Raw genomic sequence first — 55,247 nt, 5'->3', positions numbered from 1 at the left:
TTGCAGTTTCTTTGCATAGAAAAAACCGAACTCTTTTACAAAACTATGATTGAATGTTTTGTAAACGTTCGGCTTTTTATCGTTTTGAATCCTTTTGTCCCAGCCTCGTCCTATGTCCACAACCGCTATGAATACAAAATTACCACTAGATTTCACAGGAAGAAGTTATACTTTACTGGACACAAAAAACCCGTAGCCTCATAGCCACGGGTGGGGTGTCGATCCATTTATTTTGTATAAGACAAAAGAGCGTATTTGCTGAAGTTTTTCAGTGCGTTCGTTGCTTCTGTTTTCTCTGCATATTCAAAAATCCGTACGTTTTCTTGTTCGAACAATGTGATAACCCACATGTTGTTCATTCTCCTTTTTGGTTTGTATTTTGATTCCCGTATTGGAAACCTGGACCAATTCTTTAACTACTCTTATCATACACTGTTTTTTACGGATTGAAACAGCCTTGTGAAGGTTTTCACAATTCATTCAAACTCGAAACGCTTACATTTGTCAGATTTGTTACAAAGGTTTTTTTGATGTTTAAGTGGTGTCGAATCTCCGAATGCATTAACAAAAGGTACCAGGTCCCCGAACAATTATAAATTGTATCAGGGCCTGGTACCTTTTAAATTTTTTCCGCAAGTTCAGTTCGTACAAACGGATCGTCACTCAGCCCCGCTTCGAGAACAATTTTAGCGTATTCCTTAGCAGCAAATAAAGAATGATCCCGGTAATTTCCACATTCTTCTGCAGAAACAGCTGGTATATGTTCAGTAATGATCACTTTCTCTAAGACTTTTGTTAACGCAGCAGCTACTTCTTTCGGTTCGTGTTCATCCCAAATTATCAAATAAAAACCGGTACGGCAACCCATTGGTGAAATGTCTATAATTCCTTCCAGTTCATCACGTAAATACGTAGCCAGCAAATGTTCAAGTGTATGAACAGCTGCTGTTGGCATAGCGTCCTCATTTGGCTGGAGAAACCGTAAATCGTATTTTTGGAGAGCGCTCCCCTTTGCGTGCTGTTCTGTCCCCGCCATTCGGACATATGGAGCTTTTACTTTTGTATGATCGAGCAGAAAACTTTCAACTTGAGCCATTACCATCATCCTTTCAATATTACACTTAACCTATCACAATACTATACTATATGTAAAGTAATTAAATAAATTATTCTAAAGGTTTCCACTACTGTATTGACAACTATTTTTTAATAAGGTAGAATTCTCTTAATTTATAATACTGATAGAATTACTTGGTTTTACTATCAAAGCAATGATTCCTGGGTTTTCACAGAAGAACTATCGACAGAAAAATTGGAGGGATTTTATTGACAGAATTAAAAAGAGATAAAGGGAGTGCGTGGGCACTGTTCCCTCTACTCGTGTTTGTTATGCTTTTTATTGGAACAGGTATTCTGACAGAGGATTTCTCAAGCATGCCTTTGAATGTGGCAGTTATCATCGCCTCATTTATTGCGTTGGCTATGAATCCAAAGGAAAAGTTTCTGAAGAAGGTGGAGATTTTCACGAAAGGTGCAGGCCATCCGAATATTATGCTGATGGCTGTTATCTTCATTCTGGCTGGTGCTTTTTCAACAGCCGCAAAAGGAATGGGGGCTGTTGAGTCTACCGTCAATTTAGGCTTGTCATTTTTGCCGGCAAACTTGCTGATGGTCGGTCTATTTGTAATCGGCTGCTTCATCTCTATATCGATGGGGACTTCCATGGGAACCGTAGTCGCACTGGCGCCGATCGGCATCGGAATTGCATCCCAAACGGATATTTCGTTAGCACTCGCGATGGCAACCGTTATTGGCGGAGCAATGTTTGGTGATAACTTATCCATGATTTCAGATACAACTATTGCGGCGGCTAGGACACAGCAAACACAGATGAATGCGAAATTTAAAGTAAACTTCTTAATCGTTCTGCCTGGAGCAATTATAACGGCAATTCTTCTAAGTATTTTGACGAGAGGGAATGTCGCGACAGTTGCCGGAGATTTTCATTACGATTTCATCAAGGTGTTACCATATCTAGCCGTTCTTGGAGCCGCACTTTTTGGGGTACATGTACTCATCGTACTGCTCGGCGGTACAGTCTTTGCAGGTATTATTGGGATGATTGACGGTTCTTATAGTTTTGTATCGTTCCTGCAAACAGTTGCAGAAGGTTTAATCAGTATGGAGGATTTAGCAATCATTGCAATTTTGATTGGAGGGATGGTCGGAATTATCCAATACAACGGGGGTATCGACTTCCTAATGAACTTCATTTCAAAACGAATCAAATCCAAAAAAGGTGCTGAGTTCGGTATCGCAGGACTTGTGAGTGCAGCAGATATCGCAACAGCCAATAATACAATCTCTATCCTGATGACCGGTCCTTTGGCAAAGCAGATTGCGGATGAGTATGATGTTGATCGAAGAAAATCTGCAAGCCTGCTCGACCTGTTTGCCAGCTGCTGGCAGGGTATCGTCCCATATGGTGGTCAAATGCTTGCAGCTGCCGGACTCGCGGCGATTTCTCCTCTAAGCATCCTACCTTACTCTTTCTATCCGATACTCATGGGAGTTTGTGGCATAGTTGCAATCCTGATTGGTTATCCGAAAACGAAAAAGTCGGGTAAAATAGCGCTTCAGCCTGCTGCATTGCCCACAGCAGAAGATCAGTTAACAGATTAGAACTTTCCGAAGAATCTCCTTCCGCATGCTATCTATATTGCGGACAGGAGACTTCAAATTTCCCCTCTACCTACTTATCTTCCAGCTTGGCGACCGCTTTTCTCGCCGCACGCTGAATCGGATCCCATGTACTGTTGAAGGGCGGCGCATAGCTTAAATCCAAATCTTCCAATTCCTCAACTGTCATCTCATTGAATAATGCAGTGGAAAGCACATCTATCCGCTTATCCACCCCCGCTTTGCCAATCACCTGCCCGCCAAGCAGCAAACCATCTTCACGCCTGAATGTTAATTTAACCGTCAGCGACCTTGCATTCGGATAATACGATGCATGCGTTTTCGACCGCACAATCATCGACAAATACGCAATACCTGCTGCAAACGCCTCCCGATCAGACAACCCGGTCTTCCCTAAAGCTAAATCCATGAATTTCAAAATGGATGTGCCCGTAATTCCTTTAAATGCACGGTGCTTTCCCGCCATATTCAACCCCGCAACCCGGCCCTGTTTATTCGCATGCGTCCCGAGCGGCGTATACTCATCCACCTGTGTAATACGGTTATACTGCATCGCACAGTCACCTGCTGCATAGACGTCCACCACATTTGTTTCCATCCATTCATTTACATAAATCGCTCCGTTTTTAGCCAAATGAATTCCCGTTTCCTTAAGAAACTCTGTGTTCGGACGCAAACCCGCCGCAACCAGGACAACATCCGTCTCGTATGTACGTTTGTTTGTGCGGACAGACGTGACGAAATGTTCCCCAATAATCTCTTCTAATACCTCTTCGTATAAAATCTCGATCCCATGACGTTCAGCTTCTTCTTCAATTAATTTTGCCATTTCTTCATCGAATGTCTTTGCCACTTGCCGACTGCGGATCAATATCCTAACACGCTTTCCAAGCAACCTAAAGCTTTCCGCCATTTCCAACCCGACATACCCGCCTCCTACAATTGTGACATCCTCAATAACATTTTCAACTTTCTTCATGATTGCTTCAACATCCGCTAGTGTCTTTACCGAATAAACGCCCTGCAAATCAACTCCTTTCCAATTCGGGATAAATGAACTTCCCCCGCTTGCTGTAAGTAGTTTATCGTATCGTATACAAAATGATTCGCCGGTTTTTACGTTTCTTCCCGAGACCAACTTTTCCTCCGTATCGACTTTCTCCACTTGATGGTGCACACGCGCATCCATCCCAAATTTATTCCGATACGTCTCCACACTGCGTACAACGAGATCATTCACCGACTTAACAACCCCGTTAATCACATACGGCATTCCGCACTGCGCGTAGGAATACACCGCTCCCTGCTCCAAAATTGTAATCTCCGCACTTAGATCATGTTTCAATAATTGCATGGCAGCACTCATTCCTGCTGCGTCACCGCCAATAATCACATATTTCATATGAACATTCCTTTCTAAAATGGCGTAACGTTCTGTCTGGCCCTGACTGAAGCTGTCCTGTAAAAAAGAATTCCCGCCTTCACCCTATTACTTTCATTAGTACCCTGTTTACTAATGGTTCAACGTTTATACTTCATAATTATTCTCTGACTAGCGCCATTATTTCCGGTTTAAGGTTTACTCTTTGTGCAGTAGCCGGATACTATTATTGGAAATGGATGAAGCTTATTTCCTAATCGCTAAATACCAATCGTCTTTACATTTATATATAAGAAGATTCACCACAGCAATCATTTTAAAGGCAATATTTATAAAAGCAGAATAATGTTTAACCAATGCTTTTAAGTGAAAGAACAATAAGAATGAAGATTAAAACATTTTATATCCTTCAAGTCGAAAATAATAAATACAGGAGGTTCGCATGTTATGAAAAAAACAGACCAGACGGTTGCTGAATTAATGCTTGATCAATTGTCTTTGTTCGGTGTAAAACGTATTTATGGAGTTGTAGGCGATACCATTATCGGACTTATCGATGCATTGGCCAAACAGAATAAAATTCAATTCATTGCGGTTAAACACGAGTCAACAGCTGCTTTTATGGCATCTGCGGAGGCGAAACTAACAGGCAAGCTCGGTGTCTGTACAGCGACAATGGGTCCTGGGGCGGCCAATCTACTGAACGGGCTTGGAGATGCCTATGCTGACAAAGCTCCTGTACTGGCAATTACGGGGCAAGCACCGAGTGATAAAATCGGTACTGAATTCCCGCAATATGTAGACCAGCAGGAGCTAATGAAGCCGTTCGCCTCTTATTCCGCTAATTTAGCAAGTCCCGATGCAACGGTCGAACTTCTTCAAAAAGCGGCACAAACATCACTCGGGCAACGGGCTGTCACCCATCTGTCTATTCCAAAAGATTTATTTACAATGTCTGCTTCAAGTAAACCTCGTCCATTGCCCAATATTATAGAGGGCACGTCCATTTTTACGGAAAATAGTCTGGAAAAGGCAACAGCAATAATGAAAACAGCCAAGCGTCCAATGATTCTCGCAGGCGCCGGGGCTACTTTCGCTATAAAAGAAGTGGAGAAACTTGCTGAATTATGGGGAGCTGGCATTCTGACAAGCTTAGGTGGAAAAGGCTTATTTAATGAGCCTTCCCCGAATGTTTTGCAAGGAATCGGCGAAGGAGGCAATCCGTATGCTGCTGAATTATTTAAAGAAGCAGATGTTGTGCTTTTGGCAGGAACAACCTGGTGGCCGGAAGGATATGTGCCGAACGACGCGAGGATAATTCAGATTGATCGCCACTTTGGTAAATTTGAAAAAGGTATTCCCGTCGAACTCGGTATCGCCGGTAAAAGTGAAGAAGTTCTTCCTCTCTTATTAGAGAGCCTTCAAGGATTTTCCAAAAAAGAAGACTGGGTGCTCCGCTGCCAAGAAATAAAAGAGAAATGGGCTCAACAAAACAATCAAGAAGGCAGCACTGCGGGTTATCCCGTCCACCCTTCGCGAATTATCCGTGCCCTTGACCAAACAGTAGCTGCAGACGCTGTTTTGGCACTTGATACAGGAGATGTTACGGTGTGGACAAACCGTAACTTCCAGCAGAAAGATCAAACCGTTTTATTTTCAGGTTATTGGCGGACGATGGGCTTTGGCCTTCCTGCTGCGATGGCCGCGAAGCTCGTAAACCCTGAAAAACAAGTAGTAGCGGTAGTCGGGGATGGTGGACTTCAAATGACGCTTGCAGATCTATTGACTGCCACCCGTTATGAACTCAATATTACCGTCGTTGTGTTAAATAATGGAGCTCTGCAAATGGAGAGAGACAAAATTAACGTCATGGGGAAGAAAGAAGTAGGTGTGGATTTAACAAACCCTGGTTTCGTGAAGGTAGCGGAAGCTTGCGGGTGGAAAGGATTTCGGGCAGAGCCAGAGACCCAGCTAGAATATTTGCTGAAAGAAGCATTCCAGACGAACGGTCCTTCACTGGTAGACATCTCTACAGCCCAGGCATTCTTTCCTGAAACGGAAGGGTAAAACATTTCATTCTAACCATGCATTAAATCTACACGTTTATTGACACTTTTACGCCAATTCAAATTATCATAAATGTTTCTCTTATAAAGTAAAAAAACCCGTCCGATAGTGTTTGGACGGGTTTAACTTAGAATTTAAAACTTCACCTTATCGGGAATATCTGACAATTCCACTTCATCATAAGAAGTGACGTCATCTCCTTTAGTCAGATATAACTTCAAATATGCGCCTTTTCGCAGCTCTTTTGCTGCTGTGAATTCTACTTCGATTTCTTTACCATTTTCTTTATAAGCAGGACCAGTATACAAGTATCTTTTCATGATTTCACCTGAGTCCAGTTTTGTCTCTTCAACCGAATGCGCTGGTGAGATATGATAGTAGGCATTGCCTTTCCCCATTCTGTTAAAGTCCACCTTTGCTAACGCAAAGACAGCCCCAGCTAATAACACGGCGATGACACCTGCCAAAATTAATCCTTTTCTCATAATTACCCCTCCAAATATCCTCTTCTAATTGTTTTAATGAAGCTGCGTACCGTAGCAAAATAGTACATCGCGTAAATCATTGTGTAAGCCAACATCCAAATGACGACTGGCACAAGGAAATCCATCATGAACATATTGGACACTGCGACCAATGCAACGCCTCCGTGAATAAGTCCAAGAACAAGCGGAACTGTAAAGATGACGCCGACCTGCCCACGAATCGTCCTGTTCATATCCTTTTTTGAGACGCCAATTTTATGAAGAATTGCATATTTCGCTTTATCCTCTTCCGCTTCAGTCATCATTTTGAAGAAGATGATGCTGCCTGTTGCGACGAGGAAGACAAGCCCTAAAAAGCTTCCCACGAAAAGCAATGCACCCAACGATTCGATTGTATTTTTATAATCCGCTGTCGCACTTGAGAAGTTCTCGGTCGAAGCAGCTAACCGGTCCGATACAGCAGACTGGTTTTTATAGTTGGTTACTTTGACAGCTTGTATCAGTGTCTCATCGGATTTGATTTCGTCATACAGTTGTTCCGGTACGACAATTGCATTTCCACCTAACGTCTCGACATTGAACAGCACTTTATCATAGAATTTGGCGACTGGAAACTCTACCTTGTTTATCGTTACAGAATCCAATTTTTCAGACCAGCGTTCATCAAAAAATGCATCGATTGCAAAGACCTCATTCTGTCGTAACTTTTGAATATCTGACCAACCTAAATCCTTTGCCAACTTGCCGAAGGTCGCTTCATCAATTACAACATATTCCATTTCATACTTATCGAGTGCAACTCGGATCATCTTGCTATAGAACGTGATTTCCGATTCGATTATCGACGTGTCGATAGCCTGCTTCTCTCCTTCCCACATGAATGTGTAAGGAGTATACTCCCTCACATTTTTTTCGGCATTGTAATAAACACCGAAAACTGCGCCTCCTGATGTAATGGTCGTCGCACTCAATATCGTAATTAGCGTTAGCGTTTTCGCGTTTCCTCTTATCCTGTAAAGCAGCTGTGACGCCGTCATCATATGAAGACCTTTCCAAGCCCAGCGTGCATTTCCTTTCAAAGCTGACAGCACATACACTAATACGCTATGGAACAGCAAATACGAGCCGAGTACTGTAAAGGCGATGATGACAATCGGGGTTGCTAGTCCAAACACACGCCATACCTGTGATTCCGTTAAGTCCTGCAAGGCAAGATAGTACGCGATTGCCAACGACGCCACACCTAGTACGGCTGTGATGACCCTTGCTTTCGGCACATTCTCTCCCTTTTTTTCCGCATGGAACAAATCAATCAACTTGAAACGGTAAATGATACGATGTCCCATCAACGAAGTGAATAAGAAAATAATGAAAAATACTATACATGTATTAATTAGCGCGTTCATTGAAAAAGCGAATCCAGCAACGATGTCGAGACCCATCAGCTTCAAGAGAATGGTGAGCAACATTCTGGACAACAAAAAGCCTAAAACAACACCAATACCGAGCGATACCAACCCAATCACCATGTTCTCAAAGAACAAAAGGAATCCAATCGACTTTTTGCGTACGCCTAATAAAGAATAGAGCGCAACTTCCTTCTTCCGCTTTTTCATGAAGAATGAATTGGAATACAATATGAAGATCGCTACGAAAATCATGAGCACAAATGCAGATGCCCCCATGATTCCTTTAATCTGCTTTGACGTTTCAGCCATTCCACTAATATCCTCACTATATTTTAACGTAGCAAATGTGAAATATATCAAGATGGAAAAGACGGTGGAGCCTATATAAAGCGAATAGCTTTTCATATTGCGGCGGATATTTTTCAACGCCAATTCAAATAACGTCATTCACATCACCGCCCATTTGCGCCAATTCATCCAAAATCATTTGGAAAAACTCTTTCCGCGTCTTACTTCCACGAAAAATCTCTTTCGATAGCCGTCCGTCTTTAATAAATAAAATTCTGCGGCAAAAACTTGCTGCATAAGCATCATGTGTCACCATCATAATCGTCGTTTCATGCTTTTCATTTAACGAACTCATACTTTCAAGCAAATCTGTGGCCGACTTTGAATCGAGCGCGCCTGTCGGTTCATCCGCAAAAATTATTTTCGGATTGGAAATTAATGCGCGACTTGCTGCTGTACGCTGTTTCTGTCCACCTGAAATTTGATACGGGTATTTATTAAGCAAGTCTGATATGCCGAATGTACCCGCGATTTCATCCACCCGCTTAGCAATTTCCTCGGGTTTAATTTTTGCAATCGCTAATGGCAATAAGATATTTTCGCGGACAGTCAACGAATCCAATAGATTATAATCTTGAAAGATAAATCCTAGATGGTCTCGCCGAAAATCCGCAAGTTTTTCTTCTTTCATCTTTGCAATGTTATCCTTCCCGATATAAATATCTCCAGTTGTAGGTGTATCGATCGTTGCTAGGACATTCAGCAACGTGGACTTCCCTGCTCCCGAAGGACCCATAATTCCAACAAACTCACCATGATCGATTTCAAACGAAATATGTTCAAGCGCTTTGAATGTATTCGCATCTTTTCCGTATTTTTTTTCAACGTCTTTCACAAGTAATAATGACTCCATTTAGTTGCACCTCTTTCGTATATCTTTACTATACTTGGCGAACCTTAAGCTAATTTTACGCCGACCTTACATTATCCTTAAATACGGGCGGGTTTTAGAGAATTGCTTTATACTTGGGTCAACGTTGCTTGAAAGGAAGTGTATCATTTGGAAAAACCACGCATCTTAATCGTAGATGATGAAAGCGATCTGCGTCATTTAATGGAAACTGCACTTATGAAGGAAGGCTTTTCGGAGATCAAAACGGCTGGATCCGTAAGGGAAGGTTGGGAGCAGTTTGAAGCATCCTCGCCGGATATAGCAATTTTAGACATCATGCTTCCAGATGGGGAAGGTTATGATTTATGCAAAAAGATTCGAGAAGTTTCCCATATCCCCATTTTATTTCTATCAGCAAAATCCGACGAAACAGATAAAATTTTAGGGCTCGCTCTTGGGGGCGATGACTATATTACAAAACCATTCAGCCCAAAGGAAGTCGCCTTCAGGGTGAAAGCCCAATTAAGACGTGCTGGCTATCATGAAATAGAGGCAACTTCCCAACCTAAAGAGATTGCCATTGGACCGTTTTCTATGAACGAGGCGCAAACCGAAGTACTGAAGAACGGCGTAGCTTTGGAACTGACAGCTAAAGAAATGGGATTGATGGCTTCTTTCATGCAGAATCCAAATCAAATTTTGAGCAAAGAGACACTTTTTGAACGTGTTTGGGGGGAAGACTTTTTCGGTGCGGATAATACGTTAATGGTTCATATCCGCCGCCTCCGCGAAAAAATTGAGGATCATCCATCAAAGCCTGCATATCTCACAACCGTAAAAGGATTGGGCTATAAATTCATTGTGAAATAGGTGATTCGATGAAATGGAAGTTGACTGTCCAATACTTATTTTCAGTCTTGAGCATTGTCTTTATTGTCATTTTCGTTAATTTAATTATATTAATCGGTGTACTTTACTTCCAACAGACAAACGGCAATGACAGCTTATCTACTGATACCGGCGAATCTTTCACCCGCCAATTTTCTCGTTATCTGTCGACGGAAAATGAGCAGCCCCTCATTACAGACGAAGGGATTCAGGCACTTCGGGAATTTGGCGGTTGGCTCCAAGTACTAGATTCAAACGGGCATGTCGTTACTGCTGCCCTTGCACCCAAAGATGCACCTACACACTACAGTCCGGTTGAGCTCGTCCATATTTATAAGTATATGGACGATCAATTAACAACGTATTATGTCGGTCAATTTGAAGAATACAGCTATTTATTGGGCGTTCAAAATTCCACTGAACAGCGTGTTGTCTTCATGTTCAATGCCCAGTCATTCCTGTCCTATGTATCAAAAGCATTCGTCGGCATTACAATTGCCGATCTGCTTATCGCAATGCTCGTCGGATTGCTTTTTAGCATGATCATAACAAAGCCGGTTTCGTACATAATCGACCGGATTTCACAGCTGAAAGAGCGAAATTTCTCCATCCAAAAAATGAAGCGTCAAGGTGTCTTCAAACCAGTCTTTTCAAATTTGAATTCAGTTTCTGAAACATTGCAGGCCCATGAAGAGGAGCGCATGAAGCTTGAAAAGATGCGCGAAGAATGGATTAGCAATGTTTCGCATGACTTAAAAACGCCTCTCGCATCCATTCGAGGCTTTGCAGAATTGCTACGTGGACAAGACGTGATGGAATCGGAACGTGCAGAGTATGCGGAAATCATCGAACGAAAATCCATTTATATGAAGGATCTATTGGATGATTTTAATTTAACGATGCGCTTACGTAATCAGGAAATGCCATTACATCGTGAAGATACACGTCCCGCAAGCTTCGTCCGCGAAATAGTTATAGATGTATTGAACGACCCGAGATACAGCGATCACGCAATTTCATTTGAAGGCAACGCACACAATGCAATATGGAGTATCGACCGGCATTTAATGAAACGAGCCATTTTGAATTTCATTCACAACGCGATTATTCATAATGATCGTGACATAGCGATCACTATTAGTGTTTCGGATACAGGGCTCACAATCGAAGACGATGGGAAAGGCATTGCAAAGCAAGACATTGAACAAATATTCAACCGTTATTACAGAGGATCCAATACGGACAACATTCACGGCACTGGACTTGGGCTTGCCATTTCGAAAGACATTATCGAGGCACATGGAGGACATATTACATTGACGAGTGACATTGGAAAAGGAACGAAAGTAGAGATTTTCTTAAATTAAAAAGGTGCCTACTTTACAGGCACCTTCCATTACTTGCTTTCCACTACCATCGCCCCTTTGAATTAAGCCAATATCTTTCGCGTAGTATCCAAAATACGTTTGTTTGTTCCATGGTGTATACGTTCCGACAGCCAGCACATCGCGGTATTTCGTATCGCGTACAGTCCGTACTAAGTCCGTGCCAATAATCCAAGCATTTTCGTATGATACCGGCCCTATGTCGTTCTCATAAGGAAGGCAAATGAAAACCTATTGTTTGAATCATGAAGTTTTTGTTTTCACATTACTTTTTTCGCATCTGCAATGAGGTTTTCATAATCTAGTTTCGATAGGCCGTCATACCGTTTGATGACTTCGCCTTTCGGATTGATAAGGAAAAAAGATGTGCTATGTGCATATACATGGTCTTCTGGTCCTCCCCCGTCTAATACGGTTTTAAAGGATTTGTTGGATAGTTCTTTTATTTTGTCAAAGTCATATCCGGTCAAAAAGGTCATGTTTTCGAAGTTTGCATCATATATTGCTGCAAAATCTTGAAGTACTGCTGGTGTATCGAAATCAGGGTCTACACTAAAGCCAATGATTGGTGGTGTCATACCAGCGTCCCTTAGTGTCGCTTGAACGTTTACGATATTGGCTGTTGTTTGTGGGCAGACCATTTTACAGTTCGTATAGAAAAAATAAGCAATCCACCAGTCGCCTTTTAATTGTTCTGATGAAAATGTTTCATTATGTTGGTCTGTAAATTCGAAGTCTGCAACTGTCGCGGATATGTTTGATTCAATTTTTCCGTTACTACAAGCGACAAGTGTAAGTGTAAAGATGAGTAGGATGATGTTGAACGATGTATTTTTCAAAATAGTAACACCCTTTCTACTACAATATCAATGGATTATTATTTATTAAAAATAAGGACGTGAGGTTCATACTACGTCAAATATATATACGTAGTATGATCTTACGTCCCATTGCATGTATTCAAATTAACTGGCTGTTTATGCTTTTATTGCATTTGATTTCTTTTCAACTAGTAACCCGCTACCATCTGATAAGTACTTGTCAATTCCTTCAGCAGCACGGTATGCTAATGCACCGAGTGTACCTGTTTGTTGAGGAATTTTATGTGGTAATGCAGATGCTCCGATTACGAATAAATTATCCATATCCCAGACTTGAGAGTAGTTGTTTACTGCCGAAGTCTTTGGGTCATCTCCCATAATTACCCCGCCACTTGTTTCACCATATCCTTGTGTATGCCTCCATTCTTGAGGTGGATTACCCTTCTCAATAATGTCTGCTCCCATTTCCTTCATGATTTCTTCTGCACGTGCACTAAAGTACTCTGAGAATTTTTTATCTTGTTCAGTAACCGAGTGTGTAATTCTTAATAATGGGTCATTAAACATGTCCGTATAGTTTGGGTCTAAGTCCATATAGTTAAATTTCCAACCGAATGACGGTGACATGAATCCAACACTTAACATACGATTTGCGTAGTGAAGTGATTTTTCTTTAAATTCTTTCCCCCATCGTGGTGTGCCTTGTGGTACTGGGTTGGAACCAATCGGCCCTGAGCCACGTTGACGAATTTCACAAATCCCTCCACCGATAAAGCCTAAGTCAGAATTATCGATGTTGTCACTATCCAGATCACTAAATGTACCGCCTAAGGAACCTGAACCCATAAATAAGTTGAATTTTTTATCTTCAAAGAAACCAGTCGCACTTCCACCTGGAGATGCTAATCCGGCAGAGTTTTTACCAATAACTCCTTCGCCTGTTTTTGGATCATATGGTTTCCCAATTTCCGAAAGTAACATTAAATGTGTGTTAGAGATAGTGTAACCTGCTAAAACAACTACGTCGGCAGGTTGCTCATATTCCATTCCCGTCCGCATGTCTACATACAAAACACCGGAAGCTTTTCCGTCTTTATGTATCACACGGCGTGCATAAGATTCTGTACGTATTTCATAATTACCTGTTTTCTTAGCTGTACGAATAACTGTTGCTACCGGGTCTGATTTCGCGCCGAAATCACAACCATACATCATACAGAATGAACAATATTGACAAGCGTTAATTGTTTCTCCATCCGGATTTTCATATTGCTCAGAAAGGTTGGCAGACGGTATCATAATTGGATGGTATCCCAATTTGGATGCTGCTTCTTTAAATAATTTTACTGGGTATGAAGGACGCATTGGTCCTGTAGGATAACTATCACTACGTGGTGGTCCCATTGGGTCATCTTCACCAGATGTACCAGCTGTTTTTTCGAATTGGTCAAAATAAGGTTCTAATTCTTCATATGTTATCCCCATATCTTGTAAATTCATATCTGCCGGAATTTTATCTTCTCCATATTTGTCAATCGTAATAGAACGTGCTTGGAGATCAAATTTACGTCCACGTTGTGTAACGCCTGACCAGTGTACACTACTACCTCCAACGTTGTTACCTTCAAAATTTTCACTTTGCGTTCGAAGTGGGAATGCTTCTTCATCTAAAGTACCGCGCGCTGTGACAGTTGAAATAGAGTTATCTGTCATAATTTCATAGCGAGATGCATAACGCAGCTCGTCTTTAGAGCCAACAAAATCACTATGGTCGTGATCCCTTCCTCGTTCTAGAGCTACTACCTTATATCCCTTCTTTGCTAGTTCTGCTGATGGGATTCCACCAGCCCAACCAGTACCCACTACGACAACATCTACTTTGTCTAATTTTATAGCCATGACAATCCCCCTGAAATATTACTTTATTTTTTAGCCCTGATAATCTTTTAAACTCATTCGTTCAATGATTTGGAATTTCTCTTCTTCGATTAAATCACTATAACCTGGACGAATTCCTGGATGTTCTTTCATTTTCCATCCCATCATATTCTTGTTTCCACCGTAAAGCGGGTCAGCATACGCTCCTTCAATCGTCATTTGACGTAATAAGTTAAAAAATGTAGGACCTTTAACACCACGCAATCCGATTTCTCCAGCTTCCATTGCTTTTAGTATCTCATCTTGTTGTTCGCCTTCTAAATCATAGAACTTTGCATCCTGGCTTCTTAGACTTTCAGCATTCAACTTTCGAATACCTTCAATAAACACTTCACCACGTGACATTAACGTCTGATAAGATGAGGCAACTTTTACTTCTTGAACAGGACCTTTCATATAGTCGAATTTATTCGAACCATACGGGCCTGCTAATTGTTTATCTATAAAATATGGAACACCTAAACCAATTGCACCTGGTCCATTACCATCTTCAGGGTAAATTCTTTCTACTGCTGCTTCTAATACAAAAAAGTCTTCAAATCGAGTGAAAAACATTCTTGTTTCTGTAAATTCCTTTTTAGGTCTTTCATCTTTATTGGATGTTGTGATGTCTTTTGTAAATGGATTGCCGATAAATGAACCTAATAAACCACCACCAACAATACCACCAGCAACTAATCCCGAGTTTTTCAAGAAACGACGTCTCGATTCTTGTTCGGGCTGATTGTCCTCATTTTTCTTCTCTTGCTTTTTCTGATCCGACATATGCACCCCTCCTAGTAACATACTATGGTGTGACTAGCTTGAATTATGACGCACTGAAAACAGTTACATTGAGAATGACTTATCTAGCTGAACATCTCTGTAGTGTGAATATTATGTATAATACATTTCATAAGATGATAAAAAGGTTGTAGAATCGATAATATAATAGGAGTGGTGTATATGAACCTAGCGGCTATTGGTGTACCAGGATTAATTATTATTTTAGTAATTATTTTAATTATGTTCGGACCAAGAAAGTTACCTGAAATTGGTGGGGCAGTCGGCAAAACATTGGCGGAATTTAAGAAATCAACAAAGGAGATCATGGATTTTGACAATGAAGAATCGGAAGAAAAGAAAAAAATGTGAATAAAAGTAGGTGTTACGATGCCTGAAGAATCTAAAAGAATGAATGATCCAGCAGTATTCGGTCATTTAGACGAATTAAGAAGACAGTTAATCAAGTCGGCAGTAGTATTTACAATCGTTTTTATTTTCGCGTTAAGTACGATTCACTTTTGGTTTCCCTATATAATAAAAGACTATAAACTACTGATTCTTAGTCCATTTGATGTGTTGTCATTTTATATGACGATATCACTAGCCCTTTCGATTGGTTTGTCAATACCTTTTATATGTCACTTTATTTATCAATTTGTTAAGCCAGGTTTGACAAAACGTGAAAGTAAATTTTTTAGTTTATATACACCAGTTATTTTTCTATTGTTTTTATTTGGTTTAACGTTTGGCTATCTAGTGATTAATCCGATTAGTTATAGTTTTCTAACAGGTTTAGGTGCAATTCATTTTGATGTGATGATATCCGCTAGTGAATATGCTCGATTTTTATTATATACAACCGTACCAATTGCTTTAATGTTTGAATTACCAATCGTTGCTTTATTTTTAGCAACGATTGAAGTATTGACGGTAGCAACAATGAAAAAAACAAGAAAATGGTCCTATGTTATTTTAGCGCTATTATCTGCAGTGATTACACCGCCGGACTTTATTAGTCAATTACTCGTTTTAATACCAATGATTTTATTATATGAAATAAGTATTCGTGTTGTAGCAAGAGTTGAGAAAAGGCGTCTTTTGAAACAAGAAGAGGAAGAGATGCTAGTAACCTAGCTTTACCATATGAATATATTATTTTGAAAGAGTTTGAAATTGGAGGAACAAGCATGGTGATACAAGGAAACGGTATTCCATCCTGTTGACGCATGTAACGCCCTAATATTTCGAGCTCTTTTTTGTGTGTTGTTTAAAATTAATCGCTCCTTTTCAACATAAAAACTACTTCATTACCACACTTTTTGATAAAAGGTACATTTACGACAAATTATCCGTTAATTTGTACAATCATGAATGTTTTCCACGTAGGTACTTATATTTTGGTCTGCTCGCAAATAATCTTGAACTATGACTGTGATGTTGACAATAAAAGTGTATTACGCATATAATACATATTGTAGAGTGTATTAACCCATTAATACGTTTAAATTCTTTTATACCTTATATATGCACGAGGTGTAACTGCGCTTGAATGCAGTGGAAGACTTTTTTAAAGTTACTGTATGAATGACTTAATACGCACTTTTATCACGGCTGTATGACGGGTTTTACTACAATGCTTGAAAACAGATGCTATTTTTTTGCAATCACTGTATCACCCACTTAATACGCTAAACACATTACGTTTTTAGGAGTTGGATCTATGAAAGTCAAGTTTAATAATCGTGATCCTGTTTATGTACAAGTGATCCGGCATTTTAAAGAACAAATTGCCTCAGGTTACTTTGAACCCGGTCAGGAGATTCCATCGAGAAGAGAACTGGCGAATCAGCTTAAAATTAATCCAAATACGGCGCAACGGGCGTATAAAGAAATGGAGGAACAAGGTTTGATACTTACGGAGGGGAATTTACCCAGTCGCATTTCAAAGGATGAGCAAGTACTAGAAATGGTTAGAGAGGAATTGATTTTAGAGGCCGTTGATACATTCGTTCATTCGATTCGTTCAATCAATATTCCTATTCATGAGGCCCTGCATTTAGCCAAGGATAAGTATGAAGAAGGAAACTAATGGAATGGGGGATTCTTATGATTGAGATAAAAGATGTTACAAAAAAGTTTGGTAAGAAGAAAGTATTAAATGGTGTTTCTTTTACAGCTGAAAAAGGAAAGATTACTTGTTTAATTGGTATTAACGGTGTTGGGAAAACAACAATTATGAAAGCGATTATGGCATTATCCCCCATTGCGAGCGGTGAAATTCTGATTGACGGAAAAAAAATTCATAAAGAAAGCTATGAAAAAATCACTTTTATACCAGATACGATCACGATGTTGCCGCAAATGCAAATACGGGATGCATTCGTCTTCATGGCTGATTTTTACGACAGCTGGAATCAAGCACGAGCCAGTGAACTTCTTCGGTTTTTTAAGCTGCAGGAGACAGATCGAATTTCTGATCTATCTAAAGGAAATACCGCAAAAGTAAACCTGATACTCGGTTTAGCGATGGATGTCGATTATGTCTTAATGGACGAGCCGTTTTCCGGAATTGATATATTCAGCCGTGAACAAATAGCCGATGTATTTACGAGTCATTTAATTGAAGACCGGGGCGTCATTATAACGACCCATGAAATTAATGATATTGAGCATTTAATTGATAAAGTCGTTTTACTGGATAACGGCGTCGTTTTAAAAGAATTTGATACGGAAGAAATACGAGAAAAAGAAGGTAAATCGGTAGTTGATGTAATGAGAGAGGTGTATGAAGCATGAAACAATATCTGAAGTTGGTCAATTTCGAGTTCAACCGATTTTTTAAACTGTATCTCGTTTTAATTGGAATTACGATCCTCACTCAGATCATTGGCGTTATTACAACAGCACGAATGCATGTAAATCGGGCAAATGAATGGATTAACGAGGAGCATATGACGAAGGGCGATATTCAACTCGCGCCGATTTCTTTTTATGATTTTTCCCAATCAGCTTGGTTTATGGGACCCATTGCACTTGGTGCTGCTACCCTGCTGATTTATGTTTTCTTTATTTGGTATCGGGACTGGCTCGGAAAAAATACATTTAGTTACCGCTTGTTCATGTTACCAATTGCGCGCATTCAAGTCTATTTGGCCAAGGCTGCAACGATTTTACTGTACGTTCTGGGCCTCATTGCATTGCAACTGCTTTTAATGCCAGTGGAGAACAAAATTTTAAAGTGGATAGTTCCAAGTGAGTTTCGTACCGATCTCTCTATTAATGAAATTACACGCATTCCAAATGTGGCTCTGTTAATACCAAACACTCTTGGTGAGTTTGTTCTTTACTATGCTGCTGGAGTAGGGGTTGTATCGATTGTCTTCACGGCTATTTTGTTTGAACGTTCTTACCGAGTAAAAGGAATTATGTATGGCATTCTTTTTTGTGCTGCTTCCCAACTCGTCTTTTTTGCACCGTTACTAGTGAATACATTTGTTTTGAAGAATTACTTTTATCCGACAGAACTATTTTTCATGGAATTAGCAACAGGTCTTGTTGTGGCGGCTTGCTCCATTTGGACTGCTAATTTCCTAATAAAAAATAAAGTAAGAGTTTGATGGGAGATCACATACATGAAACGCTATTGGAAAATTATTTCAATTTGTTTGGTTATCGTACTTAGTATTGGAACATTTTATATACAGTCGAGTTTCGCTACAAACAATCATGTGGAAATTGAATTTAAAAAAATAAGTGGCAATGAAAATGAAGTAAAGAACTTAATTTTAACCGGGGATTATCAGGCAGGCGATAGATCTCAATCCTTACAAATCACAAATGAAAAAACAATTGATCCAAATCATTTACCTTTTCTCAAAAAAATAGAGAGGATGAGTGTTCCGCCGACTCTTGAAGGATTGGTAAAAGAGCGTAGGAGCTTTATGCGCAGCAAGGATTTAACAGCTAATCATTTCTTTGAAGATAAAAATACAGTAGCATATGCCCGAATTCAAGCGGAGAATTTTTATGAACAACCGATGAAAGAATTAACCTTTGAAATTGAAGTACTCAATAAAAAATCAGAAAAAATTACGTCCTTAGAATTAGACGTACCAGAAAGAGAAAAGTACAGTTGGATGAGTGTTGAGAAGGTCCAAGTAATAGAGGGCGAATTAAAGATAATTACCCATAACCTTCTTATGGATGGCAGAGGTGAATTCCATGCATATACGGTTAATTTGAAAGGGCAAAAGTTGGTACACAATGACACAATCGCTTCTACACCGACGGTAGAATATGGCTGGACTGATATACGAGTAATCAATGCTGGAGATTACAATGAGAAAAGTAAATATCTATTGATTCACATTGAGGCTTCCGAAGAAAAAAGCATGCAAGATGATGGTCAACCAAACATAATCGCTAATGAATACGTGGTTTACGATATAGAAAATAACCAGACTAAAAAATTAGCTGTTCCTGATGAAATACTTGATTCTATAGGCGGAGCATCTGCTGTCTTTCACTCTACAATTTTTATTCCGTTACAAACAGCGAATGGTATAGAGGTCAACCAGTATGACATAGAAAACGAAAAATGGGATGAAAAACTGATATTTGATATAGCAGATTCAACGGATGATGAAAATCCTTATTTGAAAGTGATGAATGGAAGGTTATATGCCGTTTCCGCAACAAATAAAGAGCATATCTTCTTTATAGGAGATTTGGAAACGGGAGAATCATTATATGAAGGGAAATTGGAAGTAAAAAGTCAAAGAAATAAACAGGAGGATTATCATCTATATATTTATGAGATTTTGGAAGGTGCAGATTTCTGAATTAGTTCAGAATGAGAATCTGGCACCTCCCACGATCTAAAAAATCATGCATACTCCTTGTATAGGTATTTATTTTCAACCTTTTTATTTTAGGGTATCTGTACACCAAACTCTCACGTTATTTGTACATTCATGTTAATTCAAACAACTATGAATTTTTCACACGTGCTATTTTCCACCTACAAAGTTCATAAATGGATTAACTCGGTTGAAATAATGATAGATAATGCAGAAAAAAGATTCAATCCAGTTGTCAGAAGTAAAAATTTTAAACTAATACGCCTTCTTAAATCAAACATATGTAACGAATACTCACTTGCATTTGGTTCTTATTTCATTTCTTTTTTAGAATGTTTTTTATACTGCGAAACTTTCATATAGCAAAATTTCCGTATTGAGAAAATTCTTGTTTTAGTTTATGGTGAATGAATAGAAAGTAAAAGTTCTGATGAGTTAAGGATGATGGAAGGACATTCTTTGCGCAATTATAACAAGGCAGAATTGGTATAGCAGTTTTAAAAACTTCTAACACTGTGAGGGATTGAAACTTGACCGAAAAAACAATGGACATTGAGCAATTCGAATTAGAACTTTTAAATTTGATTAATAGTTTCTTGAAAAGCGTTGGCGGAAAAGGTCCGAAGCAAACCGAAGTCCGGTTGATGGGAGATACGATCGTTTATATTCTTAGAGGTATTTTAACAAAGCGTGAAAAAACATTAATGGTTAATACTGAGGGACGAAAAATGGTTTTGGATGCTAGAAGATCATTTATGGAATTAGTAAAAGAGCGTCGAAATACGGAATTCGAACAATTTCTTGGCTGCAAAATTGTTGAAAGCTATGAGTCTTGGAGTTTGGATGATAATTCTGCAGTTGCAGTCTTATTATTAGATAGGGCTATTTTCAAAAAAATATAAAATTTATTTACAATGTACAGAAAATTATATATAATTAAAATTGATAGTATAATAGCGCACAGTTCCCCTGTGTGTCCCATATCATTCATAGCAATGGGTGGTCTTAAAAAAAGGCAAACCATAGCTGTTATCGACGGCTCCTCGTGAGCGGTCTATACGGCTATGGTTTTTTGTTTTCAATTTAATAAATGGTTATGGAGAGGATGATACGACTTGTTTACTGTCGAAAAAAATGTAGTCTATGGTGAAACTGAAGAAGAATATTTAACAGCAGATTTATACATGCCTTTGAAGTTCAATGAGCCTTTGCCAATTTTAGTACTTATTCATGGAGGGGCATTCCAGGCAGGTTCAAAAGAAATGTATAAAGAGTGGGGGGAAAAGTTTGCGCAAGAGGGCTATTTTGTAATGGCCATCAACTATCGACTAGCCACGCCCAACTACGCGTCTTTTCCAGCAGTAATTGAAGATCTGAAGCAAGCGATGAATTGGCTCGTTTTAAACGCCAATAAAAAAGAATTGGATATTAATAAAATTGGGTTGATCGGTGATTCAGCCGGTGCCTATTTATCGTCGTTATTTGCCTTAAGCAATCACTCTTTTAGTTATCGAGTTTGTTCTGTTATCGGGGTCTACGGACTTTATGATTTAGCTTATGAATGTAAAAATCCAATTATTGTTCGGGATGTGAATATGAACGAACGTCTATTAGGACTACCTTTCGATGGTAATGAAAGCGATTTTTATGCCGCATCTCCAATTGCTCATATTCAAGATGCAATGGCAGTGCCAACTTTTGATACAATCTTTTACTTAATTTGGGGTGAAAAAGATACAATTGTCAATCCAACCCAATCTTTATTATTTTATGAGGCTTTGAAAGAAGTGAACATTGAAGTTGAAATAACTAAAGTGGAAGACAAAGGACATTTTTGGTTCAATAAGTTACCAGGAATTGCAGGGGGAAAGGTAAATGATTATCCGAACAATGTCTTAATGCCTAATATTTTGGACTTTCTGCATAGAACTGTAAAGCAAGCTTTAAATGGACATTATTCAAAAAGACAAATTCAAATATTAAGTAAAATTGGAGGAGATGTATAGAATGAAGGCACATGTAGAGGAAACTTTTGAAATTCTTGAAGAGGAAAAATCACAGGCAAATAAGGTCGGGATTAAATCGATTAGTAAAGTAACGATTTTAGTAACAATAATTTGCTGGTTTACAATTTTTGTCGAAGGTTACGATTTAGTTGTATACGGCGTTGTATTACCAGTTTTGATGGACCCAAGTGGGTGGGGACTAACGGCAACACAAGCGGGCGCAATGGGAAGCTATGCATTGCTTGGCATGTTTTTAGGTTCTTCGATCGGGGGCTTCCTTTGTGATAAAATAGGAAGAAAAACTATCATCATCGCTTCAATCGCGCTCATGTCCATCATGATGGTACTGACCGCTTTAGCTCCCACACCCGAATTATTCGCAATATATCGTTTCTTGGCGGGATTAGGCATTGGCGGAATTGTCCCATCCGCCTCTGCGTTAACGACAGAATACTCTCCGGCAAAGTACCGCTCATTCTTCTTTGTTATTATGTATTCTGGTTTTGCTGTCGGTGGAGTAGCCGCTGCACTTTCTGGTGTGTTTTTTATTGAGAATTTTGGTTGGAGATCACTCTTTTGGTTAGGTGCAACACCAATTTTATTCATCCCATTCTTTATAAAATATTTACCGGAATCTATTAAATTTTTACAGGCAAACAATCAGCAAGTGAAAGCAAAACGCCTTATTGAAAAATACCGGTTACCTGATGAGTTCGTGAAAGAAGAACAATCCGAAGGAACTGCCAACGAGTCAGCGTCTATTTTTTCCAAAAGGTACTTAGTTTCCACGATTTTGTTTAGCATCGTCTATATTGGTGCATTTTTGCTTATTTACGGTATGAATACATGGCTGCCACAAATTATGAAAGAAGCTGGCTATCCCATGAATTCTAGCTTACTATTTTTACTGGTTTTCAACTTATCTGCAGTCGTGGGTGGAATTATTGCCGGAAGAGTCGCTGATCGACTACAACCGAAAAAAGTCATTAGCTTTATTTATTTTTTGGCCGCAATAAGCATTCTTCTACTTAGTATTAAATTCAATATAGTGGTTCTGTATATACTTATCGCCATAGCAGGTTTCGGGACTACTGGAACGACGTTCGTACTCGCAAGTTATGTGATGAGGCAATATAATGATCAAAATAGAGCTAGTGCCTTAGGCATTGCCTCGGCAATTGGTCGATTCGGCGCGATTGCTGGTCCATTATTGGTCGGGATTCTTATGGGCATGAATGCAGGATATGAAATTAATTTTTATTTGTTTGGAGTTGTGGCAATTCTCGCATCACTAGTTATTTTGTTCATGCCGTCATTTAAATCAGTAAATGCAACTAAATAATTCAAGAAATTTATTTTTCTATGAAATCCCCTAATGAGTTTACAGCATACAAAATCTTGCTGGGCCTTTAATGAATTTCAAGATACTTGTGCATAGAACTATACAGTCCGGTTGTACATTTGCGTTAATTCAAACAACTAGGAATGTTCGCCCACGTAGTACTTACTTTAATCATTTCATAGAAAAAATCTAATTAAAAGCAGACGGAAACCCAAGAATCCCCTACAGATTCTCGGAAACCGCTGCTTTTTATTTACTTAAGTCTAGTAAAGCTACACACTCCACATGACTACTATGCGGAAACATATCCACCGGTTGCACTTCCTTCGTCCGATACCCGCCATCTTCCAAAATCCGTAAATCCCGAGCGAGCGTCCCTGGATTACAAGACACATACACAACTTTCCCCGGCTTGTACTTCAAAATCGTTTCCAACAGTTTCTCATCGCAGCCTTTACGCGGCGGATCAACGACCAGAACGTCAAAAAGTTTGCCTTCCGCATACCATTTCGGAATCACGTCTTCCGCCGCGCCTGCCTCAAAATGCGTATTCGTGATGCCATTCAATTCCGCGTTACGCTTCGCATCTTGTATGGCTTGTGGAACAATTTCGACGCCATATACTTCTTTCGCTTGTTTAGCCAAAAACAATGAAATCGTGCCGATTCCGCAATACGCATCGATCACTGTTTCATCTCCAGTAAGGCCTGCATAGTCCAGTGCTTGCTGATACAGCACTTCTGTCTGGACAGGGTTCACTTGGTAAAATGAACGCGCTGAAATCTCGAACTCGATATCTCCAATCCGATCGATAATGACGTCGGCACCATATAGGTTGATCGTTTCATTGCCCATAATGACATTCGTATTTGCTGTGTTGATATTTTGCATGACCGATGTGACATTCGGGATTTCTTGCTGGATCAATTCAACAACTTCTTGCTTCTGCGGGAACTTTTTATGGCGTGTCACGAGAACGACCATCACTTGATCTGTTTGCCGTGCCTTCCGGACAATCAAATGCCGCAACATGCCTTTATGTGTTCGTTCGTCATACGTCTCGATTCCAAGCTGCTGAATCTTACGCTTTAGCATCGCCATCAATTCATCCGCTTCTGTCGTTTGAATTATACAGACATCGGTATCAACGATTTGATGTGTGCGTGTTTTATAGAAACCTGCAATGACACGTCCATCTTCCGTGTCAAATGGAATCTGCGATTTATTGCGGTAACGCCATGGATCCTCCATGCCTTTGACTGCATGCACAGGAACATCCGGAAGTTTCGCGATACGATCCATGACATCACGGACAGACTTTCTTTTTTGGGTAAGCTGCGCTTCATAAGAGAGATGCTGCAACTGACACCCCCCACATGTCGGGAATACGTGGCACGGCGCTACAATCCGCTCCGAAGATGGTTCAATGACATCCAGCTTTTTAGCAAATCCATACTTCTTTAATGTCTTCAGCACATGGACTTTGACCGTCTCACCTGGTAAAGCACCTGGAATAAACAGTGGATAGCCATCTACTTTCGCTACCCCTGCTCCGTCATGTGTTAAATCCTCTATTTTCACTTGTAATTGATCGTTTTTATTGACTGCAAAGCTCATGTTTTTTCCTCCATCTTTCAGATACTCCTAGTGTACCATGCGGGGCAAATGAAAAAACAGACGAAAATCACACGTCTGTTTTTTCACTTTCTTTATATTCACTTCTCGTTACAGCATCATCTTTCAAGACGACAAAGAACGAGAGTACAATGCCTGCTATGACGACTAGAAATGGAGCGTAGAATATCAAAAACTCATTCATTCGAATGCCTCCTTACGCATGATGATCTTCCTTGCCTTTAACATAATCTTTATTGAATAAGAACATCCGCAACAGCAAGTAGAGTGATGGGATGAGCAGCAACAGGCCAAATACGAAAGCAATGATTAATGCAATCGCCATTGCATGATTCGTAAAACTATCGTAAATGGTCAAATAGGGGTAAAGCAAATATGGATAATGGGACGCCCCGTATCCGAAGAAGGCGAATACGAACTGACCTGCAAGCATTCCGAATGCCGCTCCATATTGACGACGTTTCCAAATAAGGAATACTGTACCGAGAAACAGCAAGAACGACAGCAGGAACATCGGCCAGAAGCGCTGGATATTTTCGTAATGAAGCGGATTGTGTTTCCGCAGTTCGAAAATGATGCCTCCTGCCGTGATGATCGTCGGCAACGCCCAAATGAGCGCATACTTCCTTAATAAATCCGTCGCCTCCCGGTCACCTGCTTTATTGGCATACCACGTCAAGAATGCCGCCGAAATATATAGGGTAGCTGCAATACTCAAGACGACGATCGACCAAGTAAGCGGACTGGTGAACAACTTCCAGTAATCAAGCACCGGCTGTCCGTCTACTAATTCAACAAATCCACCCTCGGAAATGGTCAGTACGATGGATAACGATGCAGGCAACAATAGACCCGCTGCACCGTAGGCAAAGGAGTATCCCTTATGACCACGGGCACCGTAAGTTTCAAAAGCATAATATGAACCCCGTATTGCCAGCAGGATAATCCCGAAACTCACCGGAACGAGCAAGGTCGTTCCATAATAGAATGCAGTTTTCGGGAAGAAACCGATGATTCCAACGAAGAAGAACACGAGAAATACATTGGTGACTTCCCATACAGGTGACAGATAGCGTTGGATGACATTCGTCAAAATCCGTTGCTTACCAGTTAATACACTATAGGCATTGAAAAATCCTGCTCCAAAGTCGATCGCACCGATCATGATATAACCGAATAAGAACACCCACAATACTGTGATTCCAAGAATCTCGATATTCATTGAATATCACCGCCCTTCACTTGCTGCCGGTCAGCGATTTCCTGTTCTACAGGGTTCCGGATGAACATGCGGCGGAGCACGACAACGCTGCCGATGCCAAGTACTAAGTAAAGAAGTGCGAAGAGTACTAACATCGTAGGTACTTGCCCACTGCTTGTGGCACCTTCAGATGTGCGCATGATATTGCGCAAAATCCATGGCTGACGTCCAACTTCAGCTAACCACCATCCTGCTTCGAGTGAAATGAAAACCAGTGGACCACTTATGACAATAAGCCATCTGAATAACCGCGACTCAACAAATGACCATTTTCTCCACATACCGATCCAGAAAATAGCGGATAATGCGAGCAGCGTCATGCCAATCGTCACCATAATATCGAATAGATAATGGATGTAAAGCGGCGGTGTGTCTTCTTCAGGGAATTGATCCAACCCAATGACTTCAGCTGTCGGAGAGCCGTGTGCCAAGATTGACAAGGCGTATGGGATTTTAATGGCATATTTGACTTCACCATCGTCCAGCACACCATACAGCATCAATGGCGCATTTTCTTCTGTTTCAAAATGCCATTCTGCAGCCGCCAACTTTTCCGGCTGATATTCTGCTAAATACTTTCCTGACAAGTCGCCGACAAGTGCTGCACTTACACTGAATATGAAACCAACTTTCAACGTCAGATACAATGCTTTCTTGTGATAAATATGGTTCGACCCACGTAACAGACGAAATGCAGCGATCGCAGCCAATAAAAAAGCAGAAGTCATATAAGCCGTTCCAACTACGTGTGCCACTTTCGTCGGCATCGCCGGGTTAAACATTGCTACAAGTGGATTCACATTAATGAGCTCATTATTTACCAAGTTAAAACCTTGCGGCGCATTCATGAACGCATTCACTATTGTAATGAATACAGCCGAGAATGATGCCCCAAGTGCAACTGGAATGAGCAACAGGAAATGCTTCTTCTGATTTTCGAATCGATCCCATGTGTATAAATAAATACCGAGAAAAATTGCTTCAAAAAAGAAAGCGAATGTCTCCATGAATAATGGCAATGCAATAACATTCCCTGCAAGCTCCATAAAATTCGGCCATAGAAGCGACAGCTGTAAACCGATTGCCGTCCCCGTTACGACACCAACAGCTACAGTAATGACAAAGCCGCGAGCCCAACGTCTTGCAAGTAAAATATAATGTTCATCGTTTTTCTTAATACCAACCCATTGAGCCAACATGATCATGAGCGGCACCCCAACGCCAATCGTTGCATAGATAATATGGAATGAAAGCGTTAGTTCCGTTAACACCCTTGAATAAAAAACCGAATCCAAAAAACTCACCTCCAGAATTTACGAAAATAACCTTCCAATAATTGATATCAGCATAATACCGGCTACGCCAAATGCTAACCACATTAGCCGTCTTTCCTGTTTTTTATACATGAATTATCACTTCCTCGCACAGTCCTTCTATAGTCTTTCCCGCAAAGCCACTCTTCTTAACCTATTTGTTGAAATTTAGACGAAATTTTTCTCCTACAGTTCACGAAGTTGTTGTATACTGATTGATTAATACATTTTACTTGTCAATAGTTAAAATTTACAGTATAATGGATTAACTATAGAGAGGTGAAATATATTGAAAAAAGTCAAGAGAAAAGTATTAGCTTATATTACAAAAGGGGAAGGAAGACACCGGAAACTGCTAGTATATGAGCAGAAGGATCAGCCGGAGGCAGGTCTGCAAGTTCCAGGTGGCACGATTGAACGGAACGAACTTTTATTGGATGCATTATATCGAGAAATTGAAGAAGAATCCGGTATCCTTCGAGATGAACTTGTATTGGAAGGGAAAGTGAAAGCTTCGAAATTTTTCCCCGAAGACAAAAACGTCATTTATCAACGTACTATTTTCCATTTTTCTTATTTAGGAGAAGACAAAAACGAATGGGAATATCGTGTTGAAGGTGAAGGTAAAGACGCAGGTCTATTATTCAGCTATCGTTGGTTGCCATTGAATGCGGTTCCAAAACTAGCTGCTAAACAAGGAGAAGCAATTGAATACATCTGATATTGACCTGATACTTTGCTTAGTGCATAGTTCACGACAACTTAATCTTATGCAATAAAAGACTATTCCATCCGAACTTACGTCGATAATTGGAATAGTCTTTTGCTTTTTTTATTCGATTTCTTGTACTTTATCTTGTGGACGCAATCTCTGCAGCGGTACAAACATCTCGATGTGACGGTATAAGTTCTCAAAGGTAGCCGGTAACACTCCACCATACTCTCCATCCAAATTCAAAAGCACTTCATTTTTCGAAGTAACGACAACTTTCTTTGCTTTCGCTTGGATCACGAGTGGGTCATCCAAATGTTCTCCTCTGGAAGCAAGCGTCACCACTCGAATAAATTCCGCTATGTTACATTTTTTCAAAATGAGCAATGTAAAATATCCATCATTTATGCTAGAATCAGGAGCCAACTTTTCAAATCCGCCAACAGAATTTGTTAACCCGATCAAAAACATCATAGCTTCATCATCAAATACTTGCCCATCATACTCTATCCGCAAATGACTCGAGTGAATGGACGGCAACATTTCGATTCCTTTTAAATAATAGGCGAGTTGCCCTAGCACTGTCTTCAGTCGACTCGGCACTTCATAGGTCAGTTCCGTCATACGACCCCCGCCGGCAATATTAATAAAATAACGGTCATTCATAAGTCCAACATCCACTGGAGTCGTATCCCCATCACAGATAATATCGACAGCTTGATCAATATCTCTCGGAATACGTAAAGCCCTAGCAAAGTCATTGGTCGTTCCCATTGGGATCAATCCAATTTGCGGACGTTTTTCAAAATGTCCTACTCCCTCTACCACTTCGTTGAGCGTGCCATCACCACCTGCCGCAATCACGATATCAAAGCCTCTACGGACTGCTTCTTTCGCCGCTTCCGTCGCATCGCCTTCACAAGTCGTTGCATGGGCGGAAGTTTCATAACCGGCTTTCTCCAGTTTTTCGAGGACTTCTGCCAAATGCTTACGGAAGGCTTCTCTTCCTGCAGTCGGATTATAAATGATACGTGCACGTTTCATACACTTTCCCCTCGATCCTTTCATGTCTGAAAATACAGATAAAATTCAGACCTTTACCATCATCGTATGAATTGATATTTCTACTTAATTCGTTTGTTGTAAAACAGGCAACCATGTAGAGCGGATATCATCATAGACCGCTAGCCAGTTTGTCGGCTTCGCTGTATATTCTGACATCAACTGCGAATAAAACGCCTTTTGCTTCTCTTCAAAGTCAGCTGCATCTTTGTTCGGCAATTGAGCACGGCCCTTCATCACATACTCTTGAAGTATCGGTGCTCGCGGCCCCCACTTGGACAATACTTCACCGTCTGAATCCAATAATAAATACACTGGGATTGAACGTCCACCATTCGTCAAATAACGGTCAATCAAATCTAAATTTTCATCCCGCAGTACAGCACGGACATCAAGCATAGCAGCTTCTGCAACCCTTCGTAAAATTGGATTATTCAGCATGGCGTCGCCGCACCAATCTTCAGTGATGACTAAAATATGGGGTTGTTTTTCTTTCAGTATTTCAATAAATTCATCATCCTGTGGCACTTCATACTCATTATAGATCAAAAAACTATTGTCTTTATGTGTTTCCATTTGCTCCATGTACTCTTGAAGTGATACGGCTTCTTCAAAATATTGCTGTTCTGTTTTCATGACAATCCCCTCCTGTTTGATGCATATCATTAAGTCAAAAAACGCCCAGGTCGGACTCTCTTTGTCTCTCCTGGAACGTTTTCGATTCACTTGATCAGCTTACTGTATTATCGTTTTTTTATTTCTTCCATCAATAGCTTATTAACAAGCGGTGGGTTCGCTTGTCCTTTTGTCGCTTTCATCACTTGACCGACTAAGAAACCAACTGCGCGATCTTTACCGTTTTTGAAGTCTTCGATGGATTGCTCATTCGCATCTAGGATTTCCGTGATGATCGTACGCAATGTACCTTCATCGGAAATTTGGACAAGTCCTTTTTCCTTCACGATATCTGCAGGGTTTCCGCCTTTTTTCGCAAGATCAGTAAATACTTTCTTAGCGATCTTAGATGAAATCGTTCCGTCCGTAATCAACTTCACAAGTTGCGCTAAATTTTCAGGCGTCAACGGTGTGTCATGCAATTCTTTTGATTCTGCATTCAAATAAGCAGAAACATCGCCCATCAACCAGTTGGATGCTAATTTCGGATCAGCTCCAGCTTTCACAGTTGCATCAAAGAAATCGGACATTTCCTTCGTCAATGTCAAAACATGTGCGTCGTATTCTGGAAGATCCAATTCTGAAACATAGCGTGCTTTACGGGCATCCGGCAATTCAGGGATTTCCGCACGTACACGATCCATCCACTCTTGTTCGATATGCACTTCAGGCAAGTCCGGATCATTGATGAAACGATAATCGTTGGCACTGCCTTTAATCCGCATAAGAACAGTTTCGCCTGTCGCTTCATCGTAGCGGCGTGTTTCTTGCTGAATCGTACCGCCAGATAGCAATACTTTTTCTTGACGCGCAACTTCATTTGCAATACCGCGACGGATAAAGTTGAAGGAATTCAAGTTCTTCAATTCCGTTTTCGTGCCGAATTCTTCTTGGCCAAATGGACGCAATGAAATATTCGCATCACAACGAAGCGAGCCTTCCTCCATACGTACGTCAGATACTCCCGTATATTGGATGATGGCTTTTAGTTTCTCTAAGAATGCATAAGCTTCTTCTGGAGAACGAACATCCGCCTCTGTTACGATTTCAATTAATGGTGTGCCTTGACGGTTTAAATCGACCAATGAATAGCCGTTTTCCGTGTGAGTCAATTTCCCGGCATCTTCCTCTAAATGCACACGTTCAACACGGATTTTCTTCTTCTTGCCTTCTACTTCGATCTCAATCCAGCCGTTTGACCCTACAGGACGCTTATCCTGAGAAATTTGATAGGCTTTTGGATTATCCGGATAGAAGTAATGCTTGCGGTCAAAGTTCATAATTGGCGCGATGTCACAGTTCAGTGCCATAGACGCTTTCATACCGAATTCAACTGCTTTTTTATTCAATGTAGGCAGGACACCAGGATACGCGATGTCTGTCACATGGATATTTTTATTCGGCTCCGCTCCAAAATGAGCAGGTGCAGGAGACATAATTTTCGTATCTGTTTTTAATTCTACGTGAATCTCAAGTCCGACAATTGTTTCGAAGTTCATGATTAGTTCCCCTCCCGAATCGCTGGAGTGCGCTTGTGGAAATCTGTTGCTTGCTCATAAGCATGTCCTACATTATAAAGAGTTTCCTCATCAAAGTGCTTGCCCATGATCTGCAATCCGACCGGCAGTTCATTTACGAAACCACATGGTACGGAAAGTGCTGGACGTCCTGTCAAGTTGGCAGGAACCGCTAATACATCATTTGCATAATGTACCAGCTGATCGCCTCCTGTTTCGCCAAGTTTGAAGGCAGTCGTTGCAGCAGTTGGCCCGATGACTACATCGTAGTTTTCAAATACCTTATCGAAATCCTGTGCGATCAATGTGCGGATTCTTTGTGCGCGTACATATAAATCTTCATGGTGGTCAGCACTCATCGCGTATGTACCAAACAATATACGCTTTTTCACTTCATCACCAAAACCTTCTTGGCGCGTGCGGAAGTACGCTTGCTCCAAGTTTTCTGCGTTCTCAGTGTGATAGCCATAACGCAAACCGTCAAAGCGGGAGAGGTTGGATTGTGCCTCAGATGAAGAAATCACATAATACGTAGTTGGTGCGTACTGGACATGCGGTAATTCCACTTCTTCGCAAACTGCCCCTAATGATTCCAATACTTTTAACGCTTCTTTGACAGTAGCTGCGACTTCAGCATCCACACCTTCACCTAAATAAGCAGATGGAACCGCCACTTTCAGTCCTTTTATATCTCCTGTCAAAGCGGCTTTATAATCAGGTACTTGCTTTGCAGAAGAAGAACTGTCATTGTCATCTTCTCCAGCGATTACGCCCAGCAACAACGCATTGTCTTCAACCGTACGTGAGAACGTACCGACTGAATCAAGTGAAGAACCGAAAGCTGTCAAACCAAAACGGGAAATTCGACCGTATGTCGGCTTCATTCCAACTACTCCACAAAAAGCGGCCGGCTGGCGCACTGAACCACCTGTATCCGAACCTAGTGAAAGTGGTACTTCTCCTGCCGCAACTGCCGCTGCTGAACCGCCTGAAGAGCCGCCTGGTACATAGTCCGTATTCCAAGGGTTCAAGGTGTTACCAAAGAAAGAAGTTTCTGTTGTAGAGCCCATTGCAAACTCGTCCATGTTCAACTTCCCTACATTGATAGCTCCAGCAGCTTCTAATTTATCCATTACTGTTGCATTATACACCGGCACAAAATCTTCCAGCATTTTACTTGCGCACGTTGTCGTCATATCTTTTGTAACAATATTATCTTTAATACCGACCGGAACACCAAAAAGCGGGCCGCGTGCATCAGCAGGCGCCTGATCAAGTTGTTCCGCACGTGCTGTTGCTTCTTCTTTCGCTACATGAATGAATGCGTGGATCTGCTCTTCTGTCTTTTCGATCGTTTTTAATGTTTCATTCGTTAGTTCTGTAACCGTGACTTCACCTTTTTGTAAAAGCGCTTGAAGTTCTGCGGCTGTTTTACTTGTTAACGTCATCACTTTTCCTCCTACTATCATTGTGCCATGAATGTTCTTGTATACAGCAAATCCGTTTTATAGGATATCTGGTACTTTAATCAGACCATCTTCCTGGTCTTCTGCACTTGCAAGCATCTTTTCACGGTCCAAGATATCTTTTGGCTGATCTTCACGCAATATGTTGATCATAGGAACTGGGTGCGTCATTGGCTCGACACCTGTCACATCTACTTCTTTTAAGTTGCTGACACTCTCAATCAAATCTGCAATTTGCGCAGAGAAATTCCCTTTGTCTTCTTCGGATAGACCAATACGGACAAAATCCGCAAAATATTTGACGTCATCTTTCGAAAATGTTGTCATACATCGTTCCTCCTCATTCTGCAATCGTACAATTTATCATACCATCTAATTAGATAGTTGAAAAGTTCGTGATGCCAAGAACTGTCATGTTAATAACCGTAGACGTGCACCAATGGTTCGTTGTTATTCCCTTCTGTGACAATCAATACTTCCGGTCCGTTGACAGAGGTGACACTCACTTCGAGCGGGACATCTTTAAAATGCGTTTTCACTAGGGACGTTAGGTACTGAGAAAAGCCAATCAGCTCACTCTTGCCAAAAAACTGAATGGGAATTTCTATATGCAGCGATTTCAGCTTCTGATCTTTGTAAAACGCTGTACCGACGACATTTACAAAACTTTCAAAGTAATCATCGATATCCTGCTTGAAATTCTTGAACGTTGTATTCAAATCTCGATAGTTTCCTGTTGACGATGAAGCCGGGAGCAAGACATACGTTTCATCGACTTCTTTCCAACCAGTGAATTCACTTTTCCCCTTTGGAGCGAATGCAGTAGCAAAGTAGGTGCCCGGTACAATATCATTTCGACTCTTCTGTTTAAAGAGACCGACCGCAATCGGAATATCTGCCAGTTCCGGTTTATCACGTAGCCTCTTCAAAATAATATCGGCCATCTGCTTTCCTTTTTCCTCTATCGTCTTGTCATCAATTGAACGTTCATTTCCTTCTCTTGGATAATAAAGCGAATTCATCGCAAGACCGATCGACACGCCTGCCAGTTTCACTTTTTTATCATCCGTCATTTCCAAATAGTTTTGCTCTACTATATGTGCCAAGTAGATCGGTGCTTTTTCCGCTATCTGTTCTGGCGTCATATCATCTTTGATTGCAGGATTAAGTCCTGCTTCATAATTTGATTTTCGTGATAGCCACTCTTTCGCGGTATCCCGGTCAATATATTGGCCTTCTTGGAAGTAATAATTTTTCGGATCAAAATACTGCGTTGAAAGACGCAGCAGACCTTCTTCTGTTTCCTGCATATCGTATTTGGTGTTCAAGTTACTGACAACCAATCCTCTGCTCGCACTCTTCTTGAATGGCACAGGTGTCCGATAATATTCGTCTTTAATTTGCTCGTCGGGGATGAGGACCATTTCCTGATCGCTTTCCTCCGTCTCCTGAACTGCTTTTTCCTGGTCGCCACCAGGAGTCGGCAAGCATCCTGTCAGTAACAAGGCTGACAAAACACTGGGAGCGAGCCATTTAGTTGTTCTTTTCATTCTTATCCACTCCAAGGGCGTCAAGCATGGCTTGCTCGTCCCAAATTTCGATCTCTAGTTCCTTTGCTTTGGTTAATTTGGAGCCGGCATCTTCACCTGCGATGACCAGATCCGTTTTTTTGCTGACACTCCCGCTAACAGTTCCGCCGAGCGCTTCAATCTGCTCCTTCGCTTCACCGCGTGTTAATCCTGTCAATTTCCCGGTCAGTACAACTGTTTTCCCTGCAAATGGTCCAGTTGTCGGTAATTCTTCACGTGTGACACCTTTGTAAACGGTATTGACTCCGTATGCTCGCAGTTTGTTCATCACTTCTTGTACTTCATCCGTACTAAAATAAGTGACCACGGCATCCGCTACAATATCACCGATCTCAAAGATGTTCGTCAATTGTTCTGCCGTCGCCTTTTCAAGAGCATCAAGTGTGCGGTATTCTTCCGCCAGGATTCTTGCAACTTTTTCACCGACATGACGAATTCCAAGACCAAACAAAAGTTTTTCCAATGAATTTGCCTTAGATTGTTCGATTGCGTTTGAGATATTTGTTGCAGACTTATCACCAATTCGTTCAAGAGTACATAGTGATTCCTTCGTTAACGTATAAAGATCTGAGACATCTTGTACCAGGTTGGCCGCATATAATTGCTCAACAAGCTTTTCACCGACTCCTTCGATATTCATCGCTTTTCTTGAAACGAAATGAATGAGAGCTTCTTTCATTTGAGCAGGACATTTCGGATTCATGCAACGCAGTGCTACTTCGCCTTCGATCCGCACCAATTCTGAACTGCAGATCGGGCAATTGGATGGCATATGAAAAGGCTCTTCTTCACCTGTCCGCTGGTCTTTGATTGCCAAGACGATTTCAGGGATGATATCGCCTGCTTTACGCAGAACGACCTGATCACCAATTCGGATATCTTTTTCGCGAATCAAATCTTCATTATGCAAGGAAGCACGTCCGACAGTCGTTCCTGCTACACGTACTGGTTCTAAAATTGCAGTCGGGGTAACAACCCCTGTACGGCCGACGCTAAGTTCGATATCAATCAGTTTCGTCCGCACTTCTTCTGCCGGAAATTTATAGGCAATCGCCCAGCGCGGGCTTTTCGCCGTATAGCCAAGCTGTTCTTGCGCTTCAAAGTTATCCACTTTTATGACAATCCCGTCAATTTCATAATCGAGCGCTTGACGATGCTCTGTCCAGTATGCCACGTAATCCAAGACTTCGTTGATTGTCGCACAGCGTTTACGTTCTTCATTCGTCGTCAAGCCGAGCTGATCCAACTTATCAAGAGCGTCTGAGTGGCTGTCCAAATTATATGCTTCAGCATCTCCACCTACTGCATAAATGAATGTGGCCAAATTTCGACTGGCTGCTATTTTGGGATCCAGTTGACGCAATGAGCCCGCTGCCGCATTTCGCGGATTGGCGAATGGCACTTCCCCCGCTTCGTCACGATCTTCATTAAGCTTGGCAAAAGAGCGTTTGGGCATATAGGCTTCACCGCGCACTTCAATCGTCAGCGGTTGCTGCAATTGAAGAGGTACGGAGCGAATCGTTCTTAAATTTGCTGTGATGTCCTCACCTACTGCCCCATCTCCTCGAGTGGAGCCTTGCACAAGTCGGCCGTTTTCATATTGCAACGAAACTGCAAGACCATCGATTTTCAATTCACAAACATACACTACACTGCCAGCAGCTTCCTGCACACGTCTGTCAAAATCCCGCAAGTCTGCCTCATTAAATGCATTCGCTAAACTGAGCATCGGATACCGATGAACGACTTTGCTAAATACTTCGAGCGGTGTTCCGCCCACTCGTTGTGTAGGGGAGTCCGGATAAATTAAATCCGGATGCTCTTCTTCTATAGCGAGCAATTCCTGCATTTTTGCATCGTATTCTGAATCAGGAACGATTGGTGCATCCAAATCGTAATAAGCATGCCCATATTCATGCAAGATCTTATTCAGTTCCGCCACTCGTCTTTCTAGTTCTAACACATCATCCATCGGTTCTCTACACTCCTCATGGAACGGTTTATTCTTTTTCAATTGGTGCAAATTTCGCTAGCAGGCGCTTAATACCGACGGGATTCGGAAAGGCGATGTCGAGTTCCAGGTCATCTGCCGCTCCTTTGACACTGACGACTGTGCCGGTTCCCCATTTTTTATGTGTTGCTTTATCGCCGGGCTTCCACTGCAGCTTTTCCCCGCCGCTTTCATTATAAACAGGACGTTTCACTGCTGGTTTCGTTACTCTCGGTTTAGCAGGTGCCCTATCAAACGGTACACTCATGCCGTTGCCGTCCGCCAACATTTCTGTCAGTTCTTCTGAAATCTCATTCAGGAAACGTGAAGGTGAGTTGAAGTTAGAACGACCAAACAACATACGATAACCTGCACAAGTGAGGTAAAGCCGCTGTTCTGCACGGGTAATTGCCACATATGCCAGTCTGCGTTCTTCTTCCATTTCTTCAGAATCCGCAAGTGCACGAATATGAGGAAAGATGTTCTCTTCCATACCGATGACGAATACGACTGGAAATTCCAGACCTTTTGCTGCATGCATCGTCATTAGGACGATTTTTTCGGTGGAAGAGTTCTCTTCTTTATCTAACGTGTCAATATCTGCTACCAATGCGAGATCGGTAAGGAATGCAATCAGTGAACGTTCGCTTTCCTCTTCCTCTGCGCGCTTTTCAAATGCCTCCGTAACAGATAAAAATTCTTCAATATTTTCTAGACGGCTTTCCGCTTCAATGGACTTTTCCTTTTCCAACATGCTGCGGTAACCAGACTTTTCAATAACTTCCTTCACTAGTTCCGTAACGGATAGGTATTCTTGCATTTGACTGAAACCATCGATCAACTCGCGAAACTTAACGGCTTCATTTGCTGCTCTTGCAGGCAAGCCCATAAAATCGACTTCCTGCAACGAGTCGAAAATCGATCGATCATTTTCCATAGCAAATACAGCCATCCGCTCGAATGAAGTAGCACCAATGCTTCGTTTCGGTTCATTAATAACTCGCGCAAATGCGAGATCGTCGTCATTGTTTGCGATGAGACGAAGGTATGCAAGCAGGTCCTTAATCTCTTTTCGATCATAGAACTTTGTGCCGCCGACAATCGTATAATCGAGATTGGACTTCAATAAATATTCCTCAATTAGACGGGACTGTGCATTCGTACGGTATAAAATCGCAAACTGATCCAATGTTAATCCTTTTTGTTCTTTCAGCTCTATAATTTGCTGGACAACAAACTGTGATTCGTCTTTTTCATCTCGCGCTTTGTAGATGGAAATTAATTCACCCTCAGGATTGTCCGTTCTCAGTTTTTTATCATAGCGGCTTTTATTATTGTTAATCACTTCATTCGCGGCTTGTAAAATCCGCTTCGTAGAACGATAATTTTGTTCCAATAAAATTACTTTTGCTTCTTTATAATCTTTCTCAAATGATAGGATATTGCCAATATCGGCACCCCTCCATCTGTAGATCGATTGGTCAGAGTCGCCCACTACACACACATTACGGAATTTCGACGCCAGCATCTGAACTAAACGGTATTGTGAAAAGTTGGTGTCTTGATATTCGTCCACGTGAATATACTGGAACTTATTTTGATAATACTCCAATACATCCGGCACACGTTCAAACAACACAATCGTCATCATAATCAAGTCGTCAAAATCCATTGATTGGTTTTGACGCAGTTTTTTCGTATATCGTTCATAAATATCCGCGACAGTTCGCTCATATGGATTTTGCGGATTACAGTTCTTGCGAAATTCATCTGAATTGATGCATTCATTTTTTGCATTACTGATTGTTCCGAGCATCGCACGGGGATCATATTGCTTCGGATCAAGATTTAATTCTTTCAATACTCTCTTAATCGCTGACAATTGATCAGCACTATCTAAAATCGTAAAATTCTTGGATAGTCCAATGCGATCTACATTCCTGCGGAGTATCCGAACGCACATGGAGTGAAATGTAGAAACCCACATTCGCTCGCCAGATCCTGCGCCGAGCAATCCGTCAATCCTTTCACGCATCTCGCGTGCCGCTTTATTCGTGAATGTAATAGCTAAAATATTGGAAGGGTACACTTGCTTTTCCACAACCAAGTATGCAATTCGATGAGTCAGCACACGTGTCTTTCCAGAACCTGCGCCTGCCATGATTAACAACGGACCTTCTGTTGTTTTCACTGCACGCGCTTGCTCTGGATTCATGCCTTTTAGTAAGCTTTCTGATAGTTCTTTCATGTAAGTACCGCCTTCTTGGAACATTTGTTCTTATTATACTTTAATTAAACCGATAAAGGAACAGATTTCACAGCATTTACAGTAGCAAGTGCACTTTTCAAATCATCATATAAGACATTTCCTACAACTACTGTATCTGCAATTGCTGCCATTTCTTTCGCCTGCTCTTTCGTCCGGATTCCACCGCCGTAAAATAAACGTGTGTTTTCCAACAACTCTTTGGCTGCTCTCACAATTTTCGGATCGCCGTACTGTCCACTGTATTCCAAATAAAATATCGGTAAAGAAAATAAATGCTCTGCCATGCGTGCATAGGCTTGTACATCATCTTCATCCGGCACTTCCTTCACACCTGTCAGTTGAGCTGCTTTACAATCGGGGTTTAGGATACAGTAGCCTTCTGTAATAATTTCATCAAAATTCATCATATGGCCGTACTCGCGAAGCGCTTCATGATGAAGACCGTTCAGCCATTTTGCGTCAGATGTATTTAAAACGGTCGGAATAAAATAGTAATCAAATCCTGGTGTTACGGATTCTACTGTGGAGACTTCCAATGCGAGGGGGACTGAGAAACGACGGAAACGCGCAAGTAAATCGAGAACATTTTCTAATGTGACTCCGTCAGAACCTCCGATTATAACCCCATCTGTTCCGGATTCAGCAATTGCTTCAAGCTGTTCATCCGTTAATTCTTTAGCTGGGTCCACTTTAAAGGCATGCCGCCATGTATTGTAGTCCATGTTTTTGTCCACCTTCTTTTTCGTAATTTTCATGTGTACTGAAAGCAGTTTACTTTATAAGCATTTTAAAAAACCGGTGGGAGGTTCCCCCGGCCGGTTGGGTTATTTATTTTTTCGGTTGGTTGTTTTTGAGTTCGGGATAGAGGCGGTCTAGCATGAGGTTATAGCCTCCGGATCCGTAGTCTACGCAACGGCGTATACGGGAAATGGTAGCTGTGCTGGCCCCGGTTTCTTGCTGAATACTATCGTACGTTTTTTTCAGCCTAAGCTTATGAGCGACGTCAAAACGCTGTGCTAAAGATTGGACTTCGCTCATCGTGCATAAATCATCAAAAAATTGATAGCACTCCTCTAAGTCATCCAACTCTAAGACCGCTTTAAATAATCGGTCTAGTTGTTCACCGCGTATTTTATCAATTTGCATGTCCTCACCCTCTCTTTGTCGATCTTATGGAGTATAAGTTACGGAAGTAGAAGGGCCTGAAATAGAGGGTACGATATGGATCCAAGATTTACCCGCCGTTAATTTAACAGGTAACCCTTGTTCTAACGGCGTTAAGAATCCATCGATGTTTTCCCACTCGATCGTTTTGGCAATCCCTTCATGGAATAGCACAGCCTTACCGCCTGAATGAAGATCAATTGCTTGTCTACCCTCTTGATCTACTGTTTGGTGATCCATTTCCATTACGATCACGTTCGCTAATTCAACTCGCCGTTCATTCAATTTATCGACCGTATCAATGCCATTGACAGAACGATAATAACGATTGGTCTCTTCATCAAAATGATACGTACTGCTAAAATTCGGATTCTTGCCATACGATACAATAACTGATGAAGCCATATCTCCTATTTTATCACTATCTTCAGGATTTAGGAAAGAAAAGACCGGCATCTTGGAGATCTTTTCGGACGCGCCCGTCGTTTCAAATGCCTGTGTTATATGTTCTTTGGAAATATATGAATTATGCGGTGCTTTTCGATCGGGAGACCGTTCAAATAAAGTGCCGTCATACTGCATACCGTTCACATGATCAACCGTTCCACTGTCCAGTAACTTTTTCGCTTCTGGACTGTAGCCATGTGCAATATAAAATGCATCCATTCCTTCGGCAAGGCGAACAAAATAATCACGCGCACTGCGGATCGGACCGATTTGGTCGGGTATCTCACTATGAAATAAGGCTAAGTATCGTGTTACTTCGCCTTCCGCCATAAATTCATAGATCAGATCTGCATCCGCGATCCCGGACTGTGGGCGGGCTAAAGGATGATTATTGATTGTCGCTACTATTGGACGATTCTCCCGCTTTTCCGTCAATTGTTCTCCGGTGAAGGGGGCCGGGTAGGACGTCGCAATTTCTTTTGGCTGTTCTTGTGACGATTCTTGCTGTTCTGTCGTGCTATTTTTCGAAGAACAGCCGCCTATATATAGAAGGCCTATCAGTGCTGCAAAAAGCAGCTTTCGTCCTGTCCATCTCAATCCAGTTTCCTACCTTTCTGTATTAGAAATTAAACACTCGTTTTTCAAGACTTGAATTAGGCCCATGGGAGTAATTCGAACATGAGGCAAATGGACAGATTGCATGAATAATAGCGTAAATACTACATCTCCATGGTGGTAGCCACGGTCTTTCAACGCTCGCTTCATAGTCAGCTCTTGTTCCATAATAACTTCCATTGGTTCGTCGGATAACCCGCCAGATATCCGAAGCGGCAAAGTTTCAACGATCTGTCCATCTTCCGCTACCGCCATGCCGCCACCATTCTTCTTAATTTCATTAAATGCTCGTTTCATCTCTTCCCAATTCTGACCAATTAATAATACATCACCTGTATTCGAATAGGAAGATGCAAAACCTTGCAGAGAATCAGCGAAACCTTTTAACACTGTATTTACCCGCCATTTCCCCTGCTTATCAAGCAACAGTAAGAAACACTCATTTCCTGAAGAAATAATAGGTTTCGTCAGATCTAGTTCTGTTTCGTACACTTTTGTAATGACATCATTCACCATTTGGATTCCAGTAGAAGAAGAGAATGAGAAATCGGCGTCATTCAACTCAAATGGCAAATCAAAAAAAGGAATCTTTGACCAATCCACTGCTCGGAACGTCTCCGTCGCATCACCATCACGCACTAACCATTGACCTTTCGATAATACATCTGTCGGTACTGGATTCCATTCGTCTTCCAAAAAGTTCAGCGTTGCATAGCGGCCCGTCCCAATTACACTATGCAAGTCGGTCATGTCATAGTACCTCGCGACATTATAGGATGCCATCTGATAGGCGTCAATCGGCGATACGCCAGCGTCCAACGCAATTTGAATACATTGATCCATCACACCATTCTTATAGAAAGATGGTGTGGAACCGTCTGTCGTCATCATCAAATGATCAAATACATCCCAGCCTCGTTCAAGAATTCCCGCCAATAAATCAGGCAAATCGGGACGGATCGATGAGTAGCGCAATGTAACCGCATACCCTTGTTGCAGACGTCTCTCGACTTCATCCACCGTCATTGCTTCATGATCACCGTCAGTGCCTAGCAACTTCATCCGGGCAAGTGTTCTTTCAGATGCGCCGGGAAAATGGCCTTCTATTTTCTTGCCTTCGCGTTTTGCTTCCCCTAACGAACGCAACATATTTTGATCGCCTTGAAGCAACCGAGGCCAACTGGTCAGTTCACCTGCCATTAGAACATCGGGACGCTTCAGCCACTTTTCAATATCTGCCGGATTGAATAACTGTTGTTCGTTTTGCAAGACAGTCTGTGAATCGACGCGAGCCCACCAGTAAAAAGAGAATGGGAGTTCATTCAATTGTTCAATGAACGAAAAAGCCTTTTCTTGATCGAGCATGGTAAATAGCAAAAGATTGTCCGCTAATATGGTAGTTGTGCCTCGCCGAGAAGCGAAATCGGCAAATGTCTCAGGATTATAAAGCTGGAATGGATGCACATGCGGCTCAATATAACCCGGCACGATTTTCTTTCCAGAAGCGTCCACTCTTTCGGTTCCTTCCAGCTGGGCAGGCAGTTTCTGCCCCACATATACAATTCGATCTCCTGCAATCCATATATTTCCCTGCATCCATTTTTTAAATATTGAATGTAAATACGTTGCATTTTCTATCAATAAATCAGGTGCTTTCTGTCCGTTAATAATTGCGAGCTGTTCCTGAATTTCTTGTGCACTCCACATTTCGACACCATCCCTTTGTAATAGTAAGTTAGCTGTTTATTTATTTCATTGTTCTATCAATTCACGCTTTATATTAACATAGCAATCCGCCAGAGAATAGGCAAGCAACATTTTAGTTATCCACAACATCAAAGTGTAAATCCACATAATGTCAACAAGTTACCAACATTACTAACAGTTTATTCACAATTTACCCACTAGTAGTTCACAGTTTGGAAGAATCTTTGTGAGTATATGTCCTATAGCTGCGTTTTCCTAGGTTCTTTGTTTACTTGTTCAGATATAATAACTACTTTGAAATTCATCTCAAGACAAACAAATCCCTCTGCAATAAAACTGCAGAGGGATTTATTTATAAACACTGCAAGCACCAGCCTCTCGGAACGTTTCAGGCTAGACGGTGCTTTTCGCTTTTGGTTACGTCATTCAAATGTTCTCCACCCAATGTCGTGACGGTGGAAGAAACCGTTCCATTCTTGTGTCGCTAGTTCTTTGTAGACTTTTTCTTGGGCTTCTTTAAGGTTTTCAGCTTTGGCAGCAGCAAGGAGTACTCGGCCGCCGTTTCCGATGAAGTGGCCATCCTCCAGTTTTGTGCCTGCGTGGAATACCTCCAAGCCATTTGCTGTCAGCGGATCTAAGTTCGGAAGCTTGTTGCCTTTTACGACATCGCCTGGATAACCATCTGCTGCGATGACAACGCCTAGCATCGCTTCTTCATGCCACTCCAAGTCGAAAGGTTCACCAGCCATCAAGGCTTTCATGAACTCACCGAAATCGGATGCCATACGCGGCAGGACGACTTGTGTTTCAGGATCGCCAAAACGTGCGTTGAATTCGATTACTTTCGGACCTTGCTCAGTCAGGATCAGACCAGCGTAAAGAATACCTGTGAACGGAATACCTTCTTCTGCCATCGCGTTGACAGTCGGAACTACCACGCGGTCATAAGCTTCCTGAACAATACCCTCTGAAATTTGAGGAACTGGTGAATACGCACCCATACCGCCAGTGTTCGGTCCGCGGTCCCCATCGTAAGCCCGTTTATGATCTTGTGCGATGACCATTGGATAGATCTGTCCGTCATGGACAAACGACATATAGGAAAATTCCTCACCATCCAAGAACTCTTCCACTACGACGCGAGAGGATGATTCACCAAACTTTTGATTGCCGATCATATCGTCAACCGCGTTCAATGCTTCCTGCAGATCCATTGCTACGATGACACCTTTTCCGGCAGCTAATCCGTCTGCCTTCACTACAATTGGTGCACCCTGCTCACGGATGAAATTCTTCGCTTCCTCCGCATCCGTGAATGTTCCGTACGTTGCGGTCGGGATATCGTATTTGTCCATAATTTCTTTAGCAAATGATTTACTGCCTTCGATACGCGCCGCTGCTTTAGTCGGCCCGAAAACAGTCAATCCTTTATCCAAAAAGAAATCCGCAATTCCTTCTGCTAAAGGCTGTTCAGGACCAACGAATGTCAGCGTGATTTGATTGTCGATAGCGAATTCTGCCAACGCTTCAAAATCTATTGCATCAATCGGCACGCATTGTGCATCTTGCTTCATGCCATCGTTTCCTGGCGCTACAAATACTTCGGATACAGAAGGCGCTTGGTTAAATTGCTTAGCGATCGCATGTTCACGACCGCCACTTCCAATTACGAGTACTTTCATGACCATCTTCCTCCTGCCTTCTTAATGTTTAAAATGGCGCACGCCCGTAAACACCATCGTGATGCCATAGTCATTTGCTTTTTTGATGGAATCTGCATCCTTAACAGAACCACCCGGTTGGATGATTGCCGTGATGCCTGCTTTTGCAGCTGCTTCTACAGTATCATCCATAGGGAAAAATGCATCGGATGCCAGAGCGGCTCCTTTTGCACGTTCTCCTGCTTGCGTCAATGCGATATTCGCAGCTCCGACACGATTCATCTGCCCTGCACCGACTCCAATTGTCATATGTTCATCGGTTACGACAATCGCATTGGATTTCACATGCTTAACGACAGCCCATCCCAACTTCATCGCATTCCATTCTGCTTCCGTCGGCTCACGATCTGTTGCTACTTTAATATCAGCTTCTTCAAAACCGTAGGAATCTGGCTGTTGCATAAGCAATCCGCCTTCTACGGAAACCGTATTCCATTGATCTTTTTTCTGCTGTTCAAATGAAATTGTCAATAAACGAATGTTTTTCTTCTTTGTCAATGTTTCAATTGCTTCCTCTGTGAATGAAGGAGCAATCACGATTTCAAGGAAGATGTCCGCAAGTTGAGCTGCCGTTTCCCGATCTACTTCCTTATTCAACGCAATGATCCCGCCGAAGATAGACACCGGATCCGCTTCATATGCTTTGCTGAAAGCTTCAGCAATTGTCTTGCCTGTCCCAACACCGCATGGATTCATATGTTTGACTGCTACTGCTGCTGGTTCTGCAAACTCTTTGACTATTTGAATCGCCGCATTGGCATCTTGGATATTGTTATAAGATAGTTCTTTACCATGGAGCTGCTCCGCATATGCGATCGAGAAGTCGGATCCTAGCGGACGGCTGTAGAATGCCGCTTGCTGATGTGGATTTTCACCGTAACGCAGCGGCTGTTTCAGTTCGTATGTATAGGTAACTTGTTCAGGGAATTGCTCACCCGCAAGTTCGGTCAGATAGCCGGAGATCAAGGCATCATAAGCTGCTGTATGACGGAAGACTTTTGCTGCCAGACGGCGGCGTGTCGGGAGCGTCGTGCTGCCTTCAGCCTTAAGTTCCTTTAATACATCTTCATAATCCGTTGAATCTACAATCACTGTAACATATGCATGATTCTTTGCAGAAGCGCGCAGCATTGCCGGACCGCCAATATCGATATTTTCAATTGCATCATCTTCCGTTACGTCTGGCTTTGAAATGGTTTCTTTAAATGGATAGAGGTTCACACACACGACATCGATTGGTTGGATTCCGTGCTCTTCCATCTGAGCTTGGTGTCCTGGATCGTCTTGTTTCGCGAGCAACCCACCGTGGATCATCGGATTCAATGTTTTGACGCGACCTTCCATGATTTCCGGGAAGCCTGTGATTTCATCGACTGCCGTCACACTTACTCCATTGTCTTTCAAATGCTTCATTGTGCCGCCCGTAGATAATAGTTCATAGCCGAGTTGCTCGAGTTCTTGCGCAAACTCCAAAATTCCGCTTTTATCCGATACGCTCAGTAATGCGCGCTTTTTCAAAAGAATCCCTCCATTTTATAAAAAAAGCCTGTCTTCACAACAGGCTGATCAGTTGTTAAATAAATCCTTTAACGTTTCCGCATACAATTCATGCTCCGTTGCATGAATCGCATAGGCGGTTTTTTGAGCATCATTGTCTACCACATCCACAGCTCGTTGTGCCAGAATCGGACCCGTATCCATTCCTTCATCGACTAAATGCACGGTGACACCTGTCACTTTAACTCCAGCAGCAACAGCTTGCCCAATGGCGTCCTTGCCAGGAAATGACGGCAATAGCGACGGATGAATATTAACGATGCGTTCAGGATATGCATTCAGTAAAACCGAGCCGATCAAGCGCATATAACCTGCAAGTATCAGCCACTCTGCCTGAGCTTCCTCTAGAGCATCTAGTATTGCTTGCTCATATGCTTGCTTCGTTGCAAAATCACGAGGACGTAAAGCAACCACTGAAATATTCGCCTGTTTTGCCCGTTCGACTACGAAAGCATCTGGTTTATCTGTGACGACCAGTACGATATCGGCAGGTATATCGCCAACAGAACAAGCTTTGTTCAAAGCGGCAAAATTACTGCCACTGCCTGACGCGAAAACCGCAATACGAACATTTTCCGCCATTACGCCAAGCTCCCGTCATGATCGCCAACGAACTTGACGCCTTCCTGACCATTTACATGTCCAATTACATAAGCTTGTTCGTCATGTGCTTTTGCGATTTCTACCGCTTTTTCAGCATCTGCTTCGGGCAGTGCGATGACAAAACCAATCCCCATATTGAAGACACTGTACAAGTCACGATCTGTCAGCTCGCCTTTTTCCTTCAACATCTGGAATACCGGAAGTACAGGCCATGCGCCCAACTCTACTTCCACGCCAAAACCTTCAGAGAACATACGCGGTAGATTTTCAAAGAATCCGCCACCCGTAATATGGCCCATCGCATGAACATCTAACTGCTCGTGCATTTCTAGAATAGGCTTCGCATAAATTTTAGTCGGTGTCAGCAAAGCATCCGCTACCGTTCCTAGTCCTTCAAAGCCTTCAATCGTACTATTGATATCCAGACCTAATTGTTCAAACACGATATGACGAACGAGAGAATATCCATTGGAATGGATTCCACTAGAAGCAATTCCTACGAGTACATCACCTTCCTGTACACGCTCTCCTGTCACTAGCTTGCTCTTTTCACAAGCCCCGACTGCAAAACCAGCTAAATCATACTCATCTTCTCCATACAAACCAGGCATTTCTGCTGTCTCGCCGCCAATCAATGCTGCTCCGGATTGCATACAGCCATCCGCTACCCCTTTGACGATCGCTTCGACTTTCTCAGGCACTGCTTTTCCAAGAGCAACATAATCCAAGAAGTACAATGGCTCTGCGCCTTGCGCTACGATATCGTTGACACACATTGCGACACAGTCGATACCGATCGTGTCATGACGATCTGCCATGAAAGCCAATTTCAACTTCGTACCGACTCCATCTGTACCTGAAATCAGCACAGGTTCTTTATATTCGAGCGCAGACAGGTCAAACATTCCGCCGAATCCACCAAATGCACCTGCAACTCCTTTACGAGTCGTTCGTGCTACGTGGGACTTCATCCGTTCCACTGACTCATAGCCAGCTTCAATATTGACTCCCGCTTTTTCATACGCCTTCGACATGGAAAGGCCTCCTATCGTACGATTTCTTTTTCGTGCGGCATTGCCGTATCCGAATAAATTTCAGTTGGATACTCTCCTGTAAAACAAGCTAAGCATTGACCGCAATTTTTCATTTCAGGCGATCGGCCATTCGCTTCCAGCATTCCATCAATGGAAAGGAAATGCAGCGAATCCGCGCCGATCTCGTCCCGCATTTGTTCCAAGCTTCGTCCTGTTGCAATCAATTCGGAATCAGAACTGATGTCGACTCCGTAATAGCAAGGTGCGATGAGAGGAGGGGATGCAATGACCACATGGATTTCTTTTGCACCAGCTTCTCTCAGCATTGCCACAATACGTTTCGACGTCGTACCGCGAACGATGGAATCATCGACCATCACTACGCGTTTTCCGTGTACGACTTGATGAACAGGCGACAACTTCATCTTCACGCCTTTTTCTCTTAATGCTTGAGAAGGCTGAATGAATGTCCTGCCGACATAGCGATTCTTAATTAGACCTAGTTCATACGGGATGCCACTTTGCTCGGAGAAACCAATCGCAGCAGAAATACTGGAGTCCGGAACTCCCGTCACAACATCCGCGCTAATTTGAACTTCACGAGCAAGCTGCTTGCCACAACGTTTGCGCGCAGCGTGAATGTTGATCCCATCGATATCCGAATCAGGACGAGAGAAGTAGACATACTCCATCGAGCACATCGCACGCTCTGCTGGTGCTGCAAACCGTTCAGACGTCAAACCTTTGTCGTTAATGATTAATAGCTCTCCCGGCTCTACTGATCGAACGTGCTCGGCACCGATAATATCGAATGCACATGTTTCAGATGCCACGACCCATGCATCCCCAATTTTGCCGATAGACAACGGACGCAAGCCATTCGGATCCTGCGCTACCATCAAGCCTTCATCTGTCATTAAGACAAATGCGAAGGCACCTTTTAAGATGCTAAGTGCTTTTTTCACTTTATCCCGCTGATTCAATGAGCCGCTACTGCGTTTGATCAAATGCGCCAGTACTTCTGTATCGGAAGTAGTCTGGAAGATACTTCCCTGACGCTCCAAATGTTCTTTAAGATCTCTTGCGTTGATCAAGTTCCCATTATGTGCAATAGCAAGACTTCCTGTTGTCGAACGAAACACAAGCGGTTGGACGTTTTCAATGCCGCGTCCCTGCTCTGTTGTGTAACGGACTTGTCCAATCGCCCCGTGACCTTTAAGTGTATTTAAGTTGTCACCTGAGAAAACTTCATTGACCAGGCCTTCTCCTTTAACTGCATGAAGACCATCATCGCCTTTTACAACGATTCCAGCCCCCTCTTGCCCCCGGTGCTGAAGTGCATGCAACGCGTAATAGCTAATTTGCGCTGCGTCTTCATGCCCCCAAATACCAAATACGCCGCACTCTTCGTTTAATCCTCTGAGTTCAGCAAGCATGGAATTGCCCCTTTCCAAGCAGCGTGGAATTGTTCTACCGTCCCTTCTACTAGGACAGATCCTTCTGCATCTTTGATGACAAGTTGTCCGCCATCTGTCACTGTTCCGATTTTCACAGCGTCTTCGACTTTCTCTTCAAACTCTGCCACCTGATCCGCCTTCACAGTTACCAAGAAACGCGATTGCGTCTCGCTGAATAAAGCCGTGACCGCAGAACCTTCAACCGTCACTTCAGCACCCAGTCCATCGGTTGCAAATGCCTTTTCACAAAGAGCTACGGCAAAACCGCCTTCGGATAAATCTGCTGCTGATTGGAGTAAGCCTTGCTGAATAGCTGCAAGCAATTGCTTCTGACGCTTAACCTCTACGTCCAAATCGATTGCAGGCGCTTTACCGAAGATTTTTCCTTCGATCATTTGCTGCAGTTCACTACCACCAAATTCTGTCTCTGTTTGACCGATAATGTAGATCGCATCTCCAGCTTGTTTAAAGCCTGGCGTCGTCACTTCTTTTAAATCATGGACGATTCCGACAAGACCAATTGTCGGTGTCGGGTAGATCGGCACTCCATTGACTTCATTCGAAAGCGAAACGTTGCCACCAATGACCGGCGCGTTAAGTTTACGGCAAGCTTCCGATATGCCGTCCGCAGATTTTTCAAGCTGCCAGAACACTTCTGGTTTATCCGGGCTCCCGAAGTTCAAGCAGTCCGTCAATGCAATCGGCTCAGCTCCTGAACAAACGAGGTTACGAGCAGCTTCTGCGACTGCGATCTTACCACCTGTTTCCGGATCCAAATAGATGAAGCGTGAATTACAATCTGCTGTCATCGCAATTCCTTTATTCGTTCCTCTGACACGGATAATCCCGGCAGACGCTCCTGGAGCTAATACGGTATTTGTGCGAGCACCCGTATCGAATTGGTTATATACCCACTCTTTTGATGCAATTGTTGGACGTTGCAATAAATCGAGTAAAGTTTCCTTTAAGTTTTCTACTTGAGGTTCTTTATTTTCAATCGCTTGATTCGCCGCAAAGGAAGCAGGTTCTTTGGATCCCTTCTGGTAGCTCGGCGCATCTTCAGCAAGCAAATCTGCAGAGACTTCCGCCACCACTTCTCCTTTATGGAGCAAGCGCAACATCTTATCATCTGTTACTTGACCAATTGCCGCTGCATTGATTCCATATTTCGTGAACAATGCAATAACTTCTTCTTCACGGCCTTTTTTCACGACGATCAGCATCCGTTCCTGTGACTCGGACAGCATCATTTCGTATGCCGTCATATTGTCTTCTCGCTGAGGTACCAGATCCAAGTTCATCTCCACGCCATAGCCTGCTTTCGATGCCATTTCTGCTGCTGATGAAGTTAGACCTGCTGCACCCATATCCTGGATACCAATCAAAGCATCGGATTTCACAAGTTCCAAGCAAGCTTCCATCAACAGTTTCTCAATGAATGGATCTCCTGCTTGCATGACCGGCAATTCTTTCTCTTCTTCGATAGATACTTCAGAAGAAGACATCGTTGCGCCGTGAATTCCATCACGTCCAGTTGTTGCGCCCGCATACAGAACTGTATTGCCGACACCTGCTGCCAATCCTTTTTGGATATCTTCGTGATTAAGCAATCCAACCGCCATCGCATTGACTAGTGGACGCTTGGAATAGCATTGATCAAATTGGACTTCCCCAGCCACTGTCGGGATGCCCATCGTATTACCATAGCTCGCAATCCCTGCAACTGCTTCTTCAAACAAAAACTTATCGCGCGGCTCTGTCAAATCACCGAAACGGAGCGAGTTAACCAATGCAACCGGACGTGCGCCCATGGAAAATACATCGCGGATAATCCCACCTGCACCTGTTGCAGCTCCAATGAAAGGTTCAATAGCTGACGGAGAGTTATGAGACTCCATTTTGAACACAGCAGCTTGATTGTCACCGATATCTACAATCCCTGCACCTTCACCTGGTCCCTGAAGTACGCGTTCACCTTCAGTCGGGAATTTACGCAATACAGATTTGGAACTCTTATAGGAACAATGCTCCGACCACATAGCGGAAAATAGACCGGTTTCCGTATAATTCGGAGTGCGTCCAAGCTTTTCCACTGCACGCTCGTACTCTTCATCTGTCATGCCCATCTGAAGATACAGACGTTGTTCCTTAATTTGTTCAGCCGTAGGTTCATGATTAATTGACATGCTGTTCACTCCAATTGTTCAAGATTGAATGGAATAACGGTGTTCCACCTGTACCGCCGATGATTTCCTCAACTGCTCGTTCCGGAAGTGGCATCATTCCAAGAACATTGCCTTTATCATTGGTGATGCCTGCAATAGCTGATATACTGCCGTCTAGATTTTCATCCGCATAAGTGAAAATAATTCGGTTTGTTTTTTTCAGTTCTTCCACTGTCGCCTCATCCGCATAGTAATTGCCGAAGTCGCTTGCCACAGGAAGTTGAATTGTTTGGCCTTTTGCATAGTCTTTTGTGAAAACAGTGTTATTGTTTTCCACCTTCACCGTTTCAAGCGCAGAGCGGAATTTGAGGCTGTTATTGCGCAAAAACCCACCCGGAAGAATACCAGTTTCCACTAAGATATGAAAGCCATTACCTACGCCAAGAACCGGCTTCCCTGTTTCTGCAAACGCCTGAAGATGTTTGCAGGCAGGTGAGCTTTTAGCTAACGCACCTGGGCGCAAATAGTTTCCATAAGAAGTGCCTGTCGGTAATAGAACCGCATCGAAGTAATCGAGTTGATCGGCTTCAGTATGCCAAACGTACTCTACTTCTTGCTTCACAGTCTCCTCGACCGCATAATACATATCTAGATCACAAGTAAGACCTGGGAATACTAGGACAGCGAACTTCATTTGCCGGCGACCTCCCCGATTTCAAAGCGATAATCTTCAATGACTTTATTGATCAATAACTCATCGCACATTTCTTTCACACGTGCTTCTACAGCTTGTTCAGAACCGTCCATCTCTAGCTCGATCAGTTTACCAACCCGTACACTTTTCACTTCTTCAAAGCCCATTTTCTGTAGTGCATCTGTTGTCGCGATGCCTTGTGGATCTACAACACTTTCACGTAATGTTACATAAATAGTTACTTTCGTCATTGTTGGTTCCTCCCAAAGTGGAAATAGTTGTGTAGTGCAATTTATTTAGTCTTCCCAAATACCTGATTGTTCAATTTCAAGCAAAGTGGCTTCTACGTTATTTGTCATCATGGTAACGTGACCCATTTTGCGTTTTTCTTTCGCTTCTGCTTTACCATATAAATGAATCGACCAATCTGGATAATCTGCAATGCGCTGTTTAAGCGGCTCAACATGTTCACCCAGCACATTTACCATTACGACGGAATCCCATAACTTCGGATCGCGCAACGGCCATCCACAGACAGCACGGATATGTTGATGGAATTGCGAGATATTGCATGCTTCGATTGAATAATGTCCAGAATTATGCGGTCGCGGTGCTAATTCATTGATAATAATTTCACCACTCGGCAATACAAACATTTCAACTGCCAAGGTTCCTACCAACTCAAGTTGACTCGCGATTTTCTCAGCTTCCAGTTGGGCCTGTTGCAAAACCTTTTTTCCTACACGAGCAGGCACAATTGATTCATGCAGTATATGATGTCGATGAATATTTTCAGCAATCGGCAGACAATAGGATTGACCCGCAGGATTTCGCTGTATGATTACTGAAATTTCTTTCTCAAATGGAACGAACGCTTCCGCTATACAAGCCGAATGTTTAAAAAGGGATTGAGCCTCTGTCAATTGCCCTTTTGATTCTAGCTTGACTTGCCCCTTGCCGTCATAGCCGCCAAAAGCAGTTTTGACGATGCATGGAAAACCGAGTTCATCGATTTTGTCTGTTAACTCTTCATACGTATCCGCTGTTATGTAATTAGCAACCGGAGCCCCAGCAGCTTGGATAGCTGCTTTTTCATGTATTCGATTTTGCGTAATGCGGACTAGCTCAGCTCCTTGAGGAACATACGCTTGCTCCGTTAAACGTTTCAAACCTTCATAATCAATATTCTCAAATTCAAAAGTGATCACATCGCTGACTTCACGCAATTCAGCTAGTGCTTCTTCATCATTATAAGAAGCCACAATCTCGATATCTGCTATCTGACCACAAGGTGAATCAGTTGTAGGATCCAACACTGCGATACGAAATCCAGCTTCTTTCGCTGCAAGTCCCATCATTCTTCCTAACTGTCCACCACCGATAATCCCTATCGTCTGTCCAGGCTTAATTAATTTCACTCTAACTCACCACTGCTTTCCAACGAGACTTGTCGCATTTCATCACGTCTTTGCTGTAGTTTTTTTCGCAACTCCGCATCTTGTACGCTAAGCATTTGCGCAGCCAGCAGTCCTGCATTAGTAGCACCCGCTTTACCGATTGATACGGTTGCCACGGGAACCCCGCCAGGCATTTGTACGATAGATAATAAAGAATCCATTCCATTCAATGCTTTGGATTGTACCGGAACACCGATAACAGGTACCAGTGTTTTTGCTGCAACCATTCCTGGCAAATGAGCGGCTCCGCCTGCACCGGCAATAATAGCATGAAGTCCCTTTCCTTCTGCCTGTTCTGCATATTCGAACATAAAGTCAGGCGTACGGTGGGCTGAAACCACGTTCTTTTCATAGGGAACGTCTAGCTCATCCAATACCTCACATGCATGCTTCATTGTTTCCCAATCACTTTTACTGCCCATAATCACACCGATCTTCGGTTCCAAATCCAATCCGCTCCTTCAATCCATACTTTATTATCAATATCATACAAAAAAAGGTCCTTGAAAACTCTACTTTTCACATGCACAAAAAGCAGAACTTTCAAGGACCCTTAACAAAAGAAGGCAATAGCTGAATATTCTTCTGCTATCACACTTAGTTATCCAAGAAAAATTGCTTTCCCACATAGTGTAGACATTTACGGTGTCTTGGTAGAAACGCTGCAGCCAATTCTGCGGCATATACGGGGAACTCATTTACTCTTATTATAGTAACAATTAATATTTAATTCGTCAACCAAAAGACGAACATTGTTTAATAACTCTTTTTCAATCATTCGTCTTTTGAGCATTTAATGAATGAAAACATACCGGCTTCTCATTCACTTGAATAGTATTAGCTATTTTTAACTCCTTGAAACTGCGTCTGCTGCTTAATTGGAATGTACTCCTCTCCCACTTGTTCAAATAGAGGCTTCTCCCTCCTAGCCACTACGCTATAACCTAAACCTTGTATTCGTTCCACACATTGTTCCAATGTTTCATCGTCCTGTTTATCAAACCATATTTTTTTAGTACTCATTTAAATAGCTTTCCTCTTTTCACACTCTTCACCCAGAAGCCGCCATGTATTTTCTTTGGCTCATATGAAATGATAAACGCCTTCGGATCAAGATCTGTTATTGTCTTGTAGAGCTGCAATTCATATTTACGCGGTGTCAAAATCTCCATAGTTGAACGGCCGCCGCTTAATCCGTTAGCCGACCAATCCGTCACCCCATATCCCGCTCGTCGCAATACTGCAGGCATTTCTTTATCAATATCTGAAGTAATCACATTGACCGTTATATAACCTAAGGCCAATCTCTCTTCAATTTTAGATCCTATCACTACACCTGAACCATACCCCAAAGCATAAGCTATTAGGTTTTGAATTTGGTCTAAATTGTCAAGTACTAAACCAAGTCCGATGACATAGATGACAATTTCTATCATACTGACAACTGCAGCAATATATCTGTAGCCTTTTAACGTCATTATCATACGGACTGTAAAAAAGGAAACATAGACAATATTGATTACAAAGATTATTAACACCATTCCCATAGCAACTTCTCCTTTCTACAATAGGGTTTATCGTATCGCGCCTCACTAAATAATTCAAGGAAAGTCTTTTAATACTGATTTAGCTTTTACACGTCTATCTACGTATCTGCAAGACACTCTGAACATTCAATAGGATGAGTAACTCATGCATTGTATCAAGGACCCTGAGACCCGCACTAAATACTCATCGAATCATCATAATCTACGACAGTACGAGCCATTCGCCTTTCACGCCACACTTTCCGTCTTTGCAAACAAATCAATCTCTCACTGCGCTCACCCACAGCTTCATTCAAGACAGGCTCCCTTCATTCTGCATATCCTTATACGAAAACACAAAAAAGCCACTCACTATGAGGACCAT

Annotated in this window: 51 protein-coding genes and 1 riboswitch; of the genes, 14 read left to right on the top strand and 37 right to left on the bottom strand. The window is 42.1% G+C overall.

The window, feature by feature from the left end; all coding sequences use genetic code 11:
- Positions 1-227: 227 nt before the first annotated feature.
- Positions 228-350: a hypothetical protein gene (locus H7J92_RS17870; protein WP_281422295.1), complete on the bottom strand. Its 123-nt coding sequence runs from the start codon at positions 348-350 to the stop codon at positions 228-230.
- 269 nt (positions 351-619) lie between these two features.
- The gene (locus H7J92_RS12995) at positions 620-1,096 is read right to left on the bottom strand and encodes an S-ribosylhomocysteine lyase (protein ID WP_040759829.1); all 477 of its coding nucleotides are present in this window, start codon (positions 1,094-1,096) and stop codon (positions 620-622) included.
- 293 nt (positions 1,097-1,389) lie between these two features.
- On the opposite strand from H7J92_RS12995, the gene H7J92_RS12990 reads away from it, so the two are divergent.
- Positions 1,390-2,682 (top strand): Na+/H+ antiporter NhaC family protein, encoded by a 1,293-nt coding sequence (locus H7J92_RS12990; protein ID WP_221837345.1) that lies wholly within the window; start codon positions 1,390-1,392, stop codon positions 2,680-2,682.
- Positions 2,683-2,752: 70 nt separating this feature from the next.
- On the opposite strand, the gene H7J92_RS12985 is transcribed toward H7J92_RS12990, so the two are convergent.
- Positions 2,753-4,102 (bottom strand): FAD-dependent oxidoreductase, encoded by a 1,350-nt coding sequence (locus tag H7J92_RS12985; RefSeq protein WP_221837336.1) that lies wholly within the window; start codon positions 4,100-4,102, stop codon positions 2,753-2,755.
- Positions 4,103-4,528: 426 nt separating this feature from the next.
- On the opposite strand from H7J92_RS12985, the gene H7J92_RS12980 reads away from it, so the two are divergent.
- The gene (locus H7J92_RS12980; protein ID WP_009498590.1) at positions 4,529-6,148 is read left to right on the top strand and encodes a thiamine pyrophosphate-binding protein; all 1,620 of its coding nucleotides are present in this window, start codon (positions 4,529-4,531) and stop codon (positions 6,146-6,148) included.
- Positions 6,149-6,282: 134 nt separating this feature from the next.
- On the opposite strand, the gene H7J92_RS12975 is transcribed toward H7J92_RS12980, so the two are convergent.
- The 3 genes from H7J92_RS12975 to H7J92_RS12965 are packed head-to-tail and all read right to left on the bottom strand — an operon-like array spanning position 6,283 to position 9,243.
- The gene (locus H7J92_RS12975) at positions 6,283-6,633 is read right to left on the bottom strand and encodes a YxeA family protein (protein ID WP_221837333.1); all 351 of its coding nucleotides are present in this window, start codon (positions 6,631-6,633) and stop codon (positions 6,283-6,285) included.
- A gap of 2 nt (positions 6,634-6,635) precedes the next feature.
- A complete protein-coding gene (locus tag H7J92_RS12970; protein WP_221837330.1) occupies positions 6,636-8,489 on the bottom strand; it encodes an FtsX-like permease family protein in 1,854 nt (617 codons plus the stop codon).
- Positions 8,476-9,243, bottom strand: coding sequence for an ABC transporter ATP-binding protein (locus tag H7J92_RS12965; protein ID WP_009498594.1), 768 nt, complete (start codon positions 9,241-9,243; stop codon positions 8,476-8,478). Before H7J92_RS12965 ends, H7J92_RS12970 begins: the two co-directional genes overlap by 14 nt.
- A 147-nt stretch (positions 9,244-9,390) precedes the next feature.
- Between H7J92_RS12965 and H7J92_RS12960 the strand changes: the two genes are divergently transcribed.
- Complete coding sequence (locus H7J92_RS12960) at positions 9,391-10,092, top strand: response regulator transcription factor (RefSeq protein ID WP_040759830.1); 702 nt, start codon at positions 9,391-9,393, stop codon at positions 10,090-10,092.
- An 8-nt stretch (positions 10,093-10,100) separates the two neighbouring features.
- Positions 10,101-11,477, top strand: a complete 1,377-nt coding sequence (locus H7J92_RS12955) for a sensor histidine kinase (RefSeq protein WP_009498596.1) — start codon at positions 10,101-10,103, stop codon at positions 11,475-11,477.
- A 278-nt stretch (positions 11,478-11,755) separates the two neighbouring features.
- On the opposite strand, the gene H7J92_RS12950 is transcribed toward H7J92_RS12955, so the two are convergent.
- The 3 genes from H7J92_RS12950 to H7J92_RS12940 form a co-directional block, all read right to left on the bottom strand.
- Complete coding sequence (locus H7J92_RS12950) at positions 11,756-12,334, bottom strand: SCO family protein (protein WP_009498598.1); 579 nt, start codon at positions 12,332-12,334, stop codon at positions 11,756-11,758.
- A 138-nt stretch (positions 12,335-12,472) separates the two neighbouring features.
- The gene (locus H7J92_RS12945) at positions 12,473-14,215 is read right to left on the bottom strand and encodes a GMC family oxidoreductase (RefSeq protein ID WP_009498599.1); all 1,743 of its coding nucleotides are present in this window, start codon (positions 14,213-14,215) and stop codon (positions 12,473-12,475) included.
- A gap of 30 nt (positions 14,216-14,245) precedes the next feature.
- Positions 14,246-15,019: a gluconate 2-dehydrogenase subunit 3 family protein gene (locus H7J92_RS12940; RefSeq protein WP_040759832.1), complete on the bottom strand. Its 774-nt coding sequence runs from the start codon at positions 15,017-15,019 to the stop codon at positions 14,246-14,248.
- 180 nt (positions 15,020-15,199) lie between these two features.
- Here H7J92_RS12940 and tatA point away from each other — a divergent pair, with 180 nt between their 5' ends.
- The 9 genes from tatA to H7J92_RS12895 all read left to right on the top strand — a co-directional run bounded on the left by tatA (position 15,200) and on the right by H7J92_RS12895 (position 23,226).
- Entirely contained in the window at positions 15,200-15,388 is a 189-nt protein-coding gene (tatA, locus tag H7J92_RS12935; protein WP_009498601.1) for a twin-arginine translocase TatA/TatE family subunit, read from the top strand.
- Positions 15,389-15,406: 18 nt separating this feature from the next.
- Entirely contained in the window at positions 15,407-16,153 is a 747-nt protein-coding gene (tatC, locus tag H7J92_RS12930; RefSeq protein ID WP_009498602.1) for a twin-arginine translocase subunit TatC, read from the top strand.
- Positions 16,154-16,739: 586 nt separating this feature from the next.
- Complete coding sequence (locus H7J92_RS12925) at positions 16,740-17,108, top strand: GntR family transcriptional regulator (protein WP_009498603.1); 369 nt, start codon at positions 16,740-16,742, stop codon at positions 17,106-17,108.
- 17 nt (positions 17,109-17,125) lie between these two features.
- Positions 17,126-17,815 carry an ABC transporter ATP-binding protein gene (locus tag H7J92_RS12920; RefSeq protein WP_221837327.1) on the top strand — a complete coding sequence of 230 codons (690 nt, stop codon included), beginning with the start codon at positions 17,126-17,128 and terminating at the stop codon, positions 17,813-17,815.
- Complete coding sequence (locus H7J92_RS12915) at positions 17,812-18,636, top strand: hypothetical protein (protein WP_221837324.1); 825 nt, start codon at positions 17,812-17,814, stop codon at positions 18,634-18,636. Before H7J92_RS12920 ends, H7J92_RS12915 begins: the two co-directional genes overlap by 4 nt.
- A gap of 15 nt (positions 18,637-18,651) precedes the next feature.
- On the top strand, positions 18,652-19,860 hold the full coding sequence (locus tag H7J92_RS12910; protein WP_221837321.1) for a hypothetical protein: 1,209 nt from the start codon (positions 18,652-18,654) through the stop codon (positions 19,858-19,860).
- A 548-nt stretch (positions 19,861-20,408) separates the two neighbouring features.
- On the top strand, positions 20,409-20,780 hold the full coding sequence (locus tag H7J92_RS12905) for a Na-translocating system protein MpsC family protein (RefSeq protein ID WP_246602928.1): 372 nt from the start codon (positions 20,409-20,411) through the stop codon (positions 20,778-20,780).
- Between the two features lie 213 nt (positions 20,781-20,993).
- Positions 20,994-21,884 carry an alpha/beta hydrolase gene (locus tag H7J92_RS12900; RefSeq protein ID WP_221837318.1) on the top strand — a complete coding sequence of 297 codons (891 nt, stop codon included), beginning with the start codon at positions 20,994-20,996 and terminating at the stop codon, positions 21,882-21,884.
- Between the two features lies 1 nt (position 21,885).
- Positions 21,886-23,226 carry an MFS transporter gene (locus tag H7J92_RS12895; RefSeq protein ID WP_246602926.1) on the top strand — a complete coding sequence of 447 codons (1,341 nt, stop codon included), beginning with the start codon at positions 21,886-21,888 and terminating at the stop codon, positions 23,224-23,226.
- 249 nt (positions 23,227-23,475) lie between these two features.
- On the opposite strand, the gene rlmD is transcribed toward H7J92_RS12895, so the two are convergent.
- The 4 genes from rlmD to H7J92_RS12880 all read right to left on the bottom strand — a co-directional run bounded on the left by rlmD (position 23,476) and on the right by H7J92_RS12880 (position 27,417).
- Positions 23,476-24,843, bottom strand: coding sequence for a 23S rRNA (uracil(1939)-C(5))-methyltransferase RlmD (gene rlmD, locus H7J92_RS12890; protein WP_221837313.1), 1,368 nt, complete (start codon positions 24,841-24,843; stop codon positions 23,476-23,478).
- Positions 24,844-24,910: 67 nt separating this feature from the next.
- On the bottom strand, positions 24,911-25,045 hold the full coding sequence (gene cydS, locus H7J92_RS17865) for a cytochrome bd oxidase small subunit CydS family protein (RefSeq protein ID WP_009498611.1): 135 nt from the start codon (positions 25,043-25,045) through the stop codon (positions 24,911-24,913).
- Positions 25,046-25,057: 12 nt separating this feature from the next.
- Entirely contained in the window at positions 25,058-26,083 is a 1,026-nt protein-coding gene (locus H7J92_RS12885) for a cytochrome d ubiquinol oxidase subunit II (RefSeq protein WP_009498612.1), read from the bottom strand.
- Positions 26,080-27,417 (bottom strand): cytochrome ubiquinol oxidase subunit I, encoded by a 1,338-nt coding sequence (locus H7J92_RS12880; protein WP_246602924.1) that lies wholly within the window; start codon positions 27,415-27,417, stop codon positions 26,080-26,082. The genes H7J92_RS12885 and H7J92_RS12880 overlap by 4 nt, the downstream gene beginning before the upstream one ends.
- A gap of 307 nt (positions 27,418-27,724) precedes the next feature.
- Here H7J92_RS12880 and H7J92_RS12875 point away from each other — a divergent pair, with 307 nt between their 5' ends.
- Positions 27,725-28,156: an NUDIX hydrolase gene (locus tag H7J92_RS12875; protein ID WP_009498614.1), complete on the top strand. Its 432-nt coding sequence runs from the start codon at positions 27,725-27,727 to the stop codon at positions 28,154-28,156.
- A gap of 111 nt (positions 28,157-28,267) precedes the next feature.
- Here H7J92_RS12875 and H7J92_RS12870 read toward each other — a convergent pair whose 3' ends face one another.
- The 24 genes from H7J92_RS12870 to H7J92_RS12755 form a co-directional block, all read right to left on the bottom strand.
- Entirely contained in the window at positions 28,268-29,191 is a 924-nt protein-coding gene (locus H7J92_RS12870; protein WP_221837310.1) for a diacylglycerol kinase, read from the bottom strand.
- 84 nt (positions 29,192-29,275) lie between these two features.
- Positions 29,276-29,845, bottom strand: a complete 570-nt coding sequence (locus tag H7J92_RS12865; RefSeq protein WP_221837308.1) for a thioredoxin family protein — start codon at positions 29,843-29,845, stop codon at positions 29,276-29,278.
- Between the two features lie 107 nt (positions 29,846-29,952).
- A complete protein-coding gene (gatB, locus tag H7J92_RS12860; RefSeq protein WP_221837307.1) occupies positions 29,953-31,383 on the bottom strand; it encodes an Asp-tRNA(Asn)/Glu-tRNA(Gln) amidotransferase subunit GatB in 1,431 nt (476 codons plus the stop codon).
- 2 nt (positions 31,384-31,385) lie between these two features.
- Entirely contained in the window at positions 31,386-32,849 is a 1,464-nt protein-coding gene (gene gatA, locus H7J92_RS12855; RefSeq protein WP_078818472.1) for an Asp-tRNA(Asn)/Glu-tRNA(Gln) amidotransferase subunit GatA, read from the bottom strand.
- A gap of 57 nt (positions 32,850-32,906) precedes the next feature.
- Positions 32,907-33,194 carry an Asp-tRNA(Asn)/Glu-tRNA(Gln) amidotransferase subunit GatC gene (gene gatC, locus H7J92_RS12850; RefSeq protein ID WP_221837306.1) on the bottom strand — a complete coding sequence of 96 codons (288 nt, stop codon included), beginning with the start codon at positions 33,192-33,194 and terminating at the stop codon, positions 32,907-32,909.
- An 89-nt stretch (positions 33,195-33,283) separates the two neighbouring features.
- Positions 33,284-34,417, bottom strand: coding sequence for a CamS family sex pheromone protein (locus H7J92_RS12845; RefSeq protein ID WP_009498620.1), 1,134 nt, complete (start codon positions 34,415-34,417; stop codon positions 33,284-33,286).
- Positions 34,401-36,428 carry an NAD-dependent DNA ligase LigA gene (gene ligA / locus H7J92_RS12840; protein ID WP_246602923.1) on the bottom strand — a complete coding sequence of 676 codons (2,028 nt, stop codon included), beginning with the start codon at positions 36,426-36,428 and terminating at the stop codon, positions 34,401-34,403. The genes H7J92_RS12845 and ligA overlap by 17 nt, the downstream gene beginning before the upstream one ends.
- 28 nt (positions 36,429-36,456) lie before the next feature.
- On the bottom strand, positions 36,457-38,694 hold the full coding sequence (pcrA, locus tag H7J92_RS12835) for a DNA helicase PcrA (protein WP_009498622.1): 2,238 nt from the start codon (positions 38,692-38,694) through the stop codon (positions 36,457-36,459).
- Between the two features lie 44 nt (positions 38,695-38,738).
- Positions 38,739-39,437: a heptaprenylglyceryl phosphate synthase gene (pcrB, locus tag H7J92_RS12830; RefSeq protein ID WP_078818475.1), complete on the bottom strand. Its 699-nt coding sequence runs from the start codon at positions 39,435-39,437 to the stop codon at positions 38,739-38,741.
- A 106-nt stretch (positions 39,438-39,543) separates the two neighbouring features.
- Positions 39,544-39,861, bottom strand: a complete 318-nt coding sequence (locus H7J92_RS12825) for a YerC/YecD family TrpR-related protein (RefSeq protein ID WP_009498624.1) — start codon at positions 39,859-39,861, stop codon at positions 39,544-39,546.
- Positions 39,862-39,885: 24 nt separating this feature from the next.
- The gene (locus H7J92_RS12820) at positions 39,886-40,923 is read right to left on the bottom strand and encodes a DUF3048 domain-containing protein (protein ID WP_009498625.1); all 1,038 of its coding nucleotides are present in this window, start codon (positions 40,921-40,923) and stop codon (positions 39,886-39,888) included.
- Between the two features lie 9 nt (positions 40,924-40,932).
- Complete coding sequence (locus H7J92_RS12815; protein WP_009498626.1) at positions 40,933-42,648, bottom strand: adenine deaminase C-terminal domain-containing protein; 1,716 nt, start codon at positions 42,646-42,648, stop codon at positions 40,933-40,935.
- 422 nt (positions 42,649-43,070) lie between these two features.
- The gene (gene purD, locus H7J92_RS12810; protein ID WP_221837305.1) at positions 43,071-44,330 is read right to left on the bottom strand and encodes a phosphoribosylamine--glycine ligase; all 1,260 of its coding nucleotides are present in this window, start codon (positions 44,328-44,330) and stop codon (positions 43,071-43,073) included.
- 21 nt (positions 44,331-44,351) lie between these two features.
- Positions 44,352-45,887 (bottom strand): bifunctional phosphoribosylaminoimidazolecarboxamide formyltransferase/IMP cyclohydrolase, encoded by a 1,536-nt coding sequence (gene purH, locus H7J92_RS12805; RefSeq protein WP_221837304.1) that lies wholly within the window; start codon positions 45,885-45,887, stop codon positions 44,352-44,354.
- A 48-nt stretch (positions 45,888-45,935) separates the two neighbouring features.
- Positions 45,936-46,508, bottom strand: coding sequence for a phosphoribosylglycinamide formyltransferase (purN, locus tag H7J92_RS12800; protein ID WP_009498630.1), 573 nt, complete (start codon positions 46,506-46,508; stop codon positions 45,936-45,938).
- Positions 46,508-47,563: a phosphoribosylformylglycinamidine cyclo-ligase gene (gene purM / locus H7J92_RS12795; RefSeq protein ID WP_221837303.1), complete on the bottom strand. Its 1,056-nt coding sequence runs from the start codon at positions 47,561-47,563 to the stop codon at positions 46,508-46,510. The genes purN and purM overlap by 1 nt, the downstream gene beginning before the upstream one ends.
- An 11-nt stretch (positions 47,564-47,574) precedes the next feature.
- Positions 47,575-48,999, bottom strand: a complete 1,425-nt coding sequence (gene purF / locus H7J92_RS12790) for an amidophosphoribosyltransferase (RefSeq protein ID WP_078818481.1) — start codon at positions 48,997-48,999, stop codon at positions 47,575-47,577.
- Entirely contained in the window at positions 48,975-51,206 is a 2,232-nt protein-coding gene (gene purL, locus H7J92_RS12785) for a phosphoribosylformylglycinamidine synthase subunit PurL (RefSeq protein WP_221837302.1), read from the bottom strand. Before purL ends, purF begins: the two co-directional genes overlap by 25 nt.
- Positions 51,196-51,879: a phosphoribosylformylglycinamidine synthase subunit PurQ gene (gene purQ, locus H7J92_RS12780; RefSeq protein ID WP_009498634.1), complete on the bottom strand. Its 684-nt coding sequence runs from the start codon at positions 51,877-51,879 to the stop codon at positions 51,196-51,198. Before purQ ends, purL begins: the two co-directional genes overlap by 11 nt.
- Positions 51,876-52,130 (bottom strand): phosphoribosylformylglycinamidine synthase subunit PurS, encoded by a 255-nt coding sequence (gene purS, locus H7J92_RS12775; protein WP_009498635.1) that lies wholly within the window; start codon positions 52,128-52,130, stop codon positions 51,876-51,878. Before purS ends, purQ begins: the two co-directional genes overlap by 4 nt.
- A 45-nt stretch (positions 52,131-52,175) precedes the next feature.
- Entirely contained in the window at positions 52,176-53,297 is a 1,122-nt protein-coding gene (gene purK / locus H7J92_RS12770; RefSeq protein WP_009498636.1) for a 5-(carboxyamino)imidazole ribonucleotide synthase, read from the bottom strand.
- A complete protein-coding gene (purE, locus tag H7J92_RS12765; RefSeq protein WP_221837301.1) occupies positions 53,294-53,782 on the bottom strand; it encodes a 5-(carboxyamino)imidazole ribonucleotide mutase in 489 nt (162 codons plus the stop codon). The genes purK and purE overlap by 4 nt, the downstream gene beginning before the upstream one ends.
- Before the next feature lie 162 nt (positions 53,783-53,944).
- A riboswitch (purine riboswitch) is annotated at positions 53,945-54,045 on the bottom strand.
- Positions 54,046-54,173: 128 nt separating this feature from the next.
- On the bottom strand, positions 54,174-54,359 hold the full coding sequence (locus H7J92_RS12760) for an NETI motif-containing protein (RefSeq protein ID WP_009498638.1): 186 nt from the start codon (positions 54,357-54,359) through the stop codon (positions 54,174-54,176).
- Positions 54,356-54,883, bottom strand: coding sequence for a DUF2179 domain-containing protein (locus H7J92_RS12755; RefSeq protein ID WP_009498639.1), 528 nt, complete (start codon positions 54,881-54,883; stop codon positions 54,356-54,358). The genes H7J92_RS12760 and H7J92_RS12755 overlap by 4 nt, the downstream gene beginning before the upstream one ends.
- Positions 54,884-55,247 lie beyond the last annotated feature (364 nt).

Source organism: Sporosarcina aquimarina (assembly GCF_019748715.1).
GTDB lineage: Bacteria > Bacillota > Bacilli > Bacillales_A > Planococcaceae > Sporosarcina > Sporosarcina newyorkensis.
This window is presented reverse-complemented; position numbering and strand designations above follow the sequence as displayed.

Excerpts from the sequence above, each read along its gene's own strand:
- H7J92_RS17870 (WP_281422295.1), bottom strand. The coding sequence starts at position 350 with ATGTGGGTTATCACATTGTTCGAACAAGAAAACGTACGGATTTTTGAA.
- H7J92_RS12995 (WP_040759829.1), bottom strand. The coding sequence starts at position 1,096 with ATGGCTCAAGTTGAAAGTTTTCTGCTCGATCATACAAAAGTAAAAGCT.
- H7J92_RS12990 (WP_221837345.1), top strand. The coding sequence starts at position 1,390 with ATGCTTTTTATTGGAACAGGTATTCTGACAGAGGATTTCTCAAGCATG.
- H7J92_RS12985 (WP_221837336.1), bottom strand. The coding sequence starts at position 4,102 with ATGAAATATGTGATTATTGGCGGTGACGCAGCAGGAATGAGTGCTGCC.
- H7J92_RS12980 (WP_009498590.1), top strand. The coding sequence starts at position 4,529 with ATGAAAAAAACAGACCAGACGGTTGCTGAATTAATGCTTGATCAATTG.
- H7J92_RS12975 (WP_221837333.1), bottom strand. The coding sequence starts at position 6,633 with ATGAGAAAAGGATTAATTTTGGCAGGTGTCATCGCCGTGTTATTAGCT.
- H7J92_RS12970 (WP_221837330.1), bottom strand. The coding sequence starts at position 8,489 with ATGACGTTATTTGAATTGGCGTTGAAAAATATCCGCCGCAATATGAAA.
- H7J92_RS12965 (WP_009498594.1), bottom strand. The coding sequence starts at position 9,243 with ATGGAGTCATTATTACTTGTGAAAGACGTTGAAAAAAAATACGGAAAA.
- H7J92_RS12955 (WP_009498596.1), top strand. The coding sequence starts at position 10,101 with ATGAAATGGAAGTTGACTGTCCAATACTTATTTTCAGTCTTGAGCATT.
- H7J92_RS12945 (WP_009498599.1), bottom strand. The coding sequence starts at position 14,215 with ATGGCTATAAAATTAGACAAAGTAGATGTTGTCGTAGTGGGTACTGGT.
- H7J92_RS12940 (WP_040759832.1), bottom strand. The coding sequence starts at position 15,019 with ATGTCGGATCAGAAAAAGCAAGAGAAGAAAAATGAGGACAATCAGCCC.
- tatA (WP_009498601.1), top strand. The coding sequence starts at position 15,200 with ATGAACCTAGCGGCTATTGGTGTACCAGGATTAATTATTATTTTAGTA.
- tatC (WP_009498602.1), top strand. The coding sequence starts at position 15,407 with ATGCCTGAAGAATCTAAAAGAATGAATGATCCAGCAGTATTCGGTCAT.
- H7J92_RS12925 (WP_009498603.1), top strand. The coding sequence starts at position 16,740 with ATGAAAGTCAAGTTTAATAATCGTGATCCTGTTTATGTACAAGTGATC.
- H7J92_RS12920 (WP_221837327.1), top strand. The coding sequence starts at position 17,126 with ATGATTGAGATAAAAGATGTTACAAAAAAGTTTGGTAAGAAGAAAGTA.
- H7J92_RS12915 (WP_221837324.1), top strand. The coding sequence starts at position 17,812 with ATGAAACAATATCTGAAGTTGGTCAATTTCGAGTTCAACCGATTTTTT.
- H7J92_RS12910 (WP_221837321.1), top strand. The coding sequence starts at position 18,652 with ATGAAACGCTATTGGAAAATTATTTCAATTTGTTTGGTTATCGTACTT.
- H7J92_RS12895 (WP_246602926.1), top strand. The coding sequence starts at position 21,886 with ATGAAGGCACATGTAGAGGAAACTTTTGAAATTCTTGAAGAGGAAAAA.
- rlmD (WP_221837313.1), bottom strand. The coding sequence starts at position 24,843 with ATGAGCTTTGCAGTCAATAAAAACGATCAATTACAAGTGAAAATAGAG.
- cydS (WP_009498611.1), bottom strand. The coding sequence starts at position 25,045 with ATGAATGAGTTTTTGATATTCTACGCTCCATTTCTAGTCGTCATAGCA.
- H7J92_RS12885 (WP_009498612.1), bottom strand. The coding sequence starts at position 26,083 with ATGAATATCGAGATTCTTGGAATCACAGTATTGTGGGTGTTCTTATTC.
- H7J92_RS12870 (WP_221837310.1), bottom strand. The coding sequence starts at position 29,191 with ATGAAACGTGCACGTATCATTTATAATCCGACTGCAGGAAGAGAAGCC.
- H7J92_RS12865 (WP_221837308.1), bottom strand. The coding sequence starts at position 29,845 with ATGAAAACAGAACAGCAATATTTTGAAGAAGCCGTATCACTTCAAGAG.
- gatB (WP_221837307.1), bottom strand. The coding sequence starts at position 31,383 with ATGAACTTCGAAACAATTGTCGGACTTGAGATTCACGTAGAATTAAAA.
- gatA (WP_078818472.1), bottom strand. The coding sequence starts at position 32,849 with ATGACGTTAACAAGTAAAACAGCCGCAGAACTTCAAGCGCTTTTACAA.
- gatC (WP_221837306.1), bottom strand. The coding sequence starts at position 33,194 with ATGACAACATTTTCGAAAGATGACGTCAAATATTTTGCGGATTTTGTC.
- H7J92_RS12845 (WP_009498620.1), bottom strand. The coding sequence starts at position 34,417 with ATGAAAAGAACAACTAAATGGCTCGCTCCCAGTGTTTTGTCAGCCTTG.
- ligA (WP_246602923.1), bottom strand. The coding sequence starts at position 36,428 with ATGGATGATGTGTTAGAACTAGAAAGACGAGTGGCGGAACTGAATAAG.
- pcrA (WP_009498622.1), bottom strand. The coding sequence starts at position 38,694 with ATGAAAGAACTATCAGAAAGCTTACTAAAAGGCATGAATCCAGAGCAA.
- pcrB (WP_078818475.1), bottom strand. The coding sequence starts at position 39,437 with ATGGACTACAATACATGGCGGCATGCCTTTAAAGTGGACCCAGCTAAA.
- H7J92_RS12825 (WP_009498624.1), bottom strand. The coding sequence starts at position 39,861 with ATGCAAATTGATAAAATACGCGGTGAACAACTAGACCGATTATTTAAA.
- H7J92_RS12815 (WP_009498626.1), bottom strand. The coding sequence starts at position 42,648 with ATGTGGAGTGCACAAGAAATTCAGGAACAGCTCGCAATTATTAACGGA.
- purD (WP_221837305.1), bottom strand. The coding sequence starts at position 44,330 with ATGAAAGTACTCGTAATTGGAAGTGGCGGTCGTGAACATGCGATCGCT.
- purN (WP_009498630.1), bottom strand. The coding sequence starts at position 46,508 with ATGGCGGAAAATGTTCGTATTGCGGTTTTCGCGTCAGGCAGTGGCAGT.
- purM (WP_221837303.1), bottom strand. The coding sequence starts at position 47,563 with ATGTCGAAGGCGTATGAAAAAGCGGGAGTCAATATTGAAGCTGGCTAT.
- purF (WP_078818481.1), bottom strand. The coding sequence starts at position 48,999 with ATGCTTGCTGAACTCAGAGGATTAAACGAAGAGTGCGGCGTATTTGGT.
- purL (WP_221837302.1), bottom strand. The coding sequence starts at position 51,206 with ATGTCAATTAATCATGAACCTACGGCTGAACAAATTAAGGAACAACGT.
- purQ (WP_009498634.1), bottom strand. The coding sequence starts at position 51,879 with ATGAAGTTCGCTGTCCTAGTATTCCCAGGTCTTACTTGTGATCTAGAT.
- purS (WP_009498635.1), bottom strand. The coding sequence starts at position 52,130 with ATGACGAAAGTAACTATTTATGTAACATTACGTGAAAGTGTTGTAGAT.
- H7J92_RS12760 (WP_009498638.1), bottom strand. The coding sequence starts at position 54,359 with ATGAGTACTAAAAAAATATGGTTTGATAAACAGGACGATGAAACATTG.
- H7J92_RS12755 (WP_009498639.1), bottom strand. The coding sequence starts at position 54,883 with ATGGGAATGGTGTTAATAATCTTTGTAATCAATATTGTCTATGTTTCC.